This is a genomic window from uncultured Campylobacter sp., from assembly GCF_944323605.1.
Taxonomy (GTDB): Bacteria; Campylobacterota; Campylobacteria; order Campylobacterales; family Campylobacteraceae; genus Campylobacter_D.
Genome location: NZ_CALUTC010000013.1, coordinates 1 through 48,259, shown reverse-complemented (window position 1 = coordinate 48,259; position 48,259 = coordinate 1). Strand labels below are relative to the sequence as shown.

The window sequence follows — 48,259 nt, the reverse complement described above, 5'->3', positions numbered from 1 at the left end:
GGGGGGGGGCATTGAAATATCTAAGATTTATGAAAGATGTGCGTAGGATAAAGAGGGAGTTTGGGAAAGTCTAAAGCTAAAAGACTTTTTAAAAAAATGATAAAGTTTAAGTTAGTTTAGGAAAATAAAAAATAATAAAAATTAAGATAAAACTAAAGGATAAGGCTTGAAAATAAGGGTTTATTATGAAGATACAGACGCTGGAGGGGTAGTGTATCATAGTAATTATCTTAAATTTTGTGAAAGAGCTAGATCCGAGCTTTTTTTTGATAAAATGCCTGAAATTTTCGATAAAAACAAAGGACATTTTTTATTAGCTAAAGTAAGTTGTAGTTTTTTAAAACCAGCAAAACTTGGAGATATGCTTGAAGTTAAAAATCAATTAATGCAGATAAAAAACGCCTCCGTTTTGATAAGACAAGAAATTTTTAGAAGCGATGAGAAAATTTTTAGTGGGGATTTTAGCCTAGTTTATGTAAAAGATGAAAAAGCAAGTGCTATGAGCAAGGATATAAAAGAAGCCTTTATGAATTTTTTTAGTCAATCTTAGCCAGTTTAGGCTAAGATTGTGATTTATTTTATAATTCCGCACACCATTCTAGCACCGCCTCCGCCAAGGACAGCAGGTATATCGTGATGATTATCTCCTCCAACATGAACCATTAAAGAACGTTTCTTTATCTCGCTAAGTTTTTTTATCTTAGGTGCTAAAACTGGATAAAGTGCTTTGCCATCTTTGTCTATATAAAGTGCTGGTAAGTCGCCTTTGTGTCCCTTATCGTCCCAAGCAAACGAGTGTCTTTTAGTTCCATCTGGATCATAGTGTCCGCCTGCTTTTAAGCCCAAACCATCTTTAGTAGAGCCGCAATCTGGATTTTCGTGTATATGAAAACCATGCACGCCAGCATTTGAGACATCAAGCTTTAAATTTGGGAAAAAAGCCACTCCATATGGAGTTTCAACAGCGACTACTTCACCTGCATTTTTATTTTTTTCACCTAAAATTTGCATTTTTATAACTAAATGCCCTTTTACTGATTTAGGGTCAAAAATTTCATTTGAAAAAGCCACACAAGCACATAAAAATGAAGCTAATAGTATTTTTTTCATAAATATCCTTTGTGTTAAATTTGCATAATTTTAATATATTTTTATTTAATATTTGTTTGATTTAAGAAAAAAATATTTTTTAATATCACAAAGATACAAAATTATAAAGTCCTAAGTTTGTTTATCTCATCTCTTAAAGCGGCTGCCTTTTCAAATTCAAGCATCTTTGCAGCCTCAAGCATTTGTTTTCTAAGCTCTTTTACTAGCTTTGCTCTTTCACTTGCTGGCATTTTTTCAAGTTTTTTACTTTTTCTATAAATTTCAGCCTCATTTACCTCATTTTTAAGGCTATCTTCTAGATTTCTTTTTACAGATTTTGGAGTGATATTGTGCTTTTTGTTGTAAGCCATTTGAAGCTCTCTTCTTTTATTTGTTATATCGATAGCTTCTTGCATAGATTTTGTTATTTTATTTGCAAAAAGCAAAACCTTGCCATTTACATTTCTAGCAGCCCTACCCATAGTTTGTATAAGGCTTGTCGTGCTTCTTAAAAAACCCTCTTTATCAGCGTCCATTATGGCTATTAAAGAAACTTCTGGCAAATCAAGCCCCTCTCTTAACAAATTTATGCCTATTAACATATCAAAAGCACCACTCCTAAGTCCTCTTATCAGCTCGTTTCTTTCCACAGCGTCAATGTCTGAGTGCATATACTTTACCCTTATGCCCATTTCTATGTAGTATTTGCTAAGCTCCTCAGCCATTTTTTTAGTAAGCACTGTTACTAAAACTCTTTCGTTTCTAGCTATAACCTTTTTCGCCTCATCAAATAAAACCTCAACTTGATTATCAAGTTTTTTAAGCTCTATAAGAGGGTCAAGAAGTCCCGTTGGACGCATAATTTGCTCAAATACATTTTCTTTGCTAAGCTCAAGTTCTATTTGTGCTGGGGTTGCGGAAACAAAAAGAAATTGACAATTTTTATTTATAAACTCATCAAACATCAAAGGGCGGTTATCAAGAGCACTAGGTAAGCGAAAACCATAATCAACCAAGGTCTGCTTTCTACTTCTATCTCCAGCAAACATACCCCTAAACTGCGGTAAAGAAACATGGCTTTCATCGACTATTACAAGAAATTTTCTATCATTTATAGCAAAATAATCAAACATAGTGTAAGGCGTTTGACCCTCTTTTAAGCCCGTTAAATGCCTTGCGTAGTTTTCTATACCTTTACACATACCCGTGCTTTCAAGCATTTCTATATCAAATTCAACCCTTTGCTTTAGCCTTTGATACTCTACAAGTTTATTTTCATTTTCAAAATAAACTAGTCTAGCAGCTAGTTCCTCTTTTATGTCCTTAATAGCCTGTTTAAGCCTTGTTTCTCCCACGCTAAATTGGCTAGTTGGATAAAGTATAAATCTTTTTAAATCCTTTATCTTTTTATTTTCAAAAATATTGTAATGATACATCTTTTCAAGCTCATCGCCAAAAAACTCAAGCCTTATCACCTCATCTTCATAATAAGCGGGGAAAATATCCACAATATCTCCACTCACCCTAAAATCAGCCCTATCAAAATAAGCATCATTTCTTTTATAACCCATATCCACAAGTTTTTTTAAAAGCTCTTTTTGTGAAATTTGCATACCAAGCTCAAAGATTAAAACCATACCAACATACTCATTTGGATTTCCTAAGCCATAATTTGCCGACACGGAGGCTATGCAAACAACATTATCATAGCTTAACAAAGAAGCCGTTGCACTTAGTCTAAGCCTTTCTAAGTCCTCATTTACGGAGCTATCCTTTTCTATAAAAACATCTGTTCTTGGTATATAAGCTTCTGGCTGATAGTAATCATAATATGAGATAAAATACTCCACATAATCACTTGGAAAAAATCCTTTAAATTCGCTGTAAAGCTGGGCACAAAGACTTTTGTTGTGCGACATTACTAAGGTTGGCATAGCTAAGCTTTGTATAACATTTGCCATAGTAAAGGTTTTTCCGCTACCGGTTACTCCTAATAAAGTTTGGTATTTATTACCTTTTTTTATACTTTTTACTATCTTATCTATGGCATTTTGCTGGTCAAAACTAGGAGAAAACTCACTTTTTAAACTAAACATAAATCCTCTTTAAAAAGAATAATATTAGCCTAACTATGATATTTCTTAGCTTAAAAGATAAAATTTAATGCAGGGCTTAAAATGAATTTAAACCTTGCATTACTTGAAAAATGATATTTTTATGATTTTAAAATTTTGTAAATATTTCTTCATTTTTATTTTTTTGATACCTTAACCAATATCCAGCAAGCATAGATGAAATAAGAGTAACTAATATCAAGGTTGTAAAAAAGCTTACATTAACGATTTTATAATAAAAAGCTACACTTGCTAAAACTATGCCCGGACCTCCTCTTGCATTCATAGTTACGGCAAAATTTATTCTTGTTGTATTAGAAAGCTTTAAAAAAAGTAAGGCTATGTAAGAGCCAAAGAATTCTAAAAAACAAGCAAGAAATAAAAATAAAACAAACATATAAAAAGAAAATTCGTGTATGATATTAAGCTGTATGCCAATCAAAGCAAAATAAACCGGTATGAAATAAGAAAAAGAAAAGTCAGAAATGGCATTCATTTTTTCTTGCAAATCTTTATGTTTGTATAAAACATTTTTTATAAGAAAGCCTATTAAAAAAGAAGTATACATAGGATTTATATGCAAGGTATTAAAAAATGCTATCGATAAAAACAATAAAACAAAAGAGATAGTAAGAAAATCCGTCCCATTCATAGACATTCTTATATTTCTTAAAAAATTAGCTATGATTTTAATAAACACAAATAAGGCTACCGTGATAAAAGCTGTTGTTAGATTATCTAAAATAGAAATATCTTTATTTGAAGAGGCGTTTATAGCTACATTAAGCAAGATCCATAAAAACAAATCTTGTATAGTAGAAGTGGTTAAAACTATACTAGCAAATCTACTTTTTATAATCCCTATATCAAAAAATATCTTAGATATAACAGGTATGGAAGTTACGGCAATAGCTATTAAAAAAACTAAAGAAAAAGATAAATCATTTCCATTTTCACCTATAAAACTTTCCTTAAAATAATCTATAAAAAAATACCCTGCAAAAGCCGGTATAAAGGTAGCTCCTATAAAAAGTGCTGAAATAATTTTTATATTATCCTTGGCAAAGCTTATTTGAGTGTTAAAACCAGCTACAAACATTAAAAATATAAGTCCTAATTGATAAAAAACATTTAGCACCTTGCCCTGCTCTGCAAAAGCATTAAAAGTAGAGCTGATAAAATCCGGAAACAAAAGATAAAGCCCACTAGAACCTAAAATAAAACCTCCAAAAATTTCACCTATAACCTTTGGAGATTTTAACCATACAAAAATTTTTCCAAAAACAAAAGCACATAAAAGCAAAATTCCTGTGGCAAAAAATACAGCACTTAAATTTTCAGGGCTTAAAGTATCAAATTTCATAAAAACTCCTTAAATAATCTTTTCAGAATTAATTTCTTTTTGAATTAAATTTAAAATATCAATGCACTCTTTTACATAGCTTCCTATTGCACTTTCCTCTGATAGCTGTATGCCAAAAACTCCGCTTTTAGCTATGTGATACAAATCATCTATTTCAGCTATTGTTGGTATTGGTTTTTCTTCCATATTTTTAAGTATTTGAGTAGCTAAAAATACATTAACTCCGTTATGATGTGCCATTTGTATTATGTGTTTTTGAAATCTTGGAATTTTTTCTATACCTATCTCTGTGGATAAATCTCCTCTATCTATGAGTATATACTTAACTTCTTTTAGAATTTCATATAGATTATTTACAGCATCTACAGTTTCTATCTTTGAAATTATCTTAATATCTTTATTTAGCAAGGATTTAATTTCCTTTATATCCTCCTTTTTTCTAACAAAAGAAGCCCCGACAAAGCTCACTTCAAAATCATTACATAGCTTTATCAGCTCCTTATCTTTTTCAAATAAAAAAGGTATGTCTTTATGCAAATTTCTAATATGCATACCCTTATTGTTTAATAAATAGCCACTACTCTTTGAATTAAAAACTATCTCTTTATCATTTATCTCTTTAACTATAAACAAAAAGGTGCTATCATTTGCATAAACTTGCATACCGGGCTTAAGTAGCTTATAAAAATCTTTAAAATTAAAATTTTCAATCCCTATGCTAAAATCCTCATTTTTTTGCAGTTTTATTGGCTCTTTGATATTAGAGGTTCTTATTTTATTGCCCGGCAAGTCTATTAAAATTTCTATATTTTTTACCTGTTTTCTTAATTTTATCACTGTGTTTTTTATATCATCTAAGCTTCCGTGTGCGCCGTTTATCCTATATATAAAATTATCTTGGTGTAATTCTTGTAAATTTATTTTAGAGCCTAAGCTAGGTCCAACTGTTAATATAAAATTTTGCATTAATTTTCCTTTATAAAAATATTGTCTTTTCCTAAAGAAAGTATCACGTTTGAAATTTCTTTTCTCATCATAAATTCACTTGGAAGCTCATCGTTTTTTAAAGCCTGTCTTATCTTTGTTCCACTGATGTAAATTTTTTCACTTTCTTTATGCGAGCAAGTTTTCTCACTCACGAGTTCATTGCATTTTTTGCAGTAATAAGGCTCTTTTAATGCTAATATACTTATACCCAAATCTTTTTCCACAGCTTTTGCTAAATCCTGAGCCTCATAATTTCCATAGTAAGTCCCAACACCAGCGTGATCCCTGCCTACGATAAAGTGAGAGCAGCCTATATTTCGTCTTAATATAGCGTGAAAAACAGCTTCCTTAGGACCTGCGTAACGCATAGCTGTTTGAAGCCCCCTTAAAACAACTCTATTTTTAGGATAAAATTCCTCTAACATAAACTCATAAGCCTTCATCACGGCATTTTCGCTAAAGTCCCCTTCTTTTTTCCAGCCAACAAGAGGATTTATAAAAAGAGCATCACAAAGCTCTAAGGCTACTCTTTGCAAGTGTTCGTGTGCTTTGTGTATGGGGTTTCTAGTCTGAAAACCAGCTATAGTTTTTACATTTTTATTTATCTTTTTAAAATAATCTTGTAAAAAATTTTTATAAAGACTTCCTTTTAAAAATTCTTCTTTTATCTCTATGCTACCGGCTACCCTGTAAGGGGATTTTAAATTTTCTTTTATGATACCCGGATGCTTTTCGTCTTTGCTTTGATAAAGTTCAAAAATATGCTCTTTTTTTATCTTAAATTTATCGCTAATGCTGATAAAACCAACCAAAGTATCATCATAATAAAGATCTTGTTTAGAGCCTATATCGTAGTTTAAATGCTCAACCTCTAAGCTTATTGGAAGAGAAAAAATTGCTTTATTTAAAAGCCTCATATCCTTTACTACGCAAACATACTCATCATAAGACATAAAAGAATCAATCGGATAAAAAACTCCACTTGCTAAATATCTTAAATCCAAAAAATTTTCAGCACTTATATGTATCAATTTTCATCCTTTGTTTCAAGCTCATCTTTCTCACAAAGTTTTAAAAATTCTTGGTAGTATTTCCATTTTTGTATGTATTCTGGGTGGTATTTTTTGACATACCTTAAATCTTCTTCTATCAAAGTTTTATATTTATTTCTAAGATCTTTGTAGTCTCTTAGATATTCTAAAATATCTTCTTCTGTGATTAACTTGTCATTAATCTCTTGTTCGTATTTTTCCATAACGCTTACATAGGAATTTATATATTGTTTGCTAGCTAAGAAAAGCCTTTCATTCCTTTTAAAAGCTTTATATTTATCTCTTTTTATAAGCAAAATTAAGTTTTTAAACATAAGTTCTCTATCAGCAAAAATTTCCTTTGTGATATCTAAAAATTTATCTCTTTCTGGTGTAAATTGATATGTTGTGATAAGAATCTTAAATCCACCCAACATATTAAATGAACTTTCATTTTCCTTATGATCTTCTTTATTTTCATCGTATATATAATCCAAATCACTTTTGTGCGCTACAAAAGTAACAGGCAAAGTAAATAAATCTCCATTAGATCTATTAACCCTGTGTTGAAATAACTCCTTATTGCTAGGTGGATTAAATCCAAATTTATAAGCTAGTTTAGTGAAAGTATCAAAAGCGTTTTGAAAATTTATATCCTCAAATTCCAGCATATATACTTCTTTATTTTTAGAATCTAATACATCCATAGCCTTATGAAAATTCAACATATAATCAAGCACCCAGGGATGCTCTAAAGAGCTAACGCAAGGAGTAAAAGTTTTTGTAGTTACATTTTTTGATTTTGAAAATAAGTTTTCACTTTTAAGATTTGTTCTTAGATTTATTATTTTTTTACCTGGTATTATTTTCCAATCAACGTGATTTATCATATGTTTTATATAAGATATTGGATCCCTATATACACAAAATAATTTTATATCTTTTGGTATAAAATGATATAAAATATACATCAAGCCAATTTCAACTGATATGATTCTATTTTTATCTTCATATAAAAATACATACCAGCTTTTTACATCCCAATAAGCATAAGGCGGTTTAAAATCAACTTTCATATGATTAAAAAAACTACTTATTGCTCCAAGTCCTGTAGAATTTCTACAAAACCACACAAAATTACACCTATCAGGCTGTAAAGGTAGATATAAAGAAAAGGCAAGTTCAGCACTTATATCATCATAATTTATTTCTTTTGGGTTAAGCAAACTTGGGTAAGGATGCTTTTTATTTTTAAAATTTTCATAAAATTCATCTGATTTTAACCAAGCCTCTATACTTTTAAAATTATCTAAAAAATACCCAAAATTTCTAAGTATATTTTCTAAAATTTCTTTATAGTCTTTATGTCTTTCAAAAATATCTTTTACAACTAAGTATTCTTTTTTTAAAATTTGTCTTTGCTCATCTGAAAGAGAAGCTAAATTTTCAAACAAAGGATCAAGATTTATATCAAATTCTTTTAAAAAAGAAAGATGTCTAAAAATTTCTTTAGCTTCTTTTATATAAGAAAAAAGCCTTAAATACCCTCCACTAAATTTCTCCTTATCAGCTCTTATCAAGGCTTGTCCTAAGAGATAAGAAAGATGAAATTTACACCTTAAAGACGCTTTGTAATCGGCACATTTTTCTAAGGCTGGGTATTTTAAACTTGGAAAAACTTGGATTATATCTTTGTAGATTTTTGTTTTTTTTCTATGCTCTTTTTTTAAGCTATATAGTTTTGTAAGTAAAGAGTATAACCCCCCCCCCCCGTTTATCGTAGGCTATCATAGCCTCTCCTAGCTTGTAAGAAAGAGAATTTTTTACTCTATCAACAGCACTATTTACATTCATAAAATCTCCTTAAAATTTCAAAAGATTAATTATACAAAAAAAAAAAAAACAAAATCAAAGCCCAATTTTCTTGATAATACCATCTAGTTCTTTGTCAAGAGATATGAAATTAGTATTATCAAGCACCAAATCAGCCTTTGGCTCGTCAAAATCTATATCTACGCCAACCACATTTGTAAGCTCTTTATTTAAAGCTCTGCTATAAAGATGTTTTTTATCTCTTTTTATCAGCTCATCAAAATCACACTTAACATAAATTTCAAAATAATTATTTATGTTATTGCGGTTGTATTCATAAATTTCATTCCACATAGAAATAGCACTCACAATCACAATCATACCTTGTTTACTAAGAAAATTTGCAAAAACAGCCCTTTTAAAAGATAGCTCTAAGCGACCCTGCTTATCGTAAGAGAAATTCCCCAAAATTTCCCTAAATTCATCGCCATCTAAGTATAAAACATTTTTATATCTTTGCTTTAAACTCTCATACAAATATGAGGCTATATGGCTTTTGCCACTACCAGCTAAACCTGTAAACCATATCACTGCACCGTTTTTAAAATCAACCATAAAATTTTCCTTGAGAATTTTAAGTATGAAATTATATAAAAAACACCTTAAATTTTTAAGTTTTTTTGTTATAATGTTGAAAAAAATTTTACAAAGGTAAAAATTTATGTATGATGATAAGATTATAAATACTTTGACAGATAAAGTAAATGAGCTATTAGAAAGATATAATGAGCTTTGCGAAACAAATGAAAATTTAAGAAATGAATTAGTAAGTGTTAAGGCACAAAATGAAGCTAAAAATAACGAAATTCTACGTTTAGAAGAAGAACTTAAGAGCAAAAATCTAGTAAGCGAAGATATAACTAAAAAGATAGAGGCTGTGCTTGGCAAGTGATGGACTTAAGCAAGTAATTATAAATGTCTCAGCAAAAGACTTTATAGTAAAATGTGGAGGGGATTTTGCTAAGTATTTAGAAACTGATATTGACCTCATCTCAAATGGAACTAAAAAGATAGAACTAAAGCAATTCGTAGACTCCTTTGTAAAAAAAAGCTATGAAAACTACATACTTCAAAAAGAAATAAAAAAGCTAGTAAAAACCATAAACGAAGAACTACCCCTAAAGTAAGAAAATAATGAAAAAAGCTTTTTCTCTTTTAGAGCTTATATTTGTAATGCTTGTTATAAGTATTATCGTAGGGATTTCTTTGCCATATTTTACAAATTTTAAAGACGATGCGAAATTATTAAGACTAAAAGCTGATTTTACAAATATACAAAGTGCTTTAGCTTATGCGGAAAATGAAAGAATCATAAAAAATATAAATCAAAAAATACATATCCTAGATGATGCCTTAATAAATTTGGAAAATGAAAAACTTTTTTATTGCTCTTCTAAAAGTATAAATTCTTGCACGAATAGCACAAACTGCTGTTTTATCAGCCTTCTTTCTCAACCTATATATTCTAGCAAAAAAGCTTGGATAAAAATTTCAAGCACAAAATACCGCTTTTTTTTAAATCCTAAAAAATACATAGACTTCGAATACGACCCTAATAACACGAGTTTTAATTGCTTGGATAAAGACTTGTGCAAAGAGCTTTTATGAGATACTATAAAGTAGCCATAAAAGGACGATTTGTAGATGAGTTAATATACGAAAGCAAAGAAAAGATAGAAATTTTAAGTGAGGTTTTATTAGACTTACAAAACAAAAAAGATTTAAAAGCAATAGTTTTAGAAGAATGTGAAAAACCAGAATTCAAAACAAAGGCTATAAAAGCAAAAACTGGGGCTAAACTAAGCAAGACTCAGTTTGAACTAGCCTCTTTTATAAGCTATTATTATAACTGTAAGCTTTCTTTTATATTGGGAAGTTTTGAGTGCTTAGAGGATTATACTTGTAAAAAGATCTTGATAGAAAAACAAATGCCTATATTAAATGAAAAACAAAAAGAAGCTCTAGAATTTATAAAACAACAAAAAACAAGCCTACTTTTTGCAGATACAGGGAGCGGAAAAACTGAAATTTACATAAGTCTTTTAAAAGAATATATAGAAAATGGAGAACAAGTATTGCTCTTAATGCCTGAAATTTCCTTAAGCCCACAAATGCAAAAAAGGCTAGAAGTATATTTTGAGGATAAATTTTTTATTTGGCATTCAAAGATAAGCAAGAAAAAGAAACAAGAAAATTTAGAAAAGTTAAAAAATTCAGAGGTTATGTTGGTAGCTGGTGCTAGATCTGCTCTTTTTTTACCATTTACAAAACTAGGACTTATAATAGTAGATGAAGAACACGACAACTCCTACAAGGCAAATAACATACCAAAATTTAACGCTAGAGATTTAGCGGTATTTTTGGGACAAAAAGAAAATATAAAAATACTTTTAGGTTCTGCAACTCCTAGTTTAACTAGCTTTTATAAACAAAAATCCTTTAGGATAAAAGGATCTTTTTTTAAAAGCGAAAAAGAATTTATCTATGATGAAAGCGAATTAAGCCTATCAAGCACGGTCTTAAGAGAGATTAGAACAAGTTTGAGAAACAAAAAACAAGTTATAGTTTTTCTACCTACTAGAGCAAATTTTAGGCAAATTCTATGCAAATCCTGTGGAAATACCATAAAATGCCCTTTTTGTTCTATAGCCTTATCTATGCATAAAAAGAAAAATGCCTTAAAATGCCATTACTGCGGCTTTACAAAGGAAATAGATAAGCTTTGTCCAAATTGTGCGGACAGTATGCTAGAAGCTAGAAAAATGGGCACAGCAGAACTATGCGAAATGCTAGAAAAAGAGCTTAAAGATTTTAATGCTAAAATCGTTAAATTTGATAGCGATGAGATAAGCTCTTTTTCAAAGCTAAATTCTGTTTTAAGAGATTTTAACAAAAATGATATAGACATACTTGTCGGAACCTCTATGCTTGCTAAAGGACACGATTATCACGATGTTGATTTAAGCGTTATTTTAGGGCTTGATGAATACCTTTTTAGACCAGATTATAAAGCCTTAGAAGAAAGTCTAGCCCTTGCTATGCAAGTAGCCGGAAGAGCTGGGAGAAAAGGTAAAGCAAGAGTTTTATTACAAAGCAAAAACAAGGTTTTTTTTCAAAGATACATTAATGATTATGACGCTTTTTTAAAAGATGAGCTAGAAGCTAGAAAGGAGCTTTATCCCCCATTTACTAGACTTTTGAGGATTTTAATAGAGGATAAAGATGAAAAAAATGGCTTTATTTTGTGTGAAAAACTAGCTAAAGAGTATAAAAAGATACAAGATATAGAAATTATAGGCTATGGAGCTTGTGCTATAGCTATGCTAAATGCAAATTTTAGGTTTTATATACTACTTAAATCAAATTCGCACACAAAGCTTATAAAAGCTGCAAAATATGCTTTAAATTTTAACAACGTAAGCATTGATATGGATCCTGTTGATTTTTCTTAAATTAAAGCTTTATTTACTTTAAAGATGCCTTTTTTAAGACATCTTTAAAGCTTTTAAAAATCCGCTCTTACAGTAAGCCAATAATTCCTACTTGGTAGTATTCTTTGATATCTTTGGTTTAAAGTAGTATTCACTAATTCATAACTTGTAAAATTTGTATTAAAAAGATTGTTTATCATAGCACCTACTGTTATGCCATTTTTAAAGGTATAGTTAGCTCCTAAATCTACTACATGAGTATCTTCAAAGTATGGACCAGATGAAGCAGATGCTCTGTGGGTATTTGCAGTCGTAGTTTTCATTTTCCCTACCCATCTTAAATAAGTATCAAAACTTTGTCCCTTATAAGAAAGCTTAGCCGAAGCATTATGTCTTGGTATATCATTTAAAGGCTTGCCTTTGTTAGCACCTGAAAGCTGTTCTGTTTCTGTAAAGGCGTAATTTATGTCTAAAAATATGCCTCTTGGTATGAAGCTTGTGAATAAAGGCTTTGATTTTATGCCAAGTTCCACACCAGCAGACTTTGCAGAATCTACATTTGAGTAGGTAACACAAGAAGCATTATTACACATTCCGTGTCCTGGCACAGTAGCACCATTAGTATAAGAATTAGTTTTTATAGCGTCTTTAAAGTCTGTATAAAAACCTGTTACTGAAAAATTAGCCAAAGGCGTTTCTAGTATAGTGCCTACTTCATAGTTCCAAGTAGTTTCCGGTTTTAAGTCTGGATTACCATAAGTAATTTCGCTTGTAGTTACAGATTCATCATCAAAACGAGCAGTTAAATTTGGTGCTTGAAAACCATTTGCAACTCCTGCTTTAAAAGTAAGCCACTCCGTAGGATAAAGATTAAAATAAAGCCTAGGCGATAAATTTGTTCCATAAGTTTGAACTTGATTTACCCTAAGTCCAGCTGTTGTTGAAAAATATTCGTTTAAAAAATACTCAGCTTCTCCAAAAACCGCCACTTGATACATATCAGGGTCTATTCCATCACTTCTATTCATTAATTTTTCCCAAGAAAAATATGGTCCCATATTAAGTATTAATGAAGAAGTATCTGAAAATTCAAAATTTGTCTTAAATGTTGTGCCATAAGCAAAAAATTGGTTTTCCACAAGCCCTACTCTACTAGGTTTTCCTGTATTGCCACCTATTGGAACATCTGTATGGGGCACACGGTTGCTATTAAAATACTGAAAATAATTATTTACTATACCAAAATCATAATTTCCGTCGTGGTTTAAAACAAACTGCCATCTATTATGATCCCTAACAGATGTCACAGAACGCCCTGAAGTATTCAAAGAACCGAATCTTTGAAAGGCATAGTCTACATCAAAATAGAAATTATTTGCGTCATCAAATTTATAATTTAACCTATAACCAAACGAATAATTTTTAAAACCTGTTGGACTATGAGAAGTATATGGATTGCCGTTTGCCGAAGGTGGTGCACCATAATCACTTCTGTAAAAATGATTTGCCTCGCCAAAATTATATTTACCTCTAAAATTTATAGAAAGCTGCTCATCAAGCGGGGCAAAGGTGTTAAAATGAAGCCCATAAATATTACCCCAATTTGCACTTTCTTGAAGTCTTGTTTCTATGCCTATACTACCAGTTGCTTTGTCTGCTTGTTTTTTAGTTATGATATTTATAACACCGCCCATAGCGTCACTTCCATATATTAATGAAGCAGGTCCTCTTATAACCTCAACCCTTTCTATCATACTTGGAGGAGGCAAAAAGCCAGATGTTGCGTCAAAACCATTACCATCAAAACCCTTAGACATATTCACTCTTTTTCCATCAACAAGTATAAGAGTGTATGATGAGCTTAAACCTCTCATTTGAATATTTTGTGAGCCTGTTTTAGATACAGAGGTAGAAACTCCCGGAACCTCTTGCACTATATCACCCAAATCTCTTATAGGTCTATTCATAATTTCATCTGAAGTTATGATAGATATGCTAGCAGGAGCTTGTTTTATCTCTTGTTCATATCCACTTGCCGATATAACAGTTTCACCCAAATCGTGGCTTTCGTCTATCTCATCTGCTAATACACAGTTAGAGAGTAAAAAAGCCGATGCAAAAAAAGATAGCTTTATCTTATGCTTAAAATTACTCATAAATGAATCCTTTATTAATTAAGATAATAAATATCATAATTATACAAAATTAAGCTTAAAATTTTCTTTACTTTTTATATAACAAAATTTATAGCAAATATTCTATTTTTCAAGAATTTAAAAGATAAATTTTACTAAAAAATTTATCATATAAATGATATAGATTCTTAAAATTAAATTATATAAATATCTTTTTTCTAAAAAAATAATAATTTTATTTTCATTGATAAAAAAAAGATAAAATAAGTCATTTTAAATTAAGGAAAAAAATGCAAAAAGCAAATACACAAACAAAAATTCCTATCCTAACAATAGCAGGAAGTGATTGTAGTGGAGGTGCTGGCATACAAGCTGATTTAAAGACTTTTAGCGCTCATAATTTATTTGGTATGTCTGTTATAATCTGTGTCGTGGCTGAAAATACAAAAAGAGTTATATCCGCTCATAATATGCCTTGCAAACTTGTAGATGAGCAATTTTTGTCTGTATTTGAGGACATTGTCCCTAAAGCTGTAAAGATAGGAATGCTGCCCTCAAAAGCCTTGATGAGCTGTGTTGCTAAAAATTTGCAAAGCTACAAAGCTAAAAATATAGTCTTAGACCCTGTTATGTTTGCTAAAAACGGCTTTGCTTTAATGCCGCTTAGAAACTGCGAATTCTTTAAAAAAACTATGCTACAGTTTGCCGATGTTTTAACACCAAACATACCAGAAGCCCAGTATCTTTGCGGCTTTTCTATAAAAAGCAAAGATGATATGATAAAGGCTGCAAAAGAGCTTAAAAAGCTTGGAGCTAAGGCTGTTTTACTAAAAGGCGGACACAGAGAAGAAGACGCAAGCGATATTTTATACGATGGAAAAGAAATTTTTATATTAGAATCACAAAAAATAGATACAAAAAACACACACGGCACGGGCTGCACTTTATCTTCTGCGATAGCTTCAAATTTAGCAAAGGGTAAAAAACTTTATGAGGCTGTTAAAGAAGCAAAAGATTATGTTTATAATGCCATTTTAAATTCGCTAGATCTTGGCAAGGGTTGTGGTCCTACTAATCATTTTTACTTTTTGAAAGACTAAGTTTGAATTTAAGTTTTTATCTAGTGGCTAGTAAAGGAAATTTTAGCACTCAAACCTTTTTAAACATAGTAAAAGAAGCTATAAGAGGCGGGGTAACAACCGTGCAACTTAGAGAAAAAGAGCTTAGTGCTAAAGAATTTTATGATTTGGCATTAAGCTTAAAAAGACTTTGCGATGAGAAAAAAATACCTTTAATCATAAATGACAGGCTAGACATAGCTTTGGCTATAGACGCTTACGGGGTGCATTTAGGGCAAGATGATTTACCTCTTAAAGAGGCTAGAAAAATTTTAAGCAAGAAAAAGATTATAGGACTTAGCACAAAGACGAAAGAGCAAATCGATGAGGCATATAAAAACGGTGCTTACTATGTTGGTTGCGGTGCTATATATAAAAGCCATACAAAAGATAGCTCTGTTATAGGGCTTGATAGCTTTAAAAATTTATGCAAGCACATAAAAAATGAAAAGTATAAGCTAAAAACAGTAGCCATAGGTGGTATAAACGAGGATAAAATAAAAGACTTTAAAGACATACAAACAGACGCCCTAGCCTTTTCATCTGCTATTATGCAAAGCAAAAATCCTTATAAAACCTGCATCAAGATAAAAAAAGAATTGCAAACTTTCATTAAAACACCTATAAATTAATTTTATTTACTCTATTATCAAAATATACAAAAAATATTTATCAAAAAATTAAAAATTTATATATTAAAATTTACTAATTTTATATACAATAAACTTATTAAATTAATAATCAAAAAGGATACAAAATGATAAACAAAAACAAACTTTTTAGACAAATTCACATATACATATCTTTGTTTTTCCTACCCTTAGCACTTTTATTTTCTATAACAGGCATAGCTTATATATTAGGGGCTGACCAAGATGTAGGTATAAAAGAGCAAACATACACAGTAAAAGCAAAAATAGAACAAGGGCTTGAAAGAGATTTTATGCTAAATTTTTTAAAAGAAAGAAATTTAAAATTACCAAGCGATGAAATTTTAAAGACAAAAGACGGGAGTTTTGCACTTGGTGGAGTTCATTATAGCGTAAGCTTAAAAAAGATAAATGATGAAGAACTTAGCATAACTACAAGCACAAGATCTTTTCTTGGAGATATGATAATGCTGCATAAAGATAAAGCAAAGTGGTATTTTTCAATCCTTTCCATAGGTTTTGGGCTTACCTTGCTTGTGCTTTATTTTTCAGGTCTTATGATAACTTTAATAGCTATAAAAAAGGACAGAAAGCCACAAATTTTAACTGTAGTTTTAGGCTTTTTAGCAACTATGATCCTAGCTTATATGAGTTTATAAAAATTATCAAGCTTTAAGGGCTTGATAATTTGTAATTTTTGTTTAAAAACTGTTAAATTTATGCTTAATTTTTTGTAATAAGTGTTACCATTTTAAAAGCACTATTTTACTTGCTTTTAGCTATTAACTCTCAAAAAAAAGTTAAAAAAAATCTCACAAAAAAAAAAAAACGATATAATCAAATCTAAAACAAATTTAGAAAGGATTTATTGTATGAAAAAATTTTTAAGCTCACTTGCTTGTGTAGCTCTTGTAAGCACTTATGCACTAGCTGAAGAAGATGGGCTGTATTTAGCTGCCGAATTTGGTGGAGGAGAGGCTAAATTTAAGCAAGATCTTGATGTAACTGCTACTATATCTATACCTATGCCTCCAGGTGGTGGGACTATGAACATGCCAATCAAAGGTGATATCACAGCTAATAATACAATGAAAAATCTTATGTTAAAATTTGGGGACAAAACTTTTTTTACCGATAATTTTGGCTATAGAAAATATGTATATTTTGGCTGGGGATATAGTTCTATGAAAAATGTCTCTTATAATGGAGGCGTAGGGATTATGCAACAAGACTCTATCTTTACTACCACTCAAAACACCTATTATAACAGTGTTTTAGAATACGGCATAGGTGTAGATGCCCTTTATAATTTTATGGATAAAGGCTCTGATAGCTTTGGTGTGTATGCTGGTGTAGCTATAGGTGGTGAAACTTGGATAGCAAATGGCAAAAGATATAAGCCAAAAGAAGGTCCGGGCGAAACTTATGTAAATTTTCAAACTATCTTAAATGTAGGTCTTAGAGGCGTCATAGCTAAGAATCACGGCATAGAAATAGGTGCTAGATTTTATATGTTTGAACCTAAAATTTTTGAAGGACACGGAACCTCATCTTTGATGCAAAATGCAGCAAATCAAATATTTCCTGGTGCAAATGTAGTTGTAAATAACACCACAACAGAGATGAAAAGACCTATGGTAGCTTATATAAGCTATGTGTATAATTTCTAAAATTTATCTTAAGCAAAAAGCTTAAGATAAATCATACTTCTTTTATCTTAAATTAATCCTTATTACTGTATAATCTATCAAAAAAAGGATGGATTATGAATGAAGAATTTTTTAAAAATTTTATAATGCTTTCTAGTTTGCAAAGCTTTTTCGTTTTGCTTGTCTTATTTGTTATATTTTACATGCTTAAAAAAATGAAAGATTTTAAATTTTCTTTCTCACTTAGAATGTTTATAGCACTTATAGTAGGACTTGCTTTTGGAATTTTTTTACAATTTTTAGCAAATTTTCCACAAAAAGAAAATGATATAGTTTGGTTTAACGAAGCTAGGCATTATTTTTCATTTTTTAGCTCTGTCTTTGTAGCCTTTATCAAAATGCTTGTAATACCTCTTGTAAGCGTATGTATAGTAAAGGTTATCATACAAATAGATAAGAATATCAAAATAAGCTCTTTGCTAAGTCTTAGCCTTTTTTGGATACTATTTAGCACAGCAATAGCGGCTTTAGTTGGAATTTTACTAGCTTATACCTTTTCGCTTGGAAGTGCTTTTAGTGAAATTAGCGGGGAAAAAGAGTTAAGAGAAATTCAAAGCCTATCAAGCATAATCTTAAATTTAATCCCTAGCAATATAATACTAGCGATGAGTAAAGAAAATATAATAGCCATTGTTGTTTTTGCCTTTTTACTAGGACTTTGCGCGAAGCAAATTTCAAAACAAGAGGATTTTAAAACCGCCTTTAAAAGCTTTGAAAATTTAGTGCTTAGCATTTACTCTATAATGATGAATATGACTAAGGCTGTTATAAAATTTATGCCTTATGCTGTCGTTTGTATGATGGCTAATGTCGTGCTTAGCAATGGTTTTGAAGCTATCAAAACTGCAGCTCTTTTTATCATACTTACTTATGTTGCTATGTTTGTGATGTTTTTGGTGCATTTTTTACTACTTCTTTCTCAAGGACTAAATCCACTAAAATACGCTCAAAAAGCTTTTAGTGTATGGCTTTTTGCTTTTAGCTCAAGGTCTTCTTTAGGAACCTTACCTATGACGGTTTCAACCTTAGAAAAAAGACTTGGTGTAAGCTCTGCCATAGCAAATTTTGTAGCCTCCATAGGCACTACAACGGGGCTTAATGGCTGTGCTGGATATTTTCCTGCTATGGCGGCTGTTTTTGTGTGCTTTGCTCTTGGTATGGATTTTAGCCTTTCTTTTGCCTTGATGATAATACTTATAGCAGTTGTTGGCTCTTTTGGTATAGCTGGAGTGCCCGGAAGCGCTACAATGGCTGCTTCCATAATGCTAGCAGGACTTGGTTTTGGGGATAATTTTATGATGTTAAGCCTTATACTAGCCATAGATCCTATCATAGATATGGCAAGAACAGCTAGCAATGTTTCTGGTGCTATGACTTCAGCGATTTGCACGGCAAAAAATTTAAATGCCCTAGATAAAAAAGTATATAATAGCTAAAAATTACTAGCTTAAAGGGCTAGTAATTCTATCTTAAGCTAAATCTTAAGTATTTTTTTTTATAATTACACCTTTTAGGACAGATGGGTGAGTGGCTGAAACCACACCCCTGCTAAGGGTGCAGATCTTAACGGGTCTCGAGGGTTCAAATCCCTCTCTGTCCGCCACAGCTTTATGCTTCAAATAAAAATCTTTCTGTCTTGCTCACATCAATTTGTCCGCTTAGATAAAAGAATTTCCTTAAAACTAGCAAATTTAAAAGCGTTTCAAGCTTTTCATCTTTGAATTTCTCACAGTATAAATTTGCGTTCGCTATGATTTCTTTTGCTAACTCTGTATTTTCTAAGATGAAGCTCACTCTCTCCTCAAAGTCGCTATGATCATCTTTGATAAGAAGATAATGAAAATTTTCTTTTAATTTTCCCTCCATAAACCAAGTTTCAAATTTTGGCTTTGGCATTATTGCTAGTGAATTTGAACTCATTAGCCATTTTAAGTTACTAGCCACATCGTTTCCCTCAAGACTTAATATAAGCTTATAATTTAAATGTTCTTTTAAGGAAGCTTTTTTATTTGTAGCCCAAGCTTTAAGCTCCTTATCTTTCAAAGAATTTTTATGCCCTATATGTGCTGCGTTTAAAAAGGTCTTGCCAAAATGCTTTCTCATAAATTCACGTCTATGAATTTGATAGCACCCTCCCCTAAAAAATACCTTATCTAGCTTATCCTCATATCTTGGCACAGAGCTTAAGAAATCTTTGCTTAAAAATCTAAAATGCCTTCTTGCTTCAAGTTTTAATAAAATATTATTACTTTTTTCTATCTTTACAGGCCTGCTTTTTGCAAAGGAGGGCTCTTTTGCCTCGTAATTTACATCGCCAAATTCCAGATTGTATTTCAAGCTCTTATCAAAATACCTAAAATATTTATAAAAATCGAACCAATACACTGAGCCGCCGTCTTTATAGTAGGTGTTATTGTAAGTTTTAGGAAGCTCTTTAAAATCGCAGTAATAATCAAGTCTTTGTTTTATCTCATCTATTTTATCATCATATTTTAAAAGTAATTTAGATAAAAGTTTTTCTAAGTTGTTTTTCTTAAAATTTTTATAATACAAGCCCTTTATATTATAAATAAGCTTATTCTCAAAGCCCCCCCCCCGTAAAAATTTTACCTATCATTACTTTCTCCTTAAATCGATAATCATTTTTTCAAGCTCTTTAAAAAGCTTTCTAAGTCATAAAATTCTCTGTATTCCTCACTTAAAAGGTGTATAAGCACATCTCCTAAATCAAGCACAGTCCATTCATCGCTGCTTTCTATATTTAAAAAGCTTTCATTATCTGCTTTTAGCTTTGTTTTAAGCTCATCTATTAAAGAAGCTGCGTGCTTTTGTGCTAAAGTAGTAGCTAAAACCACAAAAGAAACAAAGTATTCACTATCTCTCATATCTAAAATTTCTATATTTTCAGCCTTTTTATCCTCCAAAATTTTCACTATTTTTTCAACTCTTTTCATTATTATCCTTAGAATAAGATCTTAAAACATCATCTTTTATATGCTCATCAACCGCCTTCATATAAAGCTTTTCCCTTATAAAACTAGATGAAATATCTACATTTATATCTAAAATTTTAAACTCATTTGGTATCTTTATATCCCCTCTTCTTGCAACCACAAATTCAACTTTTTTGCAAAGCTCATCATATCTATGCCAAGAGCTTAATTTTTCTAAATGATCGGCTCCTATTATAAAATAGATTTTGTCGCACTTGTATTTTTTCTCTAAAAACTCAACAGTTTCTATACTCGGCACAGGTCTTTTTTGTAAAAGCTCGTAGTCTGAAATTTCTACCTTTTCTAAATTTCCCCAAATTATCTTTACCCATTCAAATCTTTTGTTTTCATCAGCTTTAAATGAAATTTTAAAAGGACTTATAAAAGTTGGTATAATGATGATTTTATCAATATCAAGCTCTTTTAAAGCGGTTTTAACAATGGCATTATGTCCGTTATGAGGCGGATCAAAACTTCCGCCAAAAAGTGCAATTTTCATAGCGGAATTTTAACCTTTTTTTTGTAGAATTTCAATATTTATTTTCAAAAGGAAAAAAAATGGCTTTAAAAATCGCAATAAATGGCTTTGGTCGCATTGGAAGGTGCGTAGCAAGAATCATCTTACAAAGAGATGATGTAGAGCTTGTGGCTATAAACGATACTACAGATATAGATCTTACAAAATATCTTTTTAAGTATGATACTGTGCATGGTATCTTTAAGGGCGATGTAGATAGCGATGGAGACGATTTGCTGATAAATAAAAAAAAGATAAAGGTTTTTAAAAGTAGAGATGTAAAAGAGCTTGATTTTGCATCTTGTGGTGCAGATATAGTTTTAGAATGCACGGGTGCTCACTTAAGGCTTGAAAAATGCAAAGATTTTATAGATAGAGGCATTAAAAAAGTAATTATGTCAGCACCAGCAAAAGATGATACGCCTACTTATGTTATGGGTGTGAATTCTCATCTTTATAAAGGCGAAAAAATTATCTCTAATGCAAGTTGCACGACAAACTGTTTAGGTCCTGTTTGTAGAGTTTTAGAGGATAATTTTAAAATTCAAAAAGGACTAATGACTACCATACACGCTTATACAAATGGACAAAGTATAATAGACGCTAAAGCTAGAGATAAAAGAAGAAGCCGTGCAGCAGCTCAAAATATAATCCCTACTTCAACCGGTGCTGCTAAGGCTATGAAACTCGTTATGCCAGAGCTTGACGGGAAACTTCACGGACAGAGTATGCGTGTGCCTGTTATAGATGTTTCTAGTGTGGATTTAACCGCACAGCTTGGAAAAAAAGTAAGCAAAGATGAGATAAATGAGGCATTTAGAAAGGCTGCTAACTCAAATTTAAAGGGCTTTTTAGCTGTTGATGACGATGAAAGAGTTTCTAGTGATTTTATAGGCTCATCTTACGGTGCGATAGTGGCAAGCGATTTAACCCAAGTTATTTGCGATGATTTTGTAAAGATTATAGCTTGGTATGATAATGAATGGGGCTACTCATCTAGACTTGTAGATATGGCTGTTTATATAGCTGATAAAAATTAAAGGAAAAGCTGCAATGAATGATGAAAAAAATGAGATAATATCTATAAAAGATATAGATTTAGCGGGAAAAAAAGTTTTAATAAGATGTGATTTTAATGTCCCACAAGATGAATTTTTAAACATAACAGATGATAGGAGAATTCGCTCTGCTATACCTACTATAAGATACTGTTTGGATAACGGTTGTGCTGTAATACTAGCCTCTCATCTTGGCAGACCAAAAGAAATAAGCTCGAAATACTCTTTAGAACCGGTAGCAAAAAGACTTGCAAGACTTCTTAAAAAAGAAGTGCTAATGGCAAAAGATGTTGTAGGAGAAGACGCAAAGAAAAAGGCTGAAAATTTAGCTCCTACAGAAATTCTAATGCTTGAAAATTTGCGTTTTGAAAAGGGAGAAACAAAAAATGATGAAAATTTAGCCAAAGAACTAGCTTCTATGGTTGAAATTTATATAAATGACGCTTTTGGGGTTTGTCATAGGGCTCATTCTAGCGTTGAAGCTATAACTAATTTTTTTGATGATGATAAAAAGGCGGCTGGATTCTTGCTTTTAAAAGAAATAGCCTTTGCCGAAAATTTGATTAAAAAACCTGCTAGACCTTTTGTAGCCATAGTTGGTGGTTCTAAAGTAAGTGGAAAACTACAAGCACTTACAAATCTTTTACCAAGGGTTGATAAGCTGATAATAGGCGGTGGTATGGCATTTACTTTTTTAAAGGCACTAGGTTTTGATATAGGAAATTCTCTTTTAGAGGAAGATTTGATAGAAGAAGCAAATAGAATTCTAATAAAAGGAAAAAATTTAGGCGTTAAAATTTACCTGCCAGTTGATGTCGTAACTGCACAAAGTTGTTCTCAAGATGCTATGATACATTTTTCTCCCTGCCAAGAAATTCCAAATGGATATATGGGGCTTGATATAGGACCTGCTAGTGTGAGATTATTTAAAGAAGCTATAGCTGATGCACATACTATATGGTGGAATGGACCTATGGGAGTGTTTGAAATAGATAAATTTAGTAAAGGTAGCATAAAGATGAGCCATTACATAGGAGAAAGCCACGCTACGACAGTTATAGGTGGTGGAGATACCGCTGATGTGGTAGCTAGAGCTGGTGATGCTGATGAAATGACCTTTATATCAACCGGTGGAGGTGCTTCTTTAGAGCTTATAGAAGGGAAAGAATTGCCCGGAGTTAAACCGCTTAGGATAAAACAGTGATTTTTGCAGCAAATTTAAAGTGCAATCATACTAGAGCCTCATTTAGACTTTACGCAGAAAGACTAAATGAATTTTTAAGCCTAAATAAAAGAGAAGTTTTTGTATTTCCTCCGAGCATAGCTTTGACACAAGGCATTTGTAAATTTACATTAGGAGTTCAAAATTTTTATCCTTGTGTAAATGGAGCTTTTACGGGAGAGTTAGGAAAAGAGCATTTAGATGAATTTGGTATAAAAACCGTCTTAATAGGACATTCAGAAAGAAGGGCTTTAGGCGATAATGACGAATTAATAAAGCAAAAATTTGACTTTGCCAAAAAACATAATTACAACATAATTTTTTGCATAGGCGAAAATATTGATACAAAAAAAGAAAACAAAACTAAGGACTTTCTTGCAAAACAACTAAAAAGCATAGACTTGGATTACAAAAATTTAATCATAGCTTATGAACCTATATATTCTATAGGCACCGGACTTAGTGCTAATGCCGATGATATAGATGCTGTGCTTTCTTTTTTAAGACAAAAAACAAAGGCTACTTTGTTGTATGGAGGAAGCGTAAGTGATAAAAATATAGATGAAATTTTTTCTATAAAAGACTGTGGTGGAGTTTTGGTTGGTTCTTTTTCCTTAGATGTGGAAAAATTTATAACTTTACTTAAAAAGGATATAAAATGATAATGAAAGACAAAAAAGGACTTATAGTAGGAGTAGCAAACAACAAATCGATAGCTTATGGCATAGCTAAAGCTTGTCACGAACAAGGTGCTAAACTAGCTTTTACTTACTTAAATGAAGCATTAGAAAAGAGAGTAAGACCTATAGCAAAAGATTTTTCATCTGATTTTGTATATGAACTAGATGTAAATAACGAGGAGCATTTGAATTCTTTAGCAGACAAAATAAAAAAAGATTTTGGTGATATAGACTTTCTTGTTCATGCCGTAGCTTACGCCCCTAAAGAAGCTTTAGAAAATTCATTCTTACAAACTTCAAAAGAAGCCTTTGATATAGCTATGCAAACTTCAGTATATTCACTGCTTTCATTAAGTAGAGCCGTTTTGCCAGTCCTAAAAAAAGGCTCATCTATACTTACCTTAAGCTATCTTGGTGGAGTAAAATATGTTCCTCACTACAATGTAATGGGTGTGGCAAAGGCAGCTCTTGAAAGCTCTGTTAGATACCTTGCAAGAGACCTTGGAGAAAAAGACATTAGAGTAAATGCCATATCAGCAGGACCTATAAAGACTTTAGCTGCAAGTGGTATAGGGGATTTTAGAATGATACTAAAATACAACGAGTTAAATTCCCCGCTAAAAAGAAATGTAAGCATAGAAGATGTTGGAAATTCGGCTATGTATCTTTTAAGCGATTTGGCAAAAGGAGTAACAGGCGAAATTCACTATGTTGATGCGGGTTACAATATAATGGGAATGGGCGATGTTACAAAAGATGATGAAGGAAACACCATACTTTGCTGGGATAAAAATAAATAATTTATCCCTTTCATTCTAAATCACTTTTTAGCTTAAGCATTTTAATAAGCTCTAAGTTTTTATGCTCTTTAGCATAAAACAAGGCATCTTTGCCGTTATTGTCCTTAATGCTTGTATCAGCTCCAGCCTCTATAAGCTCAAATGCAGCCCAAGTAAGATTATACTTAGCTGCACTTATTAAAGGGCTTTCGCCTTGTTTATCTCTAAAATTAAGCCCTATTTCCTTAAGTGTAGCGAACAAATCCTCACTTTTACTATCAAACCAAAGATAATAAAGATAAAGCATTTCTTGTGGATTTGGAGTGTAATTATTATCAAGCATATATTTTATTATGGATTTAGCATTCATACAAACAGCATTGAAAAAAATAGTTTTTGAAGCAAAATTATACTTCTCAAGCAAACAAAAACTGCCAATACTATCAATTTTCACGCTAAGTTCAAGTAAATTTTCTTTTTCTTTACCGTCTAATAAATGGCACTTATTTTTAAGCAAATACTCTAAAACCTTGAGCTTAGAAAGTGCTACAGCTAGATAAAAAAGTCTAAAAAAATCTTTTGTATCTACATTCTGCAAAGAAGAAACATCATCATAAATCACATACAAACAAGCCTTATCAACAAATTCTTTATCATAAAAAATTTTAAGTCTATTTTTAACTTGTTTAAATTTTTTGAAAAAATAATCAACAATTATAAAATTATCATTTATTGCAGCAAAGCTTTCTGCGTAAAATTTTTCCCCATAAAGTAAAAAATAATCATCTACATTTGCACCATTTTTTATCAATAAATCTACAATTTCATCATTAGCACAAAAAGAGGCAAAGCTTAGTGAATTTAAAAATTTAAGATTCAATCTTAAATTTTTAAGCCCATTATTTGCTTTAAAAATAGCATTGCTGCCTAATCTCAAAAATAAAAGCTCTTTTGTTTGTTTCTCATCTAAATTTAAACTCAAACCCTTATCTTGTATATTGTTTATGAAATCTACGACTTTAACCTCATCTTTATCTTCTTTAAAACCAGCTTCTAATTTCTTTGAAAGCATTATATAAATAGCGTTTTTGTCATTTATATAAAGAGCATAATGAAAAAGAGACATACCTTTAAAATTATGCATTTTCCACCAATTTTTAGTTTTTTGTAAAGAATTAAAGAAATTAACATAATCTTTTTTTTGCATATAAAAAAAAGCTTTATAAAAAGGAGAATATAATTTTTTAAGTATCAATATCAGCAATATAAGCATTACAAAATCAACAATAAAATCAAAATAAACCATAAAAGAAGAATTTGTTATATAAGGAGCTGAAAACAATGAAACAGAAGAATAAAACAATCTAATACTTACAAAAAAAATACATACATAAAGAAGTTTTCTATAATAACTTATATTTTTAAATTTAGCTATAAAATACTCATACACAAAAATTGCCGCTAAAATATAATAAAGCAATAAAAGAAAGATAGCAACACCAAAAACTATAGAGTAGTATAAAGTATATTCATAATCACTTGACATTAAATAATCCTTGTGTTTTTATATTTATACTTCAATTTTCTTTATAAAATACTTATATAATTATTAATATCCGACGCGTAACAAAGCTTTAAGCCAAAGTTATATACAATTTGGCTTATTTATAAGTAAAATTTAGGAGAAGTTTTGGCTGCTGATAAGAAATTATTTTATCTAAGCTCTATATTAATAACCATAAGTATAGTTTTTTCATATTCTTTGAGTGCTTTTACTGTGCTTTATTTTGACTACGATGAATTTCATTTTTTTATAAGACAATTAATTTTTGGCTTGAGTGGAATTTTAATAATGTTTTTCATATCACAGCTAGACCCTGATTCTACCGCATTTCATAAACTTATGATAGGAATTTTGCTTATATCATTTATAGCCATTTTAATACTTCCTTTCTTGCCTACAAATTTAGCTACAGCAAGTGGTGGTGCAAAAAGATGGATAAGACTTGGACCTATTTCTATATCTCCTGTTGAATTTTTTAAAATAGGACTTATTTATTTTCTTGCTTGGTCTTATACAAGACGTATTGATGATAGTAAAAAAGCCATAAAAAGTGAAATTTTGATACTGCTTCCATATATGATAGTAGCTCTAATAATCATAGGCTACATTTACATAACACAAAACGATTTAGGACAAAGCGTAATATCTTTTTTTATTATACTAGCCTTAGCTTTTTTTGCTGGAGCAAGTAAAAAACTCTTTGCCTTTGGGCTTGTAATAGCTACAATGATAGGTTTTTTGGTAATATTTAGCTCACAAAGAAGGATAGAAAGAATTTCAAATTGGTGGGGCAATATACAAGACGCTTTTCTACCATTTTTCCCAGATTGGCTAGTGCAGATTGTAAAGGTAAATTCAAATAGCGAACCTTATCAAATTTCACACTCTTTAAACGCTATAGCACACGGTGGTCTCTTTGGAGAAGGGCTTGGACTTGGGATATTTAAGCTTGGATTTTTAAGTGAGGTGCATACAGACTTTGTCTTATCTGGCATAACAGAAGAAATAGGTCTTGTTGGTCTTTTTGTTATATGTTTTTTATATCTCGCACTTGTTTTAAGAATTTTTAAAATAGCCGGTCGTTGCGAAAAGAAAGTGCATTTTATATTTTGTTCGGGCGTTGCCCTACTTTTAATATTTTCTTTTTTTATGAATGCATTTGGGATTATATCTTTAACGCCTTTAAAAGGTGTAGCAGTTCCGCTTTTAAGCTACGGTGGGAGTTCTATGTGGTCTATTTGCATAGCTCTTGGTTGTGTTTTAATGATTTCAAAAAAGGTTAAATTATGATAATAGCTATAACAGGCGGTGGAACTGGAGGACATTTAAGCATAGCAAAATCTCTAGCAATAAGTGCAAATAAACTTGGCATAGAATGCATATATATAGGCTCAACAAGCGGACAAGATATGGCTTGGTTTGAAAAAGAAAAACTTTTTTCTCACAAGTATTTCTTAGAAAGCACTGGAGTAGTAAATCAAAAAGGTTTAAAAAAAGTTTTATCTTTCTTAAATATATTAAAATTAAGCATAAAAGCTAAAAAAATTTTAAACAAACACGAAATAAAAGATGTTTTTAGCGTGGGTGGATACTCTGCGGCAGCCGCATCTTTTGCTACTATTTTTTCAAACAAAAATTTATTTATACACGAACAAAATTCAAAAAAAGGTTTTTTAAATTCTTTACTAAAGCCTTTTTGCAAAGAATTTTTCTCTTCCTTTGAAGAAACTTTTTGCTCCTATCCTGTGAATGAAAATTTTTTCAAAAAAGCAAGAATTCGAAAAGAACTTAAAACAGTTATTTTTCTAGGAGGCTCTCAAGGTGCTAAATTTATAAACGATTTAGCTTTAAAAATAGCCACAAAACTAGACGAAAAGGGTGTTAAAATAATACACCAATGCGGAAAAAACGAATACGAAAGATGTAAAGCATACTATGAAAATTTAGGCATTGAAGTAGATTTGTTTGACTTTCATAAACAGCTAGATGAAAAAATAACACAAGCTGATTTAGCCATAGCAAGAGCGGGAGCTAGCTCTTTGTTTGAGCTTTGTGCAAATAATTTACCTTGCATTTTTATACCCTACCCTTACGCTAGCAAAAATCATCAATATTTTAATGCAAAATTTCTACTAGATAAAGCACTTTGTCAAATCTTTACACAAGATGAATTACAAGATGAAAAAAAGCTTTTAAATTCAATCTTTCTAGTCAATCTAGAACTTATATCAAGCGGTTTAAAAGACATTATAAAAGAAGATGGAGCTGATTTTATCATCAAAAAAGCTTTAAAAAAAGCATAGCGATAAGCCGAGTTCTGTCGAGGGCGTTTATTTATCTAGCCTTGTTTTCACAAACAAGATCAAGCGAAGGGTCAAAAATAAAGACAATAACCATCCCTTCTTGCTGCACATTGGGTTTACATAGCCAAGCTTGTTACCAAACCTGCTGGTAAGCTCTTACCTTACCGTTTCACCTTTTCCGCATAAAAGCGGTAGTTTGCTTTCTGTTGCACTTTCCCTTAGATTACTCTAGCCATCTGTTAGATGGAATGCTTGTCTTTAGCAGCTCGGACTTTCCTCTCCAAAAAGGAGCAAACGCCTACTATGCTTTTGAAGTAATTTTATCAAAAATTAAACATTAAGATTACTTTTTTTTAAATATTTTTTTGTAAAATATGAAGCATTTATTTTTTAAGGATTATTTTATGGCTACTTACTCTATGGGCGATTTAAAAAAAGGTTTAAAAATAGAAATTGACGGTATTCCCTTTAAAATAGTTGAATACCAGCACGTAAAACCAGGCAAAGGACCGGCATTTGTTAGAATAAAAATAAAATCTTTTATAGACGGCAAGGTTTTAGAAAAAACTTTTCACGCAGGAGACAAATGTGAAGCACCTAATTTAGAAGAAAAAAAGATGCAGTATTTATATGACGAAGGAGATCTTTGTCAGTTTATGGATAATGAAACATACGAACAAGTTGGTATAGCCATAAGTGATGTAGGAGACGCTAAAAAATGGATGTTAGACGGTATGAATGTATCTGTGCTTTTTCATAATGGAAAAGCTATAGATGTAGAAGTTCCACAAGTAGTAGAACTTAAAATAGTAGAAACTGCACCAAATTTTAAAGGCGATACACAAGGCTCAAACAAAAAACCTGCTACTTTGGAAACAGGTGCTGTGGTGCAAATTCCTTTTCACGTCTTAGAAGGTGAGTTAATAAGAGTTGATACAACAAAAGGTGAATATATAGAAAGAGTAAATAAATAAATGAAAAAAACATTGAAAATGAAAAGAAGAATTGTAAGTTTATTTGGATTCTTAAGTGCTTTATTGTTGTGTTTTTTTATAACACAAAATAGCTATGCAAGAGAACAGTTAAGCGAAGAACAAGTAAAAAAAAGATTAGATGCATTTAACAAATACACCAAAACACTTTCTATAATAGAACAGTATTACGTAGATGATGAAAATTTAAGCGATTTGATAGATAAATCAATATCCGGGCTTCTTTCAAATTTAGATGCACATTCAGCATTTTTAGATGAAAAAGCTTTTGCTGATATGAAAATTCAAACTAAGGGCGAATTTGGAGGACTTGGAATAACAATCAGTATGAAAGACGGTGCATTAACAGTTATAGCACCTATAGAAGGGACTCCTGCCGATAAAGCTGGTATAAAAGCTGGAGATGTTATCGTAAAAATAGACAATCAAGCTACTATAGATATGAAGTTAGATGAAGCGGTAAGCAAAATGCGTGGAAAACCCGGAACTTCTGTAAGTATAACTGTTTTAAGAAAAACTGCTTCAAAACCAATAGAAATAAAATTAAAAAGAGATACTATAAAAATAGAAAGCGTATATGCTAAACTTGTAGAAGATGATGATATTTTGTATTTAAGGGTAACTAGCTTTGATCAAAATGTAGTTGATATGGCTAGTAAATATATAAAACAATACCCTAAAGCAAAAGGCATAGTGCTTGACTTAAGGAATAATCCGGGAGGTTTGCTAAATCAAGCTATAGGGCTTACAAATTTATTTGTTGATAGTGGAGTTATAGTGTCCCAAAAAGGTCGTATTGAGGCTGAAAACCAAGAATTTAAAGCTATTGCAAACAAAAAAATTACAGATGCGGCACTTGTTGTGCTTGTAAATGGCGGTAGTGCAAGTGCTAGTGAGATAGTAAGCGGTGCCTTACAAGATTTAAAAAGAGGCATAGTGCTTGGTGAAAATACCTTTGGAAAAGGTAGCGTTCAAAGTGTGATACCTATAACAGAAGACAAAGAAGCCATAAAACTAACGATAGCAAGGTATTATCTACCAAGTGGCAGAACAATACAAGCTGTTGGAGTAAAGCCTGATATAGAAGTGGCGGCTGGAAAGATAACCGTTCAAGATGATGGTTTTGGCATAAAAGAAAGTGATTTAAATAGACACTTACAAGGTGAGCTTGAAAACACAAACAAAGACAAAAAAGAGGAAAAAAGTGATAACAAAAACATCATAAGTAAAGAACAGATAAATAATGACGCTCAACTAAAATCAGCAATAGATACAGTAAAAATACTAAATTTAACTAGGGATTATAAATGAAAGAACTAATATACGAGGGTAAGGCTAAAAAACTATACAAAACAGATAAAGAAAATGTCTTACTTAGTGAATTTAAAGATGACTTAACCGCCTTTAATGCTGAAAAAAAAGGTAGCGAAAAGGGAAAAGGTGCTTTAAATTGTGAAATAAGCACGAAAATTTTTAGACTACTTGAAAAAAACGGCATAAAAACACATCTTATAGAAAAGATAAGCGATAACGAACAGCTTGTAAAAAAGTGTAAAATCATAGCCATAGAAGTAATAGTAAGAAATGTGGCAACTGGCTCTCTTAGCAAGAGACTTGGTATAAAAGATGGCACTGTTTTGCCTTTTGCCTTGCTTGAATTTTGCTTAAAAGATGATGCTTTAGGAGACCCTTTTATAAATGATGAGCACTGTTTGCTCTTAGGATTGGTAGATAATGAAGAAGAGATAAAAGAAATAAAAAAAATAGCAAGAAAGATAAATGAAATTTTACTTGCTTTTTTTGATGAAAGAAATTTAAGGCTGATTGATTTTAAAATAGAATTTGGAAAAGATGAAAATAACACAATAATCCTATCCGATGAAATAAGCCCTGATAGTTGTCGTTTTTGGGATAAGCAAACAAATGAAAAGCTTGACAAAGACAGATTTAGACAAAATTTAGGCTCAGTAAAATTAGCTTATGAAGAAGTTTTAAAAAGGATAAACAAAGAATGTTAGTTACCGTAAATATTTCTTTAAAAAATGGGGTATTAGACCCGCAAGGAAAGACTATTCAAAAAGCATTGCATTCTTTAAATTTTGATAAAGTTACAGATGTAAAAATGGCTAAGCAAATAAAATTAGAAATAAACGAAAAAGATAAAACAAAGGCTCTAGAACTTGTCAAAAATATGTGTGAAGAGCTGCTAGTTAATACTGTTATAGAAGATTACGAGATACTTTTATGAAAGTAGCTATTATACAGTTTCTTGGAACAAACTGCGAATACGATACTGCTTACGCCTTTGAAAAACTTGGGGTAAAAACAGAGTTGATATGGCACGAAAGAGAAGATTTTAAGGCTGATTTGATAGTATTGCCTGGAGGATTTTCTTACGGGGATTATTTAAGATCTGGTGCTATAGCTAAATTTGCTCCGGCTATGAAAACTGTGCTAAAACACGCAAAAAATGGAGGATATTTACTAGGAATTTGCAATGGCTTTCAAATGCTTTTAGAATTAGGTCTTTTAAAAGGAGCTATGAAGCACAATGAAGGTCTAAATTTCGTTTCAAAAATGCAGACTTTAAAAATACACTCAAACAACAATATTTTTTTAAAGAATTTTAAAAAAGATGAATTGATACAAATTCCAATAGCACACGCAGAAGGAAATTACTACGCAGATGATGATACTATAAAAATGCTCTATGACAAAGATATGGTGCTATTAAAATATATAGACAATCCAAATGGCTCGAAAGAAGATATAGCTGGAATTTGTGATGAAAATAAAAAAATTTTTGCTCTTATGCCTCACCCTGAAAGGCTGTGTGATAAGGTTCTTGGAAGCGATATTGGGCTTAAAATGCTAAAGGGTTTTGTATGAAATTTCTGCTTATACTTTTTTTATTATTTTCTTTTGGCTATTCAAAAAATCAACTAAACGAAACAGAGCTTGAAATTTACAAAAATATGTCTTCAAGCGATGAAAATGAAAAATATAATGAAGAAGTAGCTTATGATACAAAAGAAAATTCTTCCTTAGTTTTAAGGTCTCTTGAATATAAAAAAGAATACTATGTAGGAGAAGTATTTCCTATAATCATTTATGCAAAAACAAATGAAGTATCTGATTTTGGCTTTGATATAGAGCTTGATAAAAATGAGGATTTGGCATTTTTAAATAAAAATTTAAAGTGGAATAAAAAAGGTGATGAATATGAGGCTATATTATGGTTTGAAGCAAAAACAGCAAACGCTTATATAAAAAACATAAAAGTATCCTTAACTAGAAACAAAGTAGCCTTTAAAGAAAGTAATTTAAAAATACAAGACTTAAGATTTAAAAAGATAAATGCGGACAGACTTTACTCAAATTTAGTAGCATCAAAACTAGAAATAAAAAAAGTAAAAACTTCGTATTTTGACGATAAAAGCTTAGTTATGATAGTAGCACTTGAAGCACAAAATGCAAATTTAAATAATTTCAACATAACAAACGATACCACACTTATAAAACAAAGGGTTGATAACGTAAATGGAGACTTTAACTCATCTTCAGCCTTTTATTCAGCTATATTTGCACCAAGCAAAAAAGAGCTTTCTTTTAGCTATTTTAATACAGACACAAATAAGCTTGAAACTGTAAATTTGGAGGTTGAAATAAGCTCAAATGAAACAGTAAATACTCAAAGCGATTTAAACCCTCAAAGCAATGTTATAGACTTTTATAAACAATTTATACTTTGGTTTATATCAGGGATTTGTGCTATATTTTTTATTTTTAAAAGGTCTTATTTGCTCCTTGGCGTAGCTGTTGTTTGTTTTGCTCTTAGTTTTATGGTAACAAGCTCTAGCTACAAGGCTGTTTTTAAAGCTAAGGCAAGTGCGAAACTGCTTCCAACATCAAATTCTACTTATTTTTATACCAGTTCTCAAGATGAGGAAGTAGAGGTATTAGACAGTAGGCAAAACTACAAAAAAATACTATTTAAAGATGGAAAAATAGGTTGGGTAGATGAAAAAGATTTACAAGAGATGTAAGGCTGTATTATATATAATCTTTATCTTTTTTAATGCCATTGCCATATTTATATTATTTTCTTTAACAAATTCTCAAGAAAAAATACATAAAATAAGAAGAGCTTGGGCTAAACTACAAAGTAAGATTATACCTTTTGATGTTGAAGTTGTGGGCGAAATTAAACAAGCTGATATGATACTTATGAATCACCAAAGTATGCTTGATATAATAGCACTTGAAAAAATTTACCCAAAAAATATAGCTTGGATAGCAAAAAAAGAATTAGCACAAATCCCCATATTTAAAATTTGTATGACAAAACCAAAACTAATCTGTATAGATAGAAAAAACCCAAGAGATATAGTAAGACTTCTAAAAGAGGCAAAAGAAAGACTAGATGAAGGTAGAGTTTTAGCGATATTTCCAGAAGGAACCAGATCAAGAACTGAAAAAATTTTAAAATTTCAAAATGGGGCTAAGATACTTGCAGAGAAATTAAATTTGAAAATTCAGCCATTGTTAATAGTAGATTCTTCTAAGATTTTAGATAGCAAAAATTTTACGCTAGGTTCTGGGACACTTAAAATAGTATGCCTTGATATAATTGATACAAGCAAGGAAAATTGGTTAGAAGAAACTAGAAAACAAATGCAAGATATTCTTGATAAAGAAAGATTAAAAATTAAGGAGAAAAAATGAAATTTAAAACAGAAGTAAATCAGCTTCTACAACTTATGATTCACTCTTTATACTCTAATAAGGAAATTTTTTTAAGAGAGTTAATATCAAATTCAAGCGATGCACTCGATAAACTCACATTACTAACAGTTAGCGATGATAAGTATAAAAAGATAAAATTTGAGCCAAGAATAGATATAAAATTTGATGCTAAAAATAAAATCCTAATCATAAGCGATAATGGCATAGGAATGAATAATGAGGATTTAAACACAAATTTAGGGACAATAGCAAAATCAGGCACAAAAAGCTTTTTAGAAAATTTAAGTGGGGACGCTAAAAAAGACTCTCAACTCATAGGACAATTTGGTGTGGGTTTTTATTCTGCCTTTATGGTAGCCTCAAAAGTAGAAGTTTTAAGCAAGAAAGCACTTGATGATAAGGCTTATTTATGGACTTCTGACGCAAGTTCTTATGATATAAAAGAAGCAGAAAAGGAAGATTTTGGAACAAGCATAAAGCTTTTTCTAAAAGATGATGAATTTTTAAACCCTTACCGCATAGAAAGTATAGTTACAAAGTATTCAAACCATATACAATTTCCTATATTTATGGAAAAAGAAGAATACGAAAATACCAAAGAAGGTGAAGAAGCAAAAACAAAAACTGTAGTTGTGCAAATAAATACAGCACAAGCTCTTTGGAGACAAAACAAAAGCTCCTTAAAACAAGAGGATTATGATAAATTTTATGAGCAAAATTTTCACGATTCAAACAAACCCTTACTTAGCATACACACAAAATCTGAAGGCAAGATAGAATACAACACGCTTTTTTATATACCAAGTGTAGCTCCTTTTGACCTTTATAGGACGGATTATCAAAGCCATTTAAAACTTTATGTAAAAAGGGTTTTTATAAGCGATGATGATAAGGAACTCTTGCCTACATATCTTAGATTTGTACGTGGTATATTAGATGTTGAGGATTTGCCGCTTAATGTAAGTAGAGAAATTTTGCAAGAAAATATCATTTTAAAAAGTGTGCAAGAAGCTAGTGTAAAAAAAATACTAAGCGAACTTGAAAAACTGATGAAAAAAGATAAAGAAAAATATGAAAAATTTTTCAAAATCTTTGGAAAAGTGATAAAAGAAGGCTTGTATGGATTTAGTGCTGAAAGAGAAAAATTGCTAAAATTAATGCTTTTTAAAAATATGAATTCAGACAAAGTAATAACGCTAAGTGAATATAAAGAAAATATGCAAGAAGGACAAAAGGAAATTTTTTACATCACAGGCAGTTCTGAAAATTTGCTTAGAAATTCTCCTTTACTAGAATCATATAAACATAAAAAAATAAATGTTTTAATTCTTGATGATGATATAGACGCTATCATAGCTCCGATGTTACCAGAATTTGAGGGCTTAAAATTTGTAGCGATAAATAAAAGCGATGAAGAAAACAAGGTTAGTGATGAAGAAAAGCAAGAATTTGCAGGCATTTTAAGCAAATTCAAAGAAATTTTAAAAGATGAAGTTAGCGATGTATTACCTTCATCTAGGCTTTATGATAGTGCTTGTTGTATAGTTTATGATAAAGATAAACCTGATTTTGCAATGCAACAATTACTAAGACAAATGGGACAAGAAGATGATGTAAAGCCTATATTAGAATTAAATTTAAAACACGAAATTTTGCAAAAATTAAAAAATAACGAAAGCTACATTCACGATGTGGCTATACTTCTTTTAAATATGGCAAAGCTTAATGAGGGGCTTGGTGTAAAAAATGCAAAAGAATTTAATGATATACTAAATAAATTTATAACAAAGGCTTTATAGTGGTTCAAAATATAAACATAAACAAAGCGAACTTAGATGAGTTTGAAATTTTTGATGTACGTTGTCCTTTTGAATGGAAAGAAGGTGTTTTAGAAAATGCAAAATTAGTTTGCCTTTATGATGATAGAGGTTTTCTAAATGAAAATTTCATAAATGAATTCAAAGAAAAACTAGAAAATAATAAAAAAATCGCCTTTGTATGCAAGGCTGGTCAAAGAAGTTTTACTGCTGCAAAAATGGTAGAAGAAAATTTAAATCTAGATAGTGTAAATTTAGACGGTGGAATGTCTTCTTACAAAGGAAAACTTAAAAAATGATAGCTACTTATCTTTTAATAGCAGCTCTAGCTTTTTTAGCTCTTTATTTTGCCATACAAAAATTTACATTAAAAGTAGATGAAAAGGCTCTTTTAGGGCCTATAAAGGTGGATTTATATCCTAAATTTTGCGATATTATAAATGACAAGATAAAAGAATTTAAAGATATGGCAAAAGACGATAAAATCAGCCTCAAGGATACAGAACAAAAAGATATTTTTTTAGAAAAATTAAGCGATTTAAGCAGAGAACTCACTTTCATACAAACTATGAATCTAAGCAAGAAAAATGACGAGCTTTGGCAAAGTGAGCTTTTTTATTTTCTAAAAGAATTAGAAAACTTGCTTTTAGATTATTTAAATGACGGAGAAAAGCAAAGCGACGAACTTAGAGAATTTTTAATGAATGAATTTCAAAGGCTAAAAAATCCTTAATTTTTAATATACTAAAGTATTTATTTTACAAAACACGCTAAAAGAAAGTCTATACTAGGCATTGTTTTTAAATTTCATTTAATTTTTATTTACTATATGTTTTTGTTTTTTTTGTAGAATCTAATTTTTTATTTTATATTTTTTTTGAAAGGTCTCAACTATGAGTTTTTTAACAAACTTAAGTGAAGGTTGGCAATTTGGCATACAGCTTGCTGTTGTTCTAATTTGTCTTTTTTACGGTGCCAGAAAGGGTGGTATAGCTCTTGGGCTTTTGGGAGGTATAGGACTTATCATACTTACCTTTGGTTTTGCAGTAGCTCCGGGAAAACCTAGTATAGATGTTATGCTTACAATACTTGCCGTTGTTGTAGCTAGTGCAACTTTACAAGCTAGTGGCGGACTTGATGTAATGCTACAAATAGCAGAATTCATTTTAAGAAAAAATCCAAAATTTTTAATAATTCTAGCTCCTTTTGTAACTTGCACCCTTACCATACTTTGCGGTACTGGACACGTTGTTTATACAATGATGCCAATAATTTATGACATAGCTATAAAAAATGGAATTCGCCCTGAACGTCCTATGGCAGCCTCATCTGTAGCTTCTCAAATGGGTATAATAGCAAGCCCTGTATCAGTCGCAGTTGTGAGCTTAACAGCATTGCTTCTTAATGCCGATCATAAATTAGCTGGATTTGATGGATATATAAATTTGCTTCAAATCACTATACCTAGCACACTTTTTGGAGTTTTATGTATAGGAATTTATTCTTGGTTTAGAGGAAAAGACCTTGATAAAGACGAAGAATTTCAAGAAAAAATTAAGGATCCTGAATTCAAAAAATATGTATATGGCGAAACAAAAACATTGCTAGGCGTTAGACTTCCTAATAAAGACTGGTTGGCTATGTTTATATTTTTAGGTGCTATCGCTGTTGTTGCTATACTTGGAGCATTTGAAAATTTAAGACCTCACTTCAATGGCAAAGCTATGGGAATGGTAGCTGTTATACAAATTTTTATGCTTCTTGCTGGTGCATTGCTTTTGATTTTTACAAATGTAGATGCAAATAAAATAGGCAAAAACGAAATTTTCCGTTCAGGTATGATAGCACTTGTGGCTGTGTTTGGAATTTCTTGGATGGCGGATACTATGTTTGAAGTGCATACTCCTATGATGAAAGCAGCACTTGGAGGCGTTGTGGAAAATCACCCTTGGACTTATGCTGTTATGTTGCTTTTAATATCAAAATTTGTTAATTCTCAAGCAGCAGCTATCGCAGCTTTTGTGCCTTTGGCTTTAGGTATAGGCGTTGAGCCTGGTATAATCGTAGCTTTTGCAGCAGCTTGTTACGGATACTACATACTTCCTACATATCCAAGCGATTTGGCTACTATACAATTTGACAGATCAGGAACTACTCATATAGGAAGATTTGTTATAAATCATAGCTTTATTTTACCTGGATTAATAGGTGTTTTCACATCTTGTGTTGCTGGATATGTATTAGCTATGATTGCTGGTTATCTTTAAAAACTTTCCTAGCTTTGTTACAAAGCTAGGATTTATATTCTTTTAAGTGCTGCTACTATATAATTTTACTATGAATCAAAAACTACACTATAACCACTACATTTTATCTTTTCAGGCACTTTATTAGCCCTTTTTTCACATTTTAAATTATTTTTTTTGTGAAACTAAGGAGTATTTATGTTTAATATTTTTGAAAAATCAAGTATGTTAAAGCTTTTTACAAAATTTTCTTTACCAAGTGTCGTTTCTGCTGCCTTTTTGTCATCGTATTATGTTATAGATGGAATTTTTGTAGGACTTTACTTAGGAAGCGATGCTTTAGCTGCAATGGGCATTGTTATGCCTTTTATAATAATGTGCTTTGCCTTAGCTGATATGATAGCAGTTGGCTCATCTGTGCAAATTTCAATACATTTAGGACAAAATAAAAAACAAAGAGCAAGAATGATTTTTACTGCTTGCGTGCTTATAATATTTGCTTTGTCTATTTTTATAAGCATATTATCTTTTTTATCTTATGAATTTTTAATATCTTTGCTAGATACAAATGATAATATAAAAGCACTATGCAAAGAATATGTAAAAATTTTCATATATTTTGCTCCTATTATAATGCTATCTTTTGCTATGGATAATTATCTAAGAATCTGTGCTAAAACACTTTATAGTATGTGTGTAAATATAATCATAACTATAACAAACATAGTTCTTGTATATATCTTTGTATCTTATATGAAATTAGGCATTTTTTCAGCTGCACTTGCGACTTGCATAGGTTTTAGCATAGGGACTATTTTGTGTTTTTTACCTTTTATATTTTGCAAATTAAACTTAAAATTTAGCCATTTGTATATGAATTTTAAGCTTTTTAAAAATATCGTATATAATGGAAGTAGCGAATTTTTTAATACCATATCCTTTGCCCTTTTTGTAAGCTTTGCTAATACAGTTTTGCTAAATCTTGGAGGAGTAAATTCAGTAGCCATTTTCTCTATCATACTTTACATAGACAGCTTTATAGCAGTAATACTTATAAGCCTTTGCGATTCTATGCAAGCAGCATTTAGCTACAATCTAGGTGCAAGAAATTTAAACAGAATAAAAGAAATTTTAAAGACCTTGTTTGGCTTGTCTTTTGTTATTTCATTATTATCATTTTTAGGTATTTACTTCTTTCACCAAAGCATTTTAAATCTTTTTTTACAAGAGGGAAAAATAGAAATATTTGAATTGGCAAACAAAGCACTGATTTTATTTTCTTTTATATATCTTTTTTGTTGGTTTAATATAAGCTCATCATCTTTTCTAACATCACTAAATAAGCCAACATATTCTTTGATGATAGCACTTATGAGAAATTTCATCTTGCCACTTATATGGCTTTACATATTGCCATTATTTTTTGGGCTTGATGGGGTCTTTGCTTGTCTATTCGTTTCAAATATCCTAACAATGTTTTTAGCTATATTCTTGCTCAAAAAAACTATAAAAAATATGTAAGCAATAACCCTACCATTTAGATAGGGTTATAATAACTTTATGGTAGATTAAACTTGTCTAATAAAGCCTTCATAATGCCGTCTTTTTTCATATTTTCAAGCTCTTCATTTATGCTATCTATAAGCCCTTCGTTTTCATTTTTTTTAAAGGCAAAAGCATAGCCTAAGCTACCGTCTTCTTCATAATGAAATTTCTCAAGATCCTTATATAAACCAAGATAAGCATCTGCTATAGAATCGTCTATAAACAATGCATCTATTTCCTTACTGTTTAAAAGCCTAAAAAGCTTATCAATTTCTTCAATAGAAACTATTTTTATCCTTGCTATACTTTGCTCTTTTATGCTTTTTTCTTGCAAACTACCTTTTCTGACACCTATTTTTTTATTTCTAAGATCTTCTTTGCTTCTTATCCTAATATCATTACCCCGTTTTACATAAACACTTTTAGTAAAATAATAAGGCTTAGTAAAATCAACAAATAAAAGCCTATCAGCAGTTATGGAAAAAGAAGAAGCTATCATATCTATCTCTGAATTTAAAAGAGCCAAAGATAAATCATCAAATTTTAAATCGCTTTTATAGACTACATCTAAATTTAAACGCTTAGACAGCTCATTCACAAGTTCTACATCAAAACCACTTAACTTACCGTCATCATCTTTAAAATTAAAAGGGTAATAATTAGGTGCCATTCCAACCCTTAAAGCTTCATCATTACCACAAGCACAAAAGGCAAATGCTATAAAAAACAAAATAAAAATTCTTTTCATAAGCCATCCTTTCATACATCTAAACGTTTATAATAAAGCATTTCAACACCGTCTTTTACCTCTTTAAAAAGCAATAAAGGCACATTGTAAGTGTCGCTTGAGCTAACCCAAACCAAACCGCCTCTGTGTATATAACAGTTTCTACCGCTTTCTAATTCTAAATCATTATATACATCAAAACTATCTTCAGAGTCTTTGCCCGGTAAATTTAAACGCAAAGGTAGACGGTAAGAGCTTACTACCTTTTCATAAGCCTGTGATATGCTAAGATCTTTAAAAAAATATTTTCTAATACTTACTTCAGAGCAAGAATCACAAAGATTGGCGTATGTAAAACCAAAAACATCTTTTTTTGGAGAATTTGAGCTTATGCTTTGAGCCATTAGATGATAATATCTGCTGCTATAGCCGCTACGTCTTTCTATTTTGCCAGCTTCTTGTTCGCAAAAACCGCTAAAAGAAGAGCTTTGTTGAAAGACACTTCCATTTTCGTTTAGATCGCCAAGATCGTTAAAAGTAGCAAAATTTGTAACAACTAAACTAAGTAAAAGTCCTAAAAGAGTTACTGTTGTTTTTGTAAATTCCATAATACTTCCTTAAAACAGAATTTACACTAAACATAGATTTTTTATCCGCTTGGATTATAGCATAAAAAAAATATTTTTTATATTATCCTCCTAAAAAGGAGGATAAGACTTTATTCGTCAAAAGCAATAAGCTCGTAATAATAAAGCTCTGTATTGTTTTCTTTTTGATTTAAGATAAATACAAATTTATTGTCCTTGCTAGGAAGAGATTCTATCCAAAGCTCATTTGCATTTTTTCTTACATAGCAAGTATAACCCTTATTTTCACTTTTTACGCTAGGGGTTAAATTTAAGGCATCTTGTGAATTTTGACTAGGCATTTCTTTTCTTAGAACAATCTTGTCATTTTTTGCTAGAATGCTCAACAAATTTTGATAAGCTTTCTCTAAATTTGTGCCTTTAAACTCGTATTTTCTTATATAAGAATCCGTATTTCCTAAGTTTAAATTCTCATATTCAAAACCATCTTTAGAAAATTTCTTAGCATTGCCTTTGCTAAAGAATGGATAAACAGCACTGAAAGTCTTATTTTGAACTGAATTTACATAGGACTTACAAAGTGAATCTAATTCTTGCTTTTGTTCTAAAGCACCTTTTGCTAAAGCACTATATGTAGTCAATATAAAAAATACAACTACAAATTTTAAAAATTTCATAACTTCTCCTTGTTTATATCTAAACATAGAAGCCTTTTTTATCCATGCTAAGTTTAACTAAAAATACATTTAAAGTCAATTTTATTTTTTAAAAAATACTTGACAAAAACATAGTAATTATTGTTGAAAAATACTTGAAAAGTATTTTGCAACAATAATTACTTGATAGTAATTATTGTAATATATATGTAATTTTTTTTGAAAGGCTAAAAATGGCAAAAAATACAACACAATCTCTAGGAGATATAATCGTTTCGATAGCAAAAGCAGTAGCACAGGCACAAAGCGATGTGCAAGAATCGCAGTTATCTCATATATTTACCTTTTTTAAGAAAAAATTTAAAAAAGATGCAAAAGGAAATGTAACAGATGAACTGCTACCTGTAATCTTTCCAAAATCTTTAAAAATAGGCATACCAGATTCAGACGCTAAGAATTTTAAAACAAAATATTACAGCGTTCCTTACATAAATTTGTTGCCTATAAATCAACTTCATATAGAAAGTATAAAAACAGAATTTGATGTATCTTTAGTAGGACTTGACGAACAAGAAAGCTCTAAAAATGAGGATATAAAGGACTTTGATAAGCTACCAACTCTTAAAATAGATGTTGTAGGCGGAGGGCTTTCAAAAGAAAAAGGTCTAGCAGCACACATATCTTTAACTATGAGCAAACATGATTTGCCTGAAGGAACTGCTAGAATGATTAATGAATTAATAAATAATTGTCAAGGATACAAAGAAGATTTAATACTAAGAAAGGAGGAAGAAGGCGATGTAAAATAAAATAAAATCAAAATAGACAAAAAATTTATATTATAAAGGAGCAAAAATGTCAACAGAAATAGTTAATCAATTTTCAGGCTTACCTATGGCATCTTTAATAGGTGGTCCATTGCAAGCAGCTTGCGATGCACAGCTACAACTTGCAAATGCTACATCAACTTTTATAAAAACAGTTGGTTTAGAACAAAAGGGTGAGGAATTAGTTGCAAGAACAGTTGATTTTAAATACGAACAAATCAAAGAAGATGGTTCTGTTCAAAAAATGAATATACAAACTCCGCTTCTTGCTATAGTGAAAGTTCCAAGTTTATCTATAACTAGCATGGATATAACTTTTGATATGGAAGTTAAAACAGCTGAAGAACAAAAAGAATCAAGCGATAAAAGCGTTGCTATAGATGCTCAAGCTAGTGTAGGTTTTGCTTTCTTTAGGGCTAGAGTGTCTGTAAAGGGTTCTATAAGCTCTCATAAGGAAAATACAAGAAGAACTGATACTTCAGCTAAATACCACGTAGAATTACACGCTAGAGATGACGGTATGAGCGAAGGTTTATCAAGAGTGCTTGATATAATACAAGCTTCTATACAGCCTAGAGAAGAAAATAAAGCGGTAGAACAAAAAAGTCAAGCTTCAAGCGAAGTATAAAAAATTAAGGAGTGATTGTGAGTAGAGTTTTTGATTTAAGTTCTGTGAGTTTTGTTAAAAGAGTTGTTATAGGACAAAGAGATACGCAAAATTCATACGATGAAGAAGAAGCAAATAAAAACACGGAGTTTTTAAATAGGTGTTTAAATGATTTTCCAAAGGGAAGAATTATAGCTTGTGAAAAGAATTTTAAGCTTTTAAATATAGGGGAACATCAAATGGTTCAACAATGGCTTGTATATCATGTTGGTTTTACAAAAAAGCCTTTATGGATGAATGAACAATGAAAAAAGCAATCACTCTAAAAAAATTTGCCCATCTTTTGAATGAAGAGCAAATAAGGTGTCAAAAGATAGCAAGTGATTTTTTTGATAAGAGATATAAAGATCTTGCTTTTTTCCTACACAAAAAAGCTGATATAAACCTGGAACAGGCATTTAAAATGCTTTTTTATCCAAATTATACACTAAACATAGAGCTGAGTTTCAAGGTTTATAAAGATGGGCGAGATAACTTTCATACAAAAAAACCAAATTTATTTTTAAGGTTTTTTAAAACTTATACTACGCATCAAATAAAAATTTTTAAAGATAATGTAAAACTAGATGGCGAGGAGATTCTTAATAAGGATCTCAATGGTATTTTAATAGTTTTTAAATGAAAGGAGATATTATGAATTTAAGTCAAGAAAAACTAGACAAAATTAGCCCAAAACTAAAGCTAGAAGTGCTTTTAGCATTATTTGAAAAATACGAAATAAATACTTTAAACAGGGTGTGCGGTTTTTTAGCACAGTGCGCACACGAGAGTGGAAATTTTAAATTTACTAGCGAAAATTTAAATTATTCATCTTCTGCTCTTTTAAAAGTTTTTCCAAAATATTTTAAAGATGAAACTATAGCAAAGGAATATGAAAGAAAGCCAGAAAAAATTGCTAGTAGAGTATATGCCAATCGTATGGGAAATGGCGATGAAGGAAGTAAAGAAGGATATAAATTTAGAGGTAGAGGCTACATACAGCTAACAGGCAAAAATAATTATCTTGATTTTGCAAAAAGCATAGGAAAAAGCCTTGATGAAGCTGTAGAATACTGCAGTAGCGATGAAGGTGTTTGGAATCTGCTCTGTATTTTTGGAAAAGAGAAAAACTAAATGAACTTTGCGATAAAGACGATATAAAATCTATGACCAAACGCATAAATGGTGGATTTAATGGTCTAGAGGATAGAAAACAAAAATATGAATATTATAAAAGCATTCTGGCATAAACTTAGACGGTGAATTTCACCGTCGATTTTTATTCGAAAAATCTCTTAGCATTTTTTAGCTTCTGTATCTTTGGAGCTAAGATGTCTTTTTTATTTTTTAAAAGCTCAAAAGCCTCATCTATCAATGCTTTAGCTTGTCTTAAAGTATCTACATCATCACTTTTAATATCTTTATCTAAAAGTCTTTCTATTTCGTCTATATTTTCGTCTATGATAGCTATCTTAAAATCATTGAGCCACTGCTTCATCTTGATGAATTTCCCTCCAAGCCTCTAACAAGCCTCTAACAACATTTATTACTTCATCTACCTTGCTTTCATCATTTTTTAAATTTGCTAAAGACAAAAGCTGAATTTCTCTTGTATAAAGTCCATTCAGATAGTAAGCAACATCTCCACCTCTTTCATAATCAAGGCTGTTAATAAGCTCTACAAATATAGCAGTAGCTCTTTTGATATAGTAAGTTCTTTGTTCTATATCTTCATTTCTTATGCTTATTTTTATCCTAGAACAAAATTTCAAAAGCCCCTCATAGAGCATTTCTATGAGTTTTTGCGGCGATTCAACGCCCATTTGATTTTGCGTATAGGCATTATAAGCTAAATTATTTTGCATATCCTAATTTCCTCACTGTTCTGTGCTACTCATAGCAGCTATCATTTGACTTATAGCATTTGACTGCGTATTTAGTTTTGACATTATTATTTCGTATTGAACCCAAGTATTTTGCAAGGTTTCATATCTTGCGTCTATTCTATCTTGGCTTTGCTGTTTGCTCTCTTGAAGCTGTTTGCTTTCACTTTTTAACTGTTGCTCGTAAAGAGTAAGAGTTCCGTTTGAGCCATTTATACCGTCTAAAACCTCTTTTAGATTAGCAAAAATACCTGTTCCTTGCTCGTATTGAGGCGAAAGCTGAGTGCTTTCTAGTCCAAGACCTTCTAAAAAGCTTTCGTTTCCTTCTAGTTTAAAATCAGAGCCATTGTCGCTATTAAATTTTATTATATACTCTACAGTAGTTGTAGAGCCATTTCTCACAGATATTTCTTCAACACTTACATTTAAATCCTCTATGGCGAAACTATTTATATGCTCTGCTAAATTCTTAGCTCTTTCAGCAGCATCAGCACCTGTTAATACAAAATCATTACCATCAACATCTTTTGATAAATCATAAGTTTTGTCATTAAAAGTTATCTTAAAACCACTGTTTTTAAAGTCTATATCTTGGTCAAGTTTGATACTTTCTCCAACATAGTTTAATTCTTCAAAACCAGAAACACCTGAAAAGAATTTTTCTGCGAAACTTATATCTTCACTTACTTTTTCATTAAACACAGAAGAATCAAAGGTCAAAAGCCCACTTTCATTGAGCGTTAAACCAAAATCCTGTAAAGAAGCCATAACTTTTGTAGATACTTCATTTCCATCATCATCGATTTCAACACCATCTACCATTTGTGTTTGAAATAACTGGGATATGATATTAGATCTTAAGCTTGTTACTTCACTTACACCTTGTAAGTCTCCAGCGACCCCTGTATCAACATCGTATTTAGTAGCCTCTGTCAAGAAATTTGTAAGCTCATTAAAAGCTTCAACAAGGCTGTTCATAGTTTCTGATATATCGGCAACATCTTGTTCGATACTAAAATTTACTTCTCCCTCTTGTTTAAGGCTAAGAGTTAGTCCAGCACCTATATCATTTACTTGATTGCTAGATCTTATCATTCTAACGCCGTCTAAAGTAAATATAGCATCTTGAGCTTGTTTTATATGATACTCTCCATTTGCATCATCAACGCCATAATTTTTAACGACATTCAAACCTAAATTATTTGATAAGAAAGAAGAAGCATCTGCATTTGTCTGATATACATCTCCACTTGCTCCGGCAACCTTTACACCATCAAAAACCTTTACTTCAGAACCACTTGGAGCATTTAAACCGGCAGAAAATGAGAAAGAAAATTCATTATTTACATTTCCACCAGCTGAGAGTTGCACTTTTCCACCTGTAACAGTATTAACCCTTTTCACCAAATCATCATAAGTATCAGTTGTAAGAGCATCTATCTCAAAACTTTCATCGCCAACAAAAACAGTAAATTTAATATCGCTTGTAAGTCCTAAAGAATCTTGCAAGCCATTTGAAGATAGTTGAACCTTTTGTGCAGAACTAGAACTAAATCCGCCAAATCCTTCAGCGTCAAAATCTGTAGTTTTTAAATTCCAACCTAAGGCTGATAAAACGTCTTTAGCTTCTTGTGTTTCTTGATAAATTCCATTACTATCTTTTGAACCAGCGTAAAAACCTATGGCATTATCAACACCTGTTTCTGTGCTAGTCAATGTTAATCTATATGGATTTGTTTTTTCGCCAGTGTTTATTATCTTTGCTTGTATTTTACCGTCAGTAGCGTCATTTATCTTATCTGCTAACTGTCTAAAAGTAGTAGTAGAATCCACTTCTATAGCGTATTCTTTTCCATTTTGAACTAAGGTAAAAGTAGCTTTTTGACCTGAAGATAGGCTTGATAGAACTGTATCAGTATCTTTATTAAAGCCTTTACTTTGATAAACATCATTCTTAGCTATTTGCATAACTTCTACCATAAGATCTTGTAAAGCCACACCACTTGAAGCAGTTAAAGTAGCTGCTGGATTGTCAGATACGCTTGATTCAACTTTTCTATTTGCAAATGCTGTAGAATCTCCCAAAGATGAAACTGCTGACTTAAAAGTAGTAAGCTTAGTCAAAAGCTCTGTCAAAGCGGTTTGTTTTGCTGTATTTGTTTCTAATTTTTTTTCATAAGGTTTTACTTGTGCGGCTTCATCGGCTGTTTTTAATTGATCAAATAAATCTTTAGTTAATACCCCAGATGCCACACCCATACTTGTTACTGAACCTAGTGCCATTTTATCTCCTTAATAATTACCGTCAAATATCATACCAACCAAATTTTTAAGATGCTCTCTAAGCTTCATAGCTTCTTCGCTTGGAATTTGCCTTATGACATTTCCGGTATCTTTTTCTACTACGCTTATATATAGCTCACCTATTTGCTCATTAAATTCAAATTTTACATTTGTATTTAATGTGTCTATTTGCTGATTAAGTTCCTTAGTTAATTCGCTCAAACTAGGTGTTTGTTCATTGTTTTGCTCACCGTTTTGAGTTTTAGGAGCAGAATTTTGAAAAGCTGCCCTTTGACTACTACTTTGGTTAGAAACACTAATTTGAGGGCTTATATCAGCCATATTCAACGCTTTCATCTCCATTTTTTCCCCTTACTAACTTTTATTTGTAAGACAAATCGACATTTCTAGTAAAATCTTTATACCTAAATCATAAAAAATAAAAAATATTTTATTTAAAAGATAACAAGCAAAATTTATTCCGTAATATAAGCAAGTTTTTAAAGCACTTAACCCTTCCCAACTCCCCTCTACCCTAATTTATACTTTAAGCTTTTTTAAAAACTTTTTTTATCCTACGCACATCTTTCATAAATCTTATATATTTCAATGCCCCCCCCCGTTTCATATTTTCTATCAAGGCTTCACCAAGTTTATATGTAATGCAGTTCTTTTCTCTTAAAGAATCT

The 48,259-nt window shown here is 31.0% G+C and carries 54 protein-coding genes, 1 tRNA gene and 1 other RNA gene; 35 read left to right on the top strand and 21 right to left on the bottom strand.

The window, feature by feature from the left end:
* The first annotated feature begins 166 nt into the window (after positions 1-166).
* On the top strand, positions 167-550 hold the full coding sequence (locus Q0J35_RS07550) for a thioesterase family protein (RefSeq protein WP_297195076.1): 384 nt from the start codon (positions 167-169) through the stop codon (positions 548-550).
* A gap of 23 nt (positions 551-573) precedes the next feature.
* Here the strand turns inward: Q0J35_RS07550 and Q0J35_RS07545 are convergent, their stop codons facing one another.
* The 8 genes from Q0J35_RS07545 to Q0J35_RS07510 form a co-directional block, all read right to left on the bottom strand.
* On the bottom strand, positions 574-1,110 hold the full coding sequence (locus tag Q0J35_RS07545; RefSeq protein WP_297195074.1) for a superoxide dismutase family protein: 537 nt from the start codon (positions 1,108-1,110) through the stop codon (positions 574-576).
* Between the two features lie 101 nt (positions 1,111-1,211).
* Entirely contained in the window at positions 1,212-3,185 is a 1,974-nt protein-coding gene (gene uvrB, locus Q0J35_RS07540) for an excinuclease ABC subunit UvrB (protein ID WP_297195072.1), read from the bottom strand.
* A 127-nt stretch (positions 3,186-3,312) separates the two neighbouring features.
* A complete protein-coding gene (locus tag Q0J35_RS07535; RefSeq protein ID WP_273403904.1) occupies positions 3,313-4,566 on the bottom strand; it encodes a cation:proton antiporter in 1,254 nt (417 codons plus the stop codon).
* Between the two features lie 9 nt (positions 4,567-4,575).
* Positions 4,576-5,532, bottom strand: a complete 957-nt coding sequence (locus Q0J35_RS07530) for a pyruvate kinase (protein ID WP_297195069.1) — start codon at positions 5,530-5,532, stop codon at positions 4,576-4,578.
* Positions 5,532-6,584 (bottom strand): hypothetical protein, encoded by a 1,053-nt coding sequence (locus Q0J35_RS07525; protein ID WP_297195066.1) that lies wholly within the window; start codon positions 6,582-6,584, stop codon positions 5,532-5,534. The genes Q0J35_RS07530 and Q0J35_RS07525 overlap by 1 nt, the downstream gene beginning before the upstream one ends.
* The gene (locus tag Q0J35_RS07520) at positions 6,581-8,164 is read right to left on the bottom strand and encodes a DUF2972 domain-containing protein (protein ID WP_297195064.1); all 1,584 of its coding nucleotides are present in this window, start codon (positions 8,162-8,164) and stop codon (positions 6,581-6,583) included. Before Q0J35_RS07520 ends, Q0J35_RS07525 begins: the two co-directional genes overlap by 4 nt.
* A gap of 151 nt (positions 8,165-8,315) precedes the next feature.
* Positions 8,316-8,438, bottom strand: coding sequence for a sugar transferase (locus Q0J35_RS07515; RefSeq protein WP_297195062.1), 123 nt, complete (start codon positions 8,436-8,438; stop codon positions 8,316-8,318).
* A gap of 54 nt (positions 8,439-8,492) precedes the next feature.
* A complete protein-coding gene (locus Q0J35_RS07510; RefSeq protein ID WP_297195060.1) occupies positions 8,493-9,011 on the bottom strand; it encodes an adenylyl-sulfate kinase in 519 nt (172 codons plus the stop codon).
* A gap of 106 nt (positions 9,012-9,117) precedes the next feature.
* Between Q0J35_RS07510 and Q0J35_RS07505 the strand changes: the two genes are divergently transcribed.
* From Q0J35_RS07505 to Q0J35_RS07490, 4 genes are read left to right on the top strand one after another with little or no spacing between them, the layout of a single operon-like run.
* Complete coding sequence (locus Q0J35_RS07505) at positions 9,118-9,348, top strand: hypothetical protein (protein WP_297195058.1); 231 nt, start codon at positions 9,118-9,120, stop codon at positions 9,346-9,348.
* Entirely contained in the window at positions 9,338-9,583 is a 246-nt protein-coding gene (locus Q0J35_RS07500; protein ID WP_297195056.1) for a hypothetical protein, read from the top strand. Before Q0J35_RS07505 ends, Q0J35_RS07500 begins: the two co-directional genes overlap by 11 nt.
* Positions 9,584-9,590: 7 nt before the next feature.
* Complete coding sequence (locus tag Q0J35_RS07495) at positions 9,591-10,064, top strand: type II secretion system protein (RefSeq protein WP_297195054.1); 474 nt, start codon at positions 9,591-9,593, stop codon at positions 10,062-10,064.
* Positions 10,061-11,908, top strand: a complete 1,848-nt coding sequence (locus tag Q0J35_RS07490; protein WP_297195051.1) for a primosomal protein N' — start codon at positions 10,061-10,063, stop codon at positions 11,906-11,908. The genes Q0J35_RS07495 and Q0J35_RS07490 overlap by 4 nt, the downstream gene beginning before the upstream one ends.
* 53 nt (positions 11,909-11,961) lie before the next feature.
* Here Q0J35_RS07490 and Q0J35_RS07485 read toward each other — a convergent pair whose 3' ends face one another.
* Positions 11,962-14,043 (bottom strand): TonB-dependent receptor, encoded by a 2,082-nt coding sequence (locus Q0J35_RS07485; RefSeq protein ID WP_297195049.1) that lies wholly within the window; start codon positions 14,041-14,043, stop codon positions 11,962-11,964.
* A 269-nt stretch (positions 14,044-14,312) separates the two neighbouring features.
* On the opposite strand from Q0J35_RS07485, the gene thiD reads away from it, so the two are divergent.
* The 6 genes from thiD (at position 14,313) to Q0J35_RS07455 (ending at position 19,102) form a co-directional block, all read left to right on the top strand.
* Positions 14,313-15,122 (top strand): bifunctional hydroxymethylpyrimidine kinase/phosphomethylpyrimidine kinase, encoded by an 810-nt coding sequence (gene thiD / locus Q0J35_RS07480; protein ID WP_297195047.1) that lies wholly within the window; start codon positions 14,313-14,315, stop codon positions 15,120-15,122.
* Positions 15,123-15,124: 2 nt separating this feature from the next.
* Positions 15,125-15,772 carry a thiamine phosphate synthase gene (thiE, locus tag Q0J35_RS07475; protein ID WP_297195045.1) on the top strand — a complete coding sequence of 216 codons (648 nt, stop codon included), beginning with the start codon at positions 15,125-15,127 and terminating at the stop codon, positions 15,770-15,772.
* A 125-nt stretch (positions 15,773-15,897) separates the two neighbouring features.
* On the top strand, positions 15,898-16,449 hold the full coding sequence (locus Q0J35_RS07470; RefSeq protein ID WP_297195043.1) for a hypothetical protein: 552 nt from the start codon (positions 15,898-15,900) through the stop codon (positions 16,447-16,449).
* 213 nt (positions 16,450-16,662) lie between these two features.
* The gene (locus Q0J35_RS07465) at positions 16,663-17,460 is read left to right on the top strand and encodes an outer membrane beta-barrel protein (RefSeq protein WP_297195041.1); all 798 of its coding nucleotides are present in this window, start codon (positions 16,663-16,665) and stop codon (positions 17,458-17,460) included.
* Positions 17,461-17,555: 95 nt separating this feature from the next.
* A complete protein-coding gene (locus tag Q0J35_RS07460) occupies positions 17,556-18,935 on the top strand; it encodes a cation:dicarboxylase symporter family transporter (protein WP_297195039.1) in 1,380 nt (459 codons plus the stop codon).
* A gap of 77 nt (positions 18,936-19,012) precedes the next feature.
* Positions 19,013-19,102: transfer RNA gene (locus Q0J35_RS07455), tRNA-Ser, on the top strand.
* Between the two features lie 5 nt (positions 19,103-19,107).
* Here the strand turns inward: Q0J35_RS07455 and Q0J35_RS07450 are convergent.
* The 3 genes from Q0J35_RS07450 to nadD form a co-directional block, all read right to left on the bottom strand.
* Positions 19,108-20,052 (bottom strand): glycosyl transferase family 90, encoded by a 945-nt coding sequence (locus tag Q0J35_RS07450; protein ID WP_297195037.1) that lies wholly within the window; start codon positions 20,050-20,052, stop codon positions 19,108-19,110.
* 86 nt (positions 20,053-20,138) lie between these two features.
* Entirely contained in the window at positions 20,139-20,456 is a 318-nt protein-coding gene (rsfS, locus tag Q0J35_RS07445) for a ribosome silencing factor (RefSeq protein ID WP_297195079.1), read from the bottom strand.
* A complete protein-coding gene (gene nadD, locus Q0J35_RS07440) occupies positions 20,440-20,991 on the bottom strand; it encodes a nicotinate (nicotinamide) nucleotide adenylyltransferase (protein ID WP_297195035.1) in 552 nt (183 codons plus the stop codon). Before nadD ends, rsfS begins: the two co-directional genes overlap by 17 nt.
* A 59-nt stretch (positions 20,992-21,050) precedes the next feature.
* On the opposite strand from nadD, the gene gap reads away from it, so the two are divergent.
* The 4 genes from gap to fabI are packed head-to-tail and all read left to right on the top strand — an operon-like array spanning position 21,051 to position 24,769.
* On the top strand, positions 21,051-22,049 hold the full coding sequence (gene gap / locus Q0J35_RS07435) for a type I glyceraldehyde-3-phosphate dehydrogenase (protein ID WP_297195032.1): 999 nt from the start codon (positions 21,051-21,053) through the stop codon (positions 22,047-22,049).
* A 13-nt stretch (positions 22,050-22,062) separates the two neighbouring features.
* Positions 22,063-23,271 carry a phosphoglycerate kinase gene (locus tag Q0J35_RS07430; protein WP_297195029.1) on the top strand — a complete coding sequence of 403 codons (1,209 nt, stop codon included), beginning with the start codon at positions 22,063-22,065 and terminating at the stop codon, positions 23,269-23,271.
* The gene (locus tag Q0J35_RS07425) at positions 23,268-23,951 is read left to right on the top strand and encodes a triose-phosphate isomerase (RefSeq protein ID WP_297195027.1); all 684 of its coding nucleotides are present in this window, start codon (positions 23,268-23,270) and stop codon (positions 23,949-23,951) included. The genes Q0J35_RS07430 and Q0J35_RS07425 overlap by 4 nt, the downstream gene beginning before the upstream one ends.
* Positions 23,948-24,769: an enoyl-ACP reductase FabI gene (fabI, locus tag Q0J35_RS07420; RefSeq protein ID WP_297195025.1), complete on the top strand. Its 822-nt coding sequence runs from the start codon at positions 23,948-23,950 to the stop codon at positions 24,767-24,769. Before Q0J35_RS07425 ends, fabI begins: the two co-directional genes overlap by 4 nt.
* A gap of 10 nt (positions 24,770-24,779) precedes the next feature.
* Here fabI and Q0J35_RS07415 read toward each other — a convergent pair whose 3' ends face one another.
* Positions 24,780-26,294 carry a hypothetical protein gene (locus Q0J35_RS07415; protein ID WP_297195023.1) on the bottom strand — a complete coding sequence of 505 codons (1,515 nt, stop codon included), beginning with the start codon at positions 26,292-26,294 and terminating at the stop codon, positions 24,780-24,782.
* Between the two features lie 144 nt (positions 26,295-26,438).
* On the opposite strand from Q0J35_RS07415, the gene ftsW reads away from it, so the two are divergent.
* Both ftsW and Q0J35_RS07405 read left to right on the top strand, forming a co-directional pair.
* A complete protein-coding gene (ftsW, locus tag Q0J35_RS07410; protein ID WP_297195020.1) occupies positions 26,439-27,602 on the top strand; it encodes a putative lipid II flippase FtsW in 1,164 nt (387 codons plus the stop codon).
* Positions 27,599-28,615 (top strand): UDP-N-acetylglucosamine--N-acetylmuramyl-(pentapeptide) pyrophosphoryl-undecaprenol N-acetylglucosamine transferase, encoded by a 1,017-nt coding sequence (locus Q0J35_RS07405; RefSeq protein WP_297195018.1) that lies wholly within the window; start codon positions 27,599-27,601, stop codon positions 28,613-28,615. The genes ftsW and Q0J35_RS07405 overlap by 4 nt, the downstream gene beginning before the upstream one ends.
* On the opposite strand, the gene rnpB is transcribed toward Q0J35_RS07405, so the two are convergent.
* An RNA gene (gene rnpB, locus Q0J35_RS07400) (RNase P RNA component class A) lies at positions 28,603-28,925 on the bottom strand. The genes Q0J35_RS07405 and rnpB overlap by 13 nt on opposite strands.
* A gap of 94 nt (positions 28,926-29,019) precedes the next feature.
* Here rnpB and efp point away from each other — a divergent pair.
* From efp to Q0J35_RS07340, 12 genes are all read left to right on the top strand, one after another.
* Positions 29,020-29,589 (top strand): elongation factor P, encoded by a 570-nt coding sequence (efp, locus tag Q0J35_RS07395; protein WP_297195016.1) that lies wholly within the window; start codon positions 29,020-29,022, stop codon positions 29,587-29,589.
* Positions 29,590-30,918 (top strand): S41 family peptidase, encoded by a 1,329-nt coding sequence (locus Q0J35_RS07390; RefSeq protein WP_297195014.1) that lies wholly within the window; start codon positions 29,590-29,592, stop codon positions 30,916-30,918.
* Positions 30,915-31,625, top strand: coding sequence for a phosphoribosylaminoimidazolesuccinocarboxamide synthase (gene purC / locus Q0J35_RS07385; protein WP_297195012.1), 711 nt, complete (start codon positions 30,915-30,917; stop codon positions 31,623-31,625). Before Q0J35_RS07390 ends, purC begins: the two co-directional genes overlap by 4 nt.
* Positions 31,619-31,855 (top strand): phosphoribosylformylglycinamidine synthase subunit PurS, encoded by a 237-nt coding sequence (gene purS / locus Q0J35_RS07380; RefSeq protein WP_297195010.1) that lies wholly within the window; start codon positions 31,619-31,621, stop codon positions 31,853-31,855. The genes purC and purS overlap by 7 nt, the downstream gene beginning before the upstream one ends.
* Positions 31,852-32,496 carry a phosphoribosylformylglycinamidine synthase subunit PurQ gene (gene purQ, locus Q0J35_RS07375; protein ID WP_297195008.1) on the top strand — a complete coding sequence of 215 codons (645 nt, stop codon included), beginning with the start codon at positions 31,852-31,854 and terminating at the stop codon, positions 32,494-32,496. The genes purS and purQ overlap by 4 nt, the downstream gene beginning before the upstream one ends.
* On the top strand, positions 32,493-33,653 hold the full coding sequence (locus Q0J35_RS07370) for a hypothetical protein (protein ID WP_297195005.1): 1,161 nt from the start codon (positions 32,493-32,495) through the stop codon (positions 33,651-33,653). The genes purQ and Q0J35_RS07370 overlap by 4 nt, the downstream gene beginning before the upstream one ends.
* Positions 33,628-34,332, top strand: a complete 705-nt coding sequence (locus Q0J35_RS07365; RefSeq protein WP_297195003.1) for a lysophospholipid acyltransferase family protein — start codon at positions 33,628-33,630, stop codon at positions 34,330-34,332. The genes Q0J35_RS07370 and Q0J35_RS07365 overlap by 26 nt, the downstream gene beginning before the upstream one ends.
* Complete coding sequence (htpG, locus tag Q0J35_RS07360; RefSeq protein WP_297195001.1) at positions 34,329-36,152, top strand: molecular chaperone HtpG; 1,824 nt, start codon at positions 34,329-34,331, stop codon at positions 36,150-36,152. Before Q0J35_RS07365 ends, htpG begins: the two co-directional genes overlap by 4 nt.
* The gene (locus Q0J35_RS07355) at positions 36,152-36,469 is read left to right on the top strand and encodes a rhodanese-like domain-containing protein (RefSeq protein WP_297194999.1); all 318 of its coding nucleotides are present in this window, start codon (positions 36,152-36,154) and stop codon (positions 36,467-36,469) included. Before htpG ends, Q0J35_RS07355 begins: the two co-directional genes overlap by 1 nt.
* On the top strand, positions 36,466-36,903 hold the full coding sequence (locus tag Q0J35_RS07350; protein WP_297194996.1) for a hypothetical protein: 438 nt from the start codon (positions 36,466-36,468) through the stop codon (positions 36,901-36,903). Before Q0J35_RS07355 ends, Q0J35_RS07350 begins: the two co-directional genes overlap by 4 nt.
* Before the next feature lie 160 nt (positions 36,904-37,063).
* A complete protein-coding gene (locus Q0J35_RS07345) occupies positions 37,064-38,437 on the top strand; it encodes an anaerobic C4-dicarboxylate transporter (RefSeq protein WP_297194995.1) in 1,374 nt (457 codons plus the stop codon).
* Between the two features lie 177 nt (positions 38,438-38,614).
* Positions 38,615-39,937: an MATE family efflux transporter gene (locus Q0J35_RS07340; RefSeq protein ID WP_297194993.1), complete on the top strand. Its 1,323-nt coding sequence runs from the start codon at positions 38,615-38,617 to the stop codon at positions 39,935-39,937.
* A gap of 37 nt (positions 39,938-39,974) precedes the next feature.
* Here the strand turns inward: Q0J35_RS07340 and Q0J35_RS07335 are convergent, their stop codons facing one another.
* The 3 genes from Q0J35_RS07335 to Q0J35_RS07325 form a co-directional block, all read right to left on the bottom strand.
* Positions 39,975-40,709, bottom strand: a complete 735-nt coding sequence (locus Q0J35_RS07335; RefSeq protein ID WP_297194990.1) for an ABC transporter substrate-binding protein — start codon at positions 40,707-40,709, stop codon at positions 39,975-39,977.
* Between the two features lie 11 nt (positions 40,710-40,720).
* Positions 40,721-41,296, bottom strand: a complete 576-nt coding sequence (locus tag Q0J35_RS07330) for a hypothetical protein (protein ID WP_297194988.1) — start codon at positions 41,294-41,296, stop codon at positions 40,721-40,723.
* Positions 41,297-41,406: 110 nt separating this feature from the next.
* The gene (locus Q0J35_RS07325; RefSeq protein WP_297194986.1) at positions 41,407-41,952 is read right to left on the bottom strand and encodes a hypothetical protein; all 546 of its coding nucleotides are present in this window, start codon (positions 41,950-41,952) and stop codon (positions 41,407-41,409) included.
* A gap of 212 nt (positions 41,953-42,164) precedes the next feature.
* Here Q0J35_RS07325 and Q0J35_RS07320 point away from each other — a divergent pair, with 212 nt between their 5' ends.
* From Q0J35_RS07320 to Q0J35_RS07295, 6 genes are read left to right on the top strand one after another with little or no spacing between them, the layout of a single operon-like run.
* Entirely contained in the window at positions 42,165-42,740 is a 576-nt protein-coding gene (locus Q0J35_RS07320) for a DUF2589 domain-containing protein (RefSeq protein WP_297194984.1), read from the top strand.
* Positions 42,741-42,786: 46 nt separating this feature from the next.
* Positions 42,787-43,386, top strand: coding sequence for a DUF2589 domain-containing protein (locus tag Q0J35_RS07315; protein WP_297194982.1), 600 nt, complete (start codon positions 42,787-42,789; stop codon positions 43,384-43,386).
* A 17-nt stretch (positions 43,387-43,403) separates the two neighbouring features.
* Positions 43,404-43,673 (top strand): hypothetical protein, encoded by a 270-nt coding sequence (locus tag Q0J35_RS07310; RefSeq protein ID WP_297194980.1) that lies wholly within the window; start codon positions 43,404-43,406, stop codon positions 43,671-43,673.
* Positions 43,670-44,047, top strand: coding sequence for a hypothetical protein (locus Q0J35_RS07305; protein ID WP_297194978.1), 378 nt, complete (start codon positions 43,670-43,672; stop codon positions 44,045-44,047). The genes Q0J35_RS07310 and Q0J35_RS07305 overlap by 4 nt, the downstream gene beginning before the upstream one ends.
* A gap of 11 nt (positions 44,048-44,058) precedes the next feature.
* A complete protein-coding gene (locus tag Q0J35_RS07300) occupies positions 44,059-44,538 on the top strand; it encodes a hypothetical protein (RefSeq protein ID WP_297194976.1) in 480 nt (159 codons plus the stop codon).
* On the top strand, positions 44,499-44,654 hold the full coding sequence (locus Q0J35_RS07295; RefSeq protein WP_297194974.1) for a hypothetical protein: 156 nt from the start codon (positions 44,499-44,501) through the stop codon (positions 44,652-44,654). Before Q0J35_RS07300 ends, Q0J35_RS07295 begins: the two co-directional genes overlap by 40 nt.
* 29 nt (positions 44,655-44,683) lie before the next feature.
* Here the strand turns inward: Q0J35_RS07295 and Q0J35_RS07290 are convergent, their stop codons facing one another.
* From Q0J35_RS07290 to Q0J35_RS07275, 4 genes are read right to left on the bottom strand one after another with little or no spacing between them, the layout of a single operon-like run.
* On the bottom strand, positions 44,684-44,902 hold the full coding sequence (locus Q0J35_RS07290) for a hypothetical protein (protein WP_297194972.1): 219 nt from the start codon (positions 44,900-44,902) through the stop codon (positions 44,684-44,686).
* A complete protein-coding gene (gene fliS, locus Q0J35_RS07285; RefSeq protein WP_297194970.1) occupies positions 44,883-45,269 on the bottom strand; it encodes a flagellar export chaperone FliS in 387 nt (128 codons plus the stop codon). Before fliS ends, Q0J35_RS07290 begins: the two co-directional genes overlap by 20 nt.
* 12 nt (positions 45,270-45,281) lie before the next feature.
* Positions 45,282-47,570 (bottom strand): flagellar filament capping protein FliD, encoded by a 2,289-nt coding sequence (gene fliD / locus Q0J35_RS07280; protein ID WP_297194968.1) that lies wholly within the window; start codon positions 47,568-47,570, stop codon positions 45,282-45,284.
* Positions 47,571-47,579: 9 nt separating this feature from the next.
* The gene (locus tag Q0J35_RS07275; protein ID WP_297194965.1) at positions 47,580-47,933 is read right to left on the bottom strand and encodes a flagellar protein FlaG; all 354 of its coding nucleotides are present in this window, start codon (positions 47,931-47,933) and stop codon (positions 47,580-47,582) included.
* Between the last annotated feature and the right edge of the window lie 326 nt (positions 47,934-48,259).

Excerpts from the sequence above, each read along its gene's own strand:
- Q0J35_RS07545 (WP_297195074.1), bottom strand. The coding sequence starts at position 1,110 with ATGAAAAAAATACTATTAGCTTCATTTTTATGTGCTTGTGTGGCTTTT.
- uvrB (WP_297195072.1), bottom strand. The coding sequence starts at position 3,185 with ATGTTTAGTTTAAAAAGTGAGTTTTCTCCTAGTTTTGACCAGCAAAAT.
- Q0J35_RS07535 (WP_273403904.1), bottom strand. The coding sequence starts at position 4,566 with ATGAAATTTGATACTTTAAGCCCTGAAAATTTAAGTGCTGTATTTTTT.
- Q0J35_RS07530 (WP_297195069.1), bottom strand. The coding sequence starts at position 5,532 with ATGCAAAATTTTATATTAACAGTTGGACCTAGCTTAGGCTCTAAAATA.
- Q0J35_RS07515 (WP_297195062.1), bottom strand. The coding sequence starts at position 8,438 with ATGAATGTAAATAGTGCTGTTGATAGAGTAAAAAATTCTCTTTCTTAC.
- Q0J35_RS07510 (WP_297195060.1), bottom strand. The coding sequence starts at position 9,011 with ATGGTTGATTTTAAAAACGGTGCAGTGATATGGTTTACAGGTTTAGCT.
- Q0J35_RS07505 (WP_297195058.1), top strand. The coding sequence starts at position 9,118 with ATGTATGATGATAAGATTATAAATACTTTGACAGATAAAGTAAATGAG.
- Q0J35_RS07495 (WP_297195054.1), top strand. The coding sequence starts at position 9,591 with ATGAAAAAAGCTTTTTCTCTTTTAGAGCTTATATTTGTAATGCTTGTT.
- Q0J35_RS07490 (WP_297195051.1), top strand. The coding sequence starts at position 10,061 with ATGAGATACTATAAAGTAGCCATAAAAGGACGATTTGTAGATGAGTTA.
- Q0J35_RS07485 (WP_297195049.1), bottom strand. The coding sequence starts at position 14,043 with ATGAGTAATTTTAAGCATAAGATAAAGCTATCTTTTTTTGCATCGGCT.
- thiD (WP_297195047.1), top strand. The coding sequence starts at position 14,313 with ATGCAAAAAGCAAATACACAAACAAAAATTCCTATCCTAACAATAGCA.
- Q0J35_RS07470 (WP_297195043.1), top strand. The coding sequence starts at position 15,898 with ATGATAAACAAAAACAAACTTTTTAGACAAATTCACATATACATATCT.
- Q0J35_RS07465 (WP_297195041.1), top strand. The coding sequence starts at position 16,663 with ATGAAAAAATTTTTAAGCTCACTTGCTTGTGTAGCTCTTGTAAGCACT.
- Q0J35_RS07460 (WP_297195039.1), top strand. The coding sequence starts at position 17,556 with ATGAATGAAGAATTTTTTAAAAATTTTATAATGCTTTCTAGTTTGCAA.
- nadD (WP_297195035.1), bottom strand. The coding sequence starts at position 20,991 with ATGAAAATTGCACTTTTTGGCGGAAGTTTTGATCCGCCTCATAACGGA.
- gap (WP_297195032.1), top strand. The coding sequence starts at position 21,051 with ATGGCTTTAAAAATCGCAATAAATGGCTTTGGTCGCATTGGAAGGTGC.
- Q0J35_RS07430 (WP_297195029.1), top strand. The coding sequence starts at position 22,063 with ATGAATGATGAAAAAAATGAGATAATATCTATAAAAGATATAGATTTA.
- fabI (WP_297195025.1), top strand. The coding sequence starts at position 23,948 with ATGATAATGAAAGACAAAAAAGGACTTATAGTAGGAGTAGCAAACAAC.
- Q0J35_RS07415 (WP_297195023.1), bottom strand. The coding sequence starts at position 26,294 with ATGTCAAGTGATTATGAATATACTTTATACTACTCTATAGTTTTTGGT.
- Q0J35_RS07405 (WP_297195018.1), top strand. The coding sequence starts at position 27,599 with ATGATAATAGCTATAACAGGCGGTGGAACTGGAGGACATTTAAGCATA.
- efp (WP_297195016.1), top strand. The coding sequence starts at position 29,020 with ATGGCTACTTACTCTATGGGCGATTTAAAAAAAGGTTTAAAAATAGAA.
- Q0J35_RS07390 (WP_297195014.1), top strand. The coding sequence starts at position 29,590 with ATGAAAAAAACATTGAAAATGAAAAGAAGAATTGTAAGTTTATTTGGA.
- purC (WP_297195012.1), top strand. The coding sequence starts at position 30,915 with ATGAAAGAACTAATATACGAGGGTAAGGCTAAAAAACTATACAAAACA.
- purS (WP_297195010.1), top strand. The coding sequence starts at position 31,619 with ATGTTAGTTACCGTAAATATTTCTTTAAAAAATGGGGTATTAGACCCG.
- purQ (WP_297195008.1), top strand. The coding sequence starts at position 31,852 with ATGAAAGTAGCTATTATACAGTTTCTTGGAACAAACTGCGAATACGAT.
- Q0J35_RS07370 (WP_297195005.1), top strand. The coding sequence starts at position 32,493 with ATGAAATTTCTGCTTATACTTTTTTTATTATTTTCTTTTGGCTATTCA.
- Q0J35_RS07365 (WP_297195003.1), top strand. The coding sequence starts at position 33,628 with ATGAAAAAGATTTACAAGAGATGTAAGGCTGTATTATATATAATCTTT.
- htpG (WP_297195001.1), top strand. The coding sequence starts at position 34,329 with ATGAAATTTAAAACAGAAGTAAATCAGCTTCTACAACTTATGATTCAC.
- Q0J35_RS07350 (WP_297194996.1), top strand. The coding sequence starts at position 36,466 with ATGATAGCTACTTATCTTTTAATAGCAGCTCTAGCTTTTTTAGCTCTT.
- Q0J35_RS07345 (WP_297194995.1), top strand. The coding sequence starts at position 37,064 with ATGAGTTTTTTAACAAACTTAAGTGAAGGTTGGCAATTTGGCATACAG.
- Q0J35_RS07340 (WP_297194993.1), top strand. The coding sequence starts at position 38,615 with ATGTTTAATATTTTTGAAAAATCAAGTATGTTAAAGCTTTTTACAAAA.
- Q0J35_RS07335 (WP_297194990.1), bottom strand. The coding sequence starts at position 40,709 with ATGAAAAGAATTTTTATTTTGTTTTTTATAGCATTTGCCTTTTGTGCT.
- Q0J35_RS07330 (WP_297194988.1), bottom strand. The coding sequence starts at position 41,296 with ATGGAATTTACAAAAACAACAGTAACTCTTTTAGGACTTTTACTTAGT.
- Q0J35_RS07325 (WP_297194986.1), bottom strand. The coding sequence starts at position 41,952 with ATGAAATTTTTAAAATTTGTAGTTGTATTTTTTATATTGACTACATAT.
- Q0J35_RS07320 (WP_297194984.1), top strand. The coding sequence starts at position 42,165 with ATGGCAAAAAATACAACACAATCTCTAGGAGATATAATCGTTTCGATA.
- Q0J35_RS07315 (WP_297194982.1), top strand. The coding sequence starts at position 42,787 with ATGTCAACAGAAATAGTTAATCAATTTTCAGGCTTACCTATGGCATCT.
- Q0J35_RS07305 (WP_297194978.1), top strand. The coding sequence starts at position 43,670 with ATGAAAAAAGCAATCACTCTAAAAAAATTTGCCCATCTTTTGAATGAA.
- Q0J35_RS07300 (WP_297194976.1), top strand. The coding sequence starts at position 44,059 with ATGAATTTAAGTCAAGAAAAACTAGACAAAATTAGCCCAAAACTAAAG.
- Q0J35_RS07290 (WP_297194972.1), bottom strand. The coding sequence starts at position 44,902 with ATGAAGCAGTGGCTCAATGATTTTAAGATAGCTATCATAGACGAAAAT.
- fliS (WP_297194970.1), bottom strand. The coding sequence starts at position 45,269 with ATGCAAAATAATTTAGCTTATAATGCCTATACGCAAAATCAAATGGGC.
- fliD (WP_297194968.1), bottom strand. The coding sequence starts at position 47,570 with ATGGCACTAGGTTCAGTAACAAGTATGGGTGTGGCATCTGGGGTATTA.
- Q0J35_RS07275 (WP_297194965.1), bottom strand. The coding sequence starts at position 47,933 with ATGGAGATGAAAGCGTTGAATATGGCTGATATAAGCCCTCAAATTAGT.